Raw genomic sequence first — 57,020 nt, 5'->3', positions numbered from 1 at the left:
GTAGAAGACGATGATCACCGGTCCCGTCAGACCGGTCATTCCGCCAACGATGCCCGCCGCGCCGCCAATGGCGAACCGGCCCGGCCAGCCGAGTTTGCCCTGCCAGCGCCAGCCGGAGATCACGGCGGCCAGTGTTACGCCGATCACCCCGGCCGCAACCCAGCGCAGGGTCAGCGGATCCATCTGTGACATGATCCACAAACCAACAGGCACGGTCACAGCGGCGGCCATGGACAACGCCCCGACCTCTGCCCTGTCGGCCTTGCTCCAGGCCTGCGGGAATAGAGTGATGGTGGAGAACACCCCCATCAGCACCATCAGGAACACTACATCCGCCGACGGCAGGAACTGCGCCCCGACGGGGACAAAGATCATCGCGGTGCCAAAACCAGTGAAGCCGCGGACTAGACCCGCGGCTCCGATGGTGACCAGCAGCCAGAACAGCCCCGGCGTTTGCAGGGCTGCCTGAAAGGCCTCAAGCATCAATGTTGCCGAACTGGTTGCCGGCGGTATTCGCCTGCTTCGACCAATCGCGCTTCACTCCCAGCTTAAGCAGGATGGTGGAGGCAACGAACACGGACGAATAGGTCCCGACCAGAACACCCCAGATCATCGCAAACACAAAGCCGCGGATCACGTCGCCGCCCAGCACATACAGCGAAACCAGCGCCAGCAAAGTGGTGACAGAGGTCATCATCGTCCGACTTAGGGTTTCGTTGATCGAGATGTTCAGAACCTCGGCCAGGTCTTTCTTCTTGTAGCGTCGCAGGTTCTCGCGCACCCGGTCAAAGACAACCACGGTATCGTTCAGCGAATAACCAACGATCGTCAGCAGCGCCGCGATGATCGCCAGGTCGAACTTGATCTGAAGCTCCGAGAAGACGCCGATGGTCAGCACCACATCATGCACCAGCGCCGCCACTGCGCCGAGCGCGAATTGCCATTCGAACCGCAGCCAGATGTAGACCAGCACCGCCGCAATGGCGAGCACAACGGCAATCACCGCGGTCTGGATCAGCTCACCCGAGACCTTGGGGCCCACGGATTCGACCGACACAAACTTGATGCCTGGCGCCACGCCTTCCAGCGAGGCTTTCAGCGTTTCGATCATCTCACCCGAGATCGCCTCGCCGTCGTCCTGAGCCTGAATGCGGATCATGGCAACGTGCTGGTTTTCCTCAAAGGCCGGGTCGAACACCTCGGTGATCGACACGTCACCCAGTTCATGCACTGCCAGCGCATCGCGGTAGGCGCCGACATCCACGGATTCAGTGGCCTCGGTCCGGATGGTGGTGCCGCCGCGGAAGTCGATACCGAAGTTCAGCCCTTGCCACATAAAGGAGGCAAAACCCACCACCATCATCAGGGCGGAGATGCCCAGCCACAGCTTGGCGCGCTTGAAGAAATCGAAAGAGGTTTCCTGGGGAACAAGTCTCAGCCGCATCTTACACCTCAATCGTTTTCGGACGGCGCCGTTCAAACCACATGACGATCATCAGGCGGGTGACAAAGATCGCGGTGAAAACCGAGGTCATGATGCCCAGCCCCAGGGTGATCGCAAAGCCGCGCACCGGGCCGGAGCCCATCGCGAACAGGATCACCGCGGTGATGAAGGTGGTGATGTTGGCGTCAAGGATGGCGCTCAGCGCCTTAGAGTAGCCTTCGTCGATGGCCTTGGCCGGGCCGCGGCCGGACTTAAGCTCTTCGCGGATACGCTCGAAAACCAGCACGTTGGCGTCCACCGCCATACCAACCGTCAGAACAATACCCGCAATGCCCGGCAGTGTCAGGGTGCCGCCGATGAGGCTCAGCATGCCAAAGATCAGCGCGATGTTCAGCACCAGCGCCACGTTGGCAAACATGCCGAACATTCCGTAACTGCCGACCATGTAGACAAGCACAGCAACGAAGGCCACGGCAGTCGCCACCTTACCCGCGTCGATGCTGTCCTGGCCCAGCTCGGGGCCGATGGTGCGCTCTTCCAGGAACTCCAGCCCCGCGGGCAGCGCGCCTGCGCGCAGCAGAACCGCAAGGTTGGTGCTTTCCTCGATGGTGAAGTTGCCGGTGATGATGCCGGAACCGCCCGGGATGTGAGACTGGATCACCGGGGCGGACACCACCTCGTCATCCAGCACGATCGCAAAGGGCGAGCCGATGTTTTCAGCGGTGTAGTCGCCGAACCGCCGCGCGCCGGAGGTGTTGAAGCGGAAAGTCACCGCAGGCCGCCCGTTCTGGTCGAACGAGGGCTGCGCATCCACCAGGTCTTCGCCGGTCACAACAGCCGCGGCCTCGATGGTGTAGTAGGCGCCTTGCTCATCCAGTGACGGGATCACCTTGTTGCCGATGCCGGGGGCGGCGTCCGGATCACTGCCGCGGCCCACAACCGGGTTGAAGGTCAGCTGCGCGGTGGTGCCGATGATCGCCTTGAGTTCAGACGCGGACCCGATGCCCGGCACCTGAATAAGGATCCGGTCAGCGCCCTGGCGCTGAATGGTCGGCTCGCGGGTGCCTACTTCGTCGATCCGGCGGCGCACGATCTCCAGCGCCTGGCGCACGGTGCGGTCATCGGTGGCGACCTTTTCCGCCTCGCTCAGGCGCACCACCAGGATATCGCCTTCGGCCGAAACCTCGATATCATTTGCGCCGACGCCAGTCAGCGTGGTGATCGGGTTGGCCAGGCCGCGCACCACTTCCAGCGCACGGGCCATGCCATCGGGCTTGGAGAGCTTCAGGCGAATCTCATCCGCAGGCCCCGGCTGACGGCGGAAGGTGCCGACGGTGCTGCGCTCGGGCCGCAGTGCATCACGCACCTCCGGCCACAGCGCGTCCATCCGTGCTTCATAAACGTCTTCAACCTGCACCTCGGCCAGCAGATGCGCACCGCCCCGCAGGTCGAGGCCCAGGTTCACCAGGCCCGACGGCAGGAAGGACGGCCACTGGCCTGCCGTTTCCAGCCGTTCCGGCGTCTCGCCCTTGGCGATGATGTCGGCGGCCGCGTCATTGGCCTGTTCGACGCGGGTGTAAAAACCGTTTGGCAGGGCAAGCATCAATCCAGCTGCGCATACCAGCCAGATCAGCACCCTCTTCCAGAGATCAATTTGCAGCATTGCCCTGCCTTTTCAGATAGTTGCGAAGGGCGATCAGGCTGCCGGCTCGGTCTTGTTCAGAACCTGGGCAATGGTCGCCTTGACCACGCGCACCTTGACGCCCTCGGCGATCTCCACTTCGATCTCGCCGTCTTCCTTGACCTTGGCCACCTTGCCGATAACGCCGCCTTGGGTCACCACCTGATCGCCGCGGCGCAGGCCGTCCACCATCGCCTGATGCTGTTTCATCTTCTTCTGCTGCGGGCGGATCAGCAGGAAGTACATGATCGCGAAGATCAGGATAAGCGGGAGAAATTGGGCGACTGCGCCACCGTCCATGGGATATTCCTTCTGTCAAAGCGGCATGGGTGTCACGCCGGAAATTTGCAGCGGAACCTATGCGCTGGGTGGATGGAGCGCAAGGCTCACGCGGCGCAAAAGCGCGAGCGCAAAACGCCGTTGCAGGATTGCCCTCAACGGCCTGTCCAAGGGGCTTTCCCGGTGAAGACTGCGTGGCTGGGGCTGTGCCCGGAATCCCCAACCTGCACGCAGACCGTTCGCCCCTCTTCCCCTTTGTTCACCCTTGCGTCATAGGATGGGCCTACTGATTCAAATATCATTCAACGCTAGGAGAGACTCTCATGCATGACATCCGCGCTATCCGCGAAAACCCTGCCGCATTCGACGCCGCTGTGGCGCGGCGCGGGGATGCGGGCGTGTCATCCGAGATCCTGGCGCTGGATGAGGCGCGCCGCGCCAAGATCCTGGCTGCGGAAACCGCTCAGGCTGAGCAGAACAAGGCCTCCAAGGAAGTCGGCGCTGCCAAGGGCCGCGGCGATGAGGCCGAGTTTGAGCGTCTGCGCGCCCTGGTGGCCGAGAAGAAGGCCGAAGTGGCGGCCATGAACACCGAGGCCAAGGAACTGGACCAGCAGCTGACCGACATGCTCGGCACCATTCCGAACCTTGCATTCGAAGATGTGCCGCTGGGCGAGGATGAAGACGACAACGTCGAAATCCGCCGCTGGGGCGAGCCCAAGGCGCTGGAATTCGAGGCCAAGGAGCATTTCGAAATCGAAGGCGTGAAGCCCGGCATGGATTTCGAGGTCGCGGCCAAGCTGTCGGGCAGCCGCTTCGTTGTGCTGTCCGGCGCGGTCGCCCGCATCCACCGCGCTCTGGCGCAGTTCATGATCAACACCCATGTTGACGAGAACGGCCTGACCGAGACCTGGACCCCGGTTCTGGTGCGCGAAGAAATGATGTACGGCACCGGCCAGCTGCCCAAGTTCGGCGAGGACAGCTACAAGACCACCGATGGCTGGTGGCTGGTGCCGACGGCTGAGGTCACGCTGACCAACATCGTCAACGGCCTGACGGTCGAGGAAGGCTACCTGCCGCGCCGCTATGTGGCGCACACCCAGTGCTTCCGCTCCGAGGCCGGTTCGGCCGGCAAGGACACCGCGGGCATGCTGCGCCAGCATCAGTTCGAAAAGGTCGAGATGGTCTCGGTCACCCACCCCGACAAAAGCGTCGAGGAGCATGAGCGCATGACCCGCTGCGCCGAGAACATTCTGGAGCGTCTGGGCCTGCCCTATCGCACCATTGTGCTGTGCACCGGCGACATGGGCTTTGGCGCCCGCAAGACCCACGATATCGAGGTCTGGGTGCCCGGCCAGAACACCTACCGCGAGATCTCCTCGGTCTCGGTCTGCGGCGATTTCCAGGCCCGCCGGATGAACGCGCGCTTCAAGCCTGCCGACGGCGGCAAGCCGCAGTTCGTGCACACGCTGAACGGCTCCGGCCTGGCCGTCGGGCGCTGCCTTATCGCGGTGCTGGAAAACGGCCAGCAGGCGGATGGATCGGTCAAGCTGCCGGAAGTTCTGGCGCCATATTTGGGCGGTAAGCTGACCCTGACCGCTGACGGCGATCTGGTCTGATCCACCCCAGCCAGACAAAAACAAACCGGCGCCATACGGCGCCGGTTTTTCTTTACACTCAAAGGCTTGACACTACTTCTTCGCCTTTTTCTTCTTTTTCTCCGCAGTCTTCCCGTCCAAAATCGCTTGCGCCTTGGCCTTCTCTTTTTCGATGGCTTTCTTGGCCTTGGCTTTCATCTTCTTGGCCTTTTGCTTGGCCTTGATCTTGGCCGCAGCAAATTCCTCCGCCAGATTGGCAGCCTTGCGCTTGGCCTTTGCGGCTTTGGCCTTGGCCTTGGCCGCCTTATCCTCCGCGGCCTTGCGGGCTGCTTCAGCTTCGGCCAGTTTCCTGTCCATCTCTTCCTGCGAAATCTGCGCCTGCGGCTCCGCAGCCTTTCCGGCAAGCTCCCCCTTCACCGGCGCGCCGCCTGACCCAGCCGGGCCATCCGGCGTCTCTGCACCTGCCGCTTCCGTTGCAAGCGCTCTCAGCGCCGCCGCACGGTTAGCACCAATGCCAGGAATGCTGCGCAGCCTGGACTCATTCGCCGCGGCCAGGTCTTCGGCGGTTTGAATGCCGTTTTCCTGCAGCACCTTGGCCAGCGCCGGCCCAACCCCGCGCAGTTTGTGAATTGGTGTCATGTCCGCGCCCTTCGCCGATCTCTCAAATCATTCGAACCTTTAATCGTTTCAGACTTGCACGAAACAGCTTAGGCAGGAAAGGGCACGAGGCATTTTTTCTCTTCATCCCAAAGCTTTAGCGTCAAAGCGCGCACCGCCTCCGGGAACTTGATCCGGCGCAGCCCCAATTCCGGCGGCAGGCTGTAATGGCACTGGCGCAGCCGGTAGGACGGAATGCGGGCATTGTAATGGTGGATGTCGTGCAAGGTGATATTCGCCACTGCCATGTCGAAGAACCATCCGAAATCCAGGCATGAGGAGCCCTGCAGCGCCGCCACCTGCGGGTTCAGGTCCGGGCGGCGGTCCCAGTAGGTGTCCTCGAAATTATGCTGCAGGTAGACCAGGAACACCCCGATCATGCCGCCGAGGAAGGAGAACGCCAGCCACACCCAGATGCCGGTCATCCCCGCAACCCGGTACAGAAGCGCCAGCATCGCCACGATCACCAGATTGTGCAGAATCACCCCCCAAGCCCCAAAGCGGACCGTGTTCTTGGGCCAGCGGTAGCGGATGAAATAGGTAAAGGCAGAGCCCAGCGGCACCAGCACAAACGGGTTGCGGTAAAGCCGGTAGCCCAGCCGCTCCCAGAACCCGGCCGCCTTCCACTCCCGCACCGTCATCGTGTGGATCTCACCGGTTTCGCGGTGCTCCAGGTTGCCGATGTTGGAATGGTGCAGGTTGTGGTTCTGCTTCATCACCTCGAACGGCGCAAAGGTGAAGGGCGACAGCACATGGCCCGCGATCTCGTTCTGCAGGCGGGTCTCAAACAACGAGTGGTGCCCGGTGTCATGCTGCAGCACATAGAGGCGCACCGCGGCAAAGGCAAAGACCACGCCCGCGGGCAGCAGCACATACCAGCGGTCCGCATGGACGATGGCCAGGTAAAGCGACAGAAAATAAACCGCAAATGTCCCGAAATAGCTGACCGCGGCCAGCCTGTTATCCTTCTCGATGAACTTTCGCGTATGTGCCCTCAGATCCATGAAAACGTCCATAAAATCGTTTCGTGACAGGCGTGCGAAACACACACGCTGTCCAAGGTAGAATCTCAGATAATCCCGCCAGCCTCAAAGACAAGGCTGCCGCTTTGCAAGATGCGCAACCTAAAGGTTAGCAAGCCGCCACCAGAATGGGAAGACCGTCCGCTGCCCCGGGCCGGGACAGGCGAAAGGGCGACGTTTCGCACGACGCAAAAAAACGCCGCCCGTCAGGGCAGCGCCGGGCCCAACGGGCCAAGGTATTCTGTGAATGCCGCAGGCCGGGCGGGAGCGCCCCCGCCCCGGCGGTTCAGCTGCCGCGCTTGTTCAGGTGCTTGGCCAGCGCGCCCGCATTCTTGGCCCGCTTGCCTTTGTAGGGGTTCTTGTCCCCCTGACCGCGCATATACAGGCGGATCGGCGTGCCGGGCATGTCGAAATCCTCGCGCAGCCCGTTGACCAGATAGCGGGTATAGCTGTCCGGCAGCTTGTCGGGATGCGAGCACATCACCACAAACCCTGGCGGGCGGCTCTTGGCCTGGGTCATGTAGCGCAGCTTGATCCGTTTGCCCTGCGGGGCTGGCGGCGGGTGCTGCTCCAGCATGCCAACCAGCCAGCGGTTCAGCGCCGCCGTGGGAACGCGGCGGTTCCAGGTGCCATAGGCGCGCATGATCGCCTCATGCAGCCGGTCCAGACCCTTACCGGTCTTAGCGGAAACCGTCACCAGCGGCGCGCCGCGCAGCTGCGGCAGCAGGCGGCCGAAGGCCTCCTTGAGGTCGCGCAGCTTTTCCTGCTTGTGCTCCTCGGCGTCCCATTTGTTGACCGCCACCACAACCGCGCGCCCCTCGCGCTCCGCCAGGTCGGCGATCCGAAGGTCCTGCTGTTCAAACGGGATGCTGGCATCCAGCAGAACCACCACGACCTCGGCGAATTTCACCGCGCGCAGGCCATCGGAGACAGAGAGCTTCTCCAGCTTCTCCTGCACTTTAGCTTTCTTGCGCATGCCGGCGGTATCAAACACCCGCATCGGTACGTCTTTCCAGTTGATCTTCAGCGAGATCGCATCGCGGGTAATCCCGGCTTCAGGCCCGGTCAGCAGCCGCTCCTCGCCCAGGATTTTGTTAATCAGCGTCGACTTGCCCGCGTTCGGGCGGCCCACCACCGCCACCTGCAAGGGCTTGGCATCGGTCGGAACCGGAATGACCTCTTCCTCGTCCTCGCCGATCTCTTCATAGACCTCGACATCGGTGACCGGCGCGTGGTCTTCGGCCTCGGCCTCGAACTTCTCCGCCAGCGGCTGCAAAATACCGTAAAGGTCCGGCATCCCCTCACCATGCTCGCCCGACAGGCGCAGCGGCTCGCCCAGGCCCAGGCCATAGGCCTCCAGCACGCCCGCCTCGGCGGCGTTGCCCTCGGCCTTGTTGGCGGCCAGGATCACATGCGCGGACTTGCGGCGCAGGATGTCGGCAAAGATCTCATCGGTCGGGGTGACGCCCGTGCGGGCGTCGATCATGAACAGGCAGATGTCGGCCATATCCACCGCCCGCTCGGTCAGGCGGCGCATGCGGCCCTCCAGCGAGTTGTCGGTGGCGTCTTCCAGACCCGCAGTGTCGATCACCGTAAAGCGCAGGTCCCCCAGCCGTGCCTCGCCCTCGCGCAGGTCGCGCGTAACGCCCGGCTGGTCATCGACCAGGGCCAGCTTCTTGCCAACAAGGCGGTTGAACAGGGTGGACTTGCCCACATTGGGACGGCCCACGATGGCGAGGGTAAAGGACATCAGACCAGCTTTCTGCGATTCAGACGCGGCTCATAGCGTATTCGTACGGCCTCCGCCACCCGGAAACACGGATCAGCGGTACGCCAGCAATTCACCGTTGGAGGAAACCACATACAGCGTACGCCCCGCAACCACCGGCGCGGTGGTGGCACCGCCCGGCACGTCGGCTGTACGGGTCAGGCGGCCGTCGACCGGGTTAAAAAAGCGCAGCAGCCCGTCGTTGGAGGCCAGAACGATCTGTCCGCCCGCCAGCACGGGGCCGTGATGCACATAGATCTTCCCGCGCTTGCCCGGCTTGTCTTTCACAAAGCCCGGCAGGTCCACCGCCCAGATCACCTCGCCAGTGCCGGCATCCAGGCGCAGCAGCTGATTGAGGTCGCTCACCTGAAACAGGCTGCCCCCCGCAGGCCAGGCGGTTCCGGACGCCCCTTCGCGCGCGGTCCACAGACGGTCGCCGGTGTCCAGGTCAATGGCCACGGTCCGGCCAGAGTTGTTGCCCGCATAAAGCCGCTTGCCCGCCACCACCGGCGCCCCGGTCACATCGCTGATCCGCGACAGGGTCTGGCCGGTGCGCTGACCGGCGACCGACGCGCTCCAGCGGCGCAGGCCGCCGCGGCGGAAGGTGGCGATCAGGTCGCCAGAGCCAAAGGCAAAGATTGCAAGGTCGCTGGTGACCACGGGTGCCGGCGCGCCCAGGATATTGGCAGCCGAGGGCGACGCCTCGATCTGCCAGGCAATGCGGCCATTCTTGGCGTTTACAGCCCAGCCGGTGTCATCGCCCGCCACCAGATAAACCAGCCCGCCGCTGACGCGCGGCTGGCCGGAGCCGGTCGCGCCCAGTTCCTGACGCCAGATCAGGCTGCCGTCAGCGGCGTTCAAAGCGGTCAGCACCCCGAAACCGGAGGAGATATACAGTACGCCGTTATCATAGGCCAAGCCGCCGCCCGTTGCCTGCCCCTCGTCATCCACCGCCGGGATCAGTTCGCTCTGCCACAGGACTTGGCCCTGCGGCGAGACCGCAGAAACCTGCGCGGCGCTGTCCAGCGTATAGATACGCCCGCCGCCGACGACCGGCGTCGCAATGATGCGCTGGCGGCGGCTGTCGCCCTCACCGATTGAGGCAGACCAGATACGCTGCGGCGCGGCAGACAGGGCCGGATGCGCGGTGCGGCCCGCCTCAGCACCATGGCCCTGGGCCCACTCTGCATTGGCGGCTTGCGCGGGCAGCGAAATGGGACGGGCCTGGTTGACCACCTCCACAGCTGCGTCGGGCCGGATATCCTCGCGCTCGCCGCGCAGAATGATTTCCTCTTCCCCGCAAGCGGCCAGCACGGCCAAAGCTGCAGTTGTGCACAGAAGACCCCGTGCCCGGGAGAAAGTCTTGGTTATTGTCATTGCCCTGCCCTGTCTGCCGTAGTCTTCCGCAAGTTCCCATCCGCGGAACGCCTTACCCCTCTGGCGCAGCGTCCCCCTCCAGGGAGCCGCCGAGCGCCACAATCACCTGAGATGCCCGGTCTTTCAAGTCTCCGCTTACTGCGGCATCGGCTGCAATGTCCCGCAGCCGGGCAATCGCGGCCTCGCTGTTGCCGTCCTCAATGTCCAGCAGCGCCAGCTGTTCGGACGCGAGCAGTGCCAGCGGCGCGCCGGGCTGGGCAAGTGCTTCATACTGCAGGCGGCGGTCCGCCACGCTCAGGGTGTCAGCCTGCAGCGACAGCGCCTTAAAGCTGGCGATATGGCGGTAGATCAGCGGCAGCTCGCCATCAACTGCCACGGCCTCGAGCCGGGCCACGGCCTCGGCTGTTTTGCCCGCTTCGGCCAGCGCGCCCGCTTCCAGCATCGCGGCGACCGCGGCGCCGCCAGCGCCCGAGGCCGTCACCGCCGCCAGCGCCGCGGCCTGGTCTTCGCTGCCGTCAATCTCCAGCGCCGCCGTTATCTGGTCGCCCAGATCCTCCGCCGCCGCGCGCTCCTGCGCTTTGGTGTATTCGCGGAACGCCGCGCCGCCGACAATCAGCGCCACAGCCACGCCGCCAATCCAGCCATAACGTTTGAGCATCAGGAAAAGCCGGTCACGGCGGACCTCTTCGGTCACCTCATCGATAAAGCTGTCGGTATCGCTCATGAAAAGCCCCTGATATGCGCGGCCCGGGCCTGCGCCCTTGCCGGTATTGAATGCGTCGCGCCCCTCTTACCCCGGCTCAAACGCCAAGCCAAGTGGCCCGTTTGCACCAGAAACATCGGTATTCAGGCCGGAAAAGCAAGAAATGTGAACTAAACCACTTAGTTTAGAATGGACATATCCTATATCAGGCCTATCACATACGCGCGACTCCCCTTGTTTTCAGGCCCGGCCGTCCGGCGGCCCAGGAGCACAGCGCGCAGGGAGACGGCAAGAATAAGGAAAGGCCCGACATGCGTATCATCCCGATGCTGACCGCAGTGGTGGTGACAGCCAGCCTCTACATGGTGGTTATCCAGCGTGACGACCTGATGGCCTTTGCCCGTGGCGAGGATGCCCCTGACGCTGCCCAGAGTGAAGCGGAAACCACCGAGGGGCTGGAGCTGGCCCAGGCGGATGAGACGCGCGTGGGCGTCGTTGCACTGCAAAGCAAGGCGCGCACCATCGGCAGCGCAGTGATCCTGCGCGGCCAGACCCAGGCCATCCGCCAGGTGGACGTGCGGGCCGAGACCACCTCGACCGTGATCTCCGAGCCGCTGCGCAAGGGCGCCCAAGTTGAGAAGGGCGATGTCCTGTGCCAGCTGGACCCGGGCACCCGCGACGCAACACTGCAGGAAGCGCAAGCGCGGCTGAAGGAAGCCAAAATCAATCTTACCGCCTCCTCCAAACTGTCCGAAGGCGGCTATGCCTCGGAAACCCGGCTGGCCGCATCTGAAGCAGCGGAACGCACTGCCATTGCCGCAGTTGCCGCCGCGACGAAGGAACTGGAGCGGCTGACGATCACCGCGCCTTTCGCAGGCCTGCTGGAAAGCGACACCGCGGAACTGGGCAGCCTGCTGCAGCCCGGCAGCCTGTGCGGCACGGTGATCCAGCTCGATACCATCAAGCTGGTGGGCTATGTGCCAGAGGCGGAGGTCAACAAGGTGGAACTGGGCGCAACCGCAGGCGCAGAGCTGTCCACCGGCCAGCAGGTTCAGGGCAAGGTCACCTTCCTGAGCCGCTCCGCCGATCCCACCACCCGCACTTTTGAGGTCGAAATTACGGTGCCGAACCCGGATCTCAGCATCCGCGACGGCCAGACCGCCGACATCGCAATCTCTTCCGCCGGACGGCTGGCCCACAAGCTGCCGCAATCGGCCCTGACCTTGAACAACGAGGGCCAGCTGGGCGTGCGCGTTGTCGGCGGGGACAGCACCGTGGTATTCTACCCCGTGCAGCTCCTGCGGGATGAGGCCGATGGCGTTTGGGTCGGCGGCCTGCCCGAAACCGCGGACGTGATCGTCGTGGGTCAGGATTTTGTAACCGAAGGCGTCGCCGTGGCGGCCACCTACCGGGAGACTGAACAGTGATTGGCATCGTCGACTGGGCTGCCGGCCGCGCCCGGATGGTCCTCGCATTCATCGCGATCTCGCTGCTTGTCGGCGGCTTTGCGTACTCGATGCTGCCCAAGGAGGGCGAGCCGGACATCGAGATCCCCGCCCTGTTTATCTCGGTCCCCTTCCCCGGCATCTCCGCCGAGGACGCCGAATCCCTGATGGTCAAGGTGATGGAGACTGAGCTTGCCGATCTGGACGGGCTCGACAAGATGACGTCCACCGCCGCCGAAGGCTATGCCGGGGTGGCGCTTGAGTTCGAATTCGGCTGGGACAAGACCGCCATCATGGCCGACGTGCGCGACGCCATGGACAAGGCGGAGGCAGAGTTCCCGGAAGGAGCCGAGAAATACTCGATCACCGAGATCAACTTCTCGGAATTTCCGATTGTCATCGTGAACCTGACCGGTGCCGTGCCGGAACGCACGATGGCGCGCATTGCAAAGGACTTGCAGGACGACCTTGAGGCACTGGACGCGGTGCTGGAGGCAGGCATTGCAGGCAACCGCGACGAGATGGTCGAAGTGCTGATCGACCCGCTGCGGCTGGAGGCCTACAACGTCACAGCACTTGAGCTGATCACTGTTGTGCAGAACAACAATCAGCTGATTGCGGCCGGTGAGGTCGAGACCAGCCAAGGCGCGTTTTCGGTCAAGATCCCTTCTTCTTTCGATGAAGTGAAGGACATCTACCAGCTGCCGGTTAAGACCAACGGCGACCGCGTGGTTACCCTGGGCGAGCTGGCGCAGATCAACTTCACCTTCGAGGATCGCGAAGGCACCGCCCGCTTCAACGGCGAGGACACGGTCGCCCTGCAGGTGGTCAAGCGCAAGGGCTACAACCTGATCGACACCGTCGACCTGGTGAAGGCGACCGTGGAGGACTCCAAGTCCAAATGGCCGCCGGAACTGCAGGCCGCGGTTGAGGTCGGCACATCCAACGACCAGAGCCGCGTGGTCGGCTCGATGGTCAGCCAGCTCGAAGGTTCGGTTCTGACCGCCATCGCGCTGGTGATGATCGTCGTGCTCTCCGCGCTTGGCAGCCGCGCTGCCCTGCTGGTGGGCTTTGCGATCCCGACCTCCTTCCTGCTGTGCTTTGCCTTCCTCGCCCTGATGGGTGTCACCATTTCCAACATGGTGATGTTTGGTCTGATCCTGGCCGTGGGCATGCTGGTCGATGGCGCCATTGTGATCGTGGAGTATGCAGACAAGCGCATCAAGGAGGGCACCGGCCCGATGCACGCTTATGTCGAGGCAGCGCAGCGGATGTTCTGGCCGGTGGTGTCTTCCACCGCGACCACGCTCTGTGCCTTCCTGCCCCTGTTGTTCTGGCCTGGTGTGCCCGGGGAATTCATGGGCATGCTGCCGGTCACCATGATCTTCGTGCTGTCCGCCTCGCTGGTGGTGGCGCTTATCTATCTGCCGGTCATGGGCGGCGTCACCGGCCGCATCAGCCGCACGTTTGAGGGCGCCTCCCGCGCGCTGCGCATGGCCGCCCCCTGGTGGCTGCGCGCTGCCCTGGTTCCGGTGGCGATGTGGGGTATGTTCGCAGGCGCCATGCAGATGCTGAATCCGGCTTACCTGCTGGGCGAAGGCGCAGGCGGTATCGGCGGGGTGCTGTTCGGCGGGCTGGTCTTTGCCCTGGCGGCCTTTGGCGCATCCATCACCCTCAGTGCGGCCAAGATTGAACGCGAGCAAAAGGAGGTCGCCGCCGGCTACCACCACACGCCGTTCGGCCATGTGATCAAGTTCATTGCCGGCAACCCGATCATGCCGGTGGTCACCGTCGGCGCGGTAGGTTTTGCCATCGTGACGGTCTTCGCCACCTTCAGCGAAAACAACTACGGCGTTGAATTCTTCGTCGACTCGGAACCGGAACAGGCCTCGGCCTATGTCCGCGCCCGCGGCAACATCTCGCTGCACGAAAAGGACGACATGGTCCGCGCCGCCGAAGACATCATCATGCAGCACCACGCGGTGATCAACGTCTTCTCCTTTGCCGGCGACGGCGGCCTCAACACCGACAGCTCCGGCGCGCAGCTGCCGCCGGACACCATCGGCCAGGTCCAGTTTGAGATCATCCCCTGGGAAGACCGCCCCACCGAAAGCGAGCCACTGGACGGCTGGTTCGGCGGGCTGCTGAGCAAATACCTGGGCTTTGAAAAGGAAATCATCGCCGAGGAATACGACGGCAATACGGTCCTGGATGAACTGAACGCCGAACTGGCCAAGCTGCCCGGGTTCGAGGTAGAGGTCCGCGCCCTGGCGCAAGGCCCCGCCACCGGCAAGCCGGTCCACCTGCGCCTGCGCGGCGACGGCTGGGAGGATCTGACAAGCGCAACCCTGACAGCACGGAAGCACTTTGAGAACACGCCCGGCCTGATCCTGATCGAAGACAGCCTGCCGCTGCCCGGCATCGACTGGCAAATCAACGTGGACGTGGAAAAGGCCGGCCGCTATGGCGCCGATGTGGCGACCGTCGGTGCGATGGTGCAGCTGGTCACCCGCGGCATTCTGCTGGACACCATGCGCGTCGACAGCTCAGACGAGGAAATCGAGATCCGCGTCCGCCTGCCGGAACAGGACCGCGTGCTGTCGACGCTCGACAACCTCAAGGTCCGCACCTCGGACGGGCTGGTGCCGCTGTCGAACTTCGTCTCCCGCCAGCCGGTGCCGAAACTGGCAGAGATCAACCGCATCGGCCAGGAGCGTTTCTATGACGTGAAAGCGGATGTGGATGCTGGCCTGAGCAAGGTTGTTATCGAAGACGCGGACACCGGCGAGGAGACCCGCCTGGCACTGCTCAAAGAAGTTCCAGAGGGCGCGGCAGCAAATGGCGAAACCATTGCCGCCCCCAACGGCCGCACTCTGGAGCTGGTGCAGCTGACCGGCGCCGAAAGCTTTGACGCCCTGCAAACAGCGCTGGAGGACGGAGCCAGAATTGCGCCGGTGAACCCGAACGAGCGGATCGCCGTCATCACCGAATGGCTGGAAACCGAGCCGCTGCCGCGCAGCATCAGCTGGGAATGGACCGGCGACCAAGAGGAGCAGGAGGAGTCCGGCGCCTTCCTGTCCAAGGCTTTCCTGGGCGCGCTGGCGCTGATGTTCGTGATCCTGCTGGCGCAGTTCAACAGCTTCTACAACTCGGTGCTGGTGCTGCTGGCGGTGGTTCTCTCCACCACCGGTGTGCTGATCGGCATGATGGTGATGCAGCAGCCGTTCTCGATCATCATGACCGGCACCGGCATCGTAGCGCTGGCGGGGATCGTTGTGAACAACAACATCGTGCTGATCGACACCTATCAGGAGTTCAGCCAGAAGATGCCCCGGATCGAGGCGATCATCCGTACCGCCGAGGCGCGTATCCGCCCGGTGCTGCTGACCACCATCACCACGATGGCGGGCCTCACCCCGATGATGTTCGGCGTCAGCCTCGACTTCATCAACGGCGGCTATTCGATCGACAGTCCCACCGCGCTGTGGTGGAAACAGCTGGCCACCGCCGTGGTTTTCGGCCTGGGCATCGCCACCGTGCTGACCCTGGTGGTGACCCCCTCGCTGCTGGCAATCCGGGTGTGGTTCTCCACCTATATGCAATCGCTGGGGCGGATGCTGTCCCGCCTTACCCGCGGCCGTTCAAGCCGCATCGCGCAGGACTCCAAGCTGTTCAAAAAGGCCCGCCATCTGCCGACCACGGAGATCCAGTGGGTGGAGGACGCGGCGCCTGAGACAAGCGAAGGCGAGGCCAAAGAAGACGAGCCGCAGCCGCCTGCCCCGCGCGGACGCCTGCGTGCTGCTGAATAAACAAAAAAGGCCCCGCGGCGGCGGGGCTTTTCATTACAACACGCCGGACCCTCCGGCAGGCCCTTGATTAGTCGGTAAAGGCGTATTCGCCCAGATCACACAGATCGAGGCCATAGTCTTCTGCTTCGGACCCGTCGGCAAAGCTTCCGCGAATGTCATAGACGCATGTGGTTGCGCCATCGGCAATCAGCACACCGATCTCATAGCCGGGCGCCAGATAACCGCCTGCCATCAGGTTGCCTTCCCAGTTGTCAGAAGACGCGGGCGATACATTAAAGCCAACCAGATCAGCGCTGCTGTCGTTTACAAGAAGAAACTCCAAGTCTTCGGCATAGACAGGTGCTTGAAAGGCAAGCAGTACAGCCACGGAGGCGGCAGTCAGATGGGTCTTCATTCGTTTGTCCTCGTCTGCAAGCCGGCCAGCGCAGATGCGGCCGGTTCCCGGAATGGACGCACCTTAAGAACGGCAGGCAGCCGGTCAATGGGGAATGCCGGTAATGGTTTCCCCCGGGGTAAGGCTGCGCAGGAGAGTCAGGCCGCGTCCTGATCCGCCTGCTGGCGCTGCCACAACCGGGCATAACGGCCATCCTTGGCGAGCAGCTCCTCGTGGGTGCCGGTTTCAGCAATCTCGCCCTGCTCCAGCACTACGATCCGGTCAGCCTCGGCGATGGTCGACAGCCGGTGCGCAATGGTCAGAACCGTGCGCCCCTGCCCTGCCCGGGCCAGTGCTTCCTTGATTTCCTGTTCGGTCTCGGTGTCCAGCGCCGAAGTCGCCTCGTCCAGCAGCAGCACCGGTGGGTTCTTCAGCAGCGTCCGGGCAATCCCGACGCGCTGCTTCTCACCGCCCGACAATTTCAGGCCGCGTTCCCCCACCTGGGTTTCATACCCCTCCGGCAGCGCCATGATGAAGTCGTGGATCTGCGCATCGCGGGCCGCCTGCTCTACCTCCTCCTGGGTGGCGCCGTCACGGCCATAGGCGATGTTGTAGCGGATCGTATCGTTGAATAGCACCGTGTCCTGCGGAACCACGCCGATCGCCTGATGCAGGCTCTTCTGGGTCACATCGCGCACGTCCTGGCCGTCTATCTTCAGCGCCCCGCCGGTCACGTCATAGAACCGGAACAGCAGCCGCCCGATGGTCGATTTCCCGGACCCGGTGGAGCCGACGATGGCCACAGTCTGGCCCGGCTCCGCCTCCAGCGAGATGCCTTTCAGTATTTCGCGGCCCGCATCATAGGAAAACCGCACATTCTCCAGCGTGATCCGGCCGCCGTTGACCTTCAGTTCACCGGCGCCGGGCCGGTCGCTCACATCGGCGGGCTGCTCCAGCAGATCAAACATCTCGCCCATGTCGACCAGGCTCTGGCGGATTTCGCGGTACACAGTGCCAAGGAAGTTCAGCGGCACGGTGATCTGGATCATGTAGGCGTTGACCATGACAAAATCGCCCACCGTCAGCCTGCCCTGCTCCACACCTATGGCCGCCATCACCATGACCCCGATGAGACCCGCAGTGATGATCACGCTCTGGCCGAAATTCAGCGCCGCCAGCGAGTAGGCGGTCTTGAGCGCCGCCCGCGCATAGCCGCGCATCGCGCTGTCATAACGCTCGGCTTCCCGCTCCTCGGCAACGAAGTACTTGACGGTCTCAAAGTTCAGCAGGCTGTCGATGGCCTTCTGATTGGCGTCGGTGTCCTGCTTGTTCATCTCCCGGCGCAGCTTCACCCGCCATTCGGTGACCGCAAAGGTGAACCAGACATAAAGCCCGATGGTGCCCGCCACGACCACCAGATACCAGGCATCGAACAGCACCGTCAGGATCACCGCCACCAGCGTCAGTTCCAGGATCAGCGGCCCGATGGAAAACAGCATGAAGCGCAAGAGGAACTCGACGCCCTTCACGCCGCGTTCGATGATCCGGCTCAGCCCGCCGGTCTTGCGGGTGATGTGATAGCGCATCGACAGGCGGTGGATATGGGTAAAGGTTTCCAGCGCCAGCCGCCGCAGCGCCCGCTGGCCCACGGGCGCAAACACCGCATCGCGCAGCTGCTGAAAGCCGGTGGTCAGGATCCGCGACACCCCGTAAGCCACAGTCAGGCCAACCGCCCCCAGCGCCAGCGGCGGCACGCCCTCGCCCGCCAGGCTGTCGACCGCGCCCTTGTACAGCATCGGCGTATAAACCGCGATCAGCTTGGCCAGCACCAGCACCGCCAGCGCCAGCACCACCCGCACCTTTACCGCACGGTTTCCTTCAGGCCACAGATACGGCCCGACCTTGCGCAGGGTGCGCAGGCCCGAGCGGCGTTCTTCCTTGGCGATGTCTGCTTGGCTCGGCACGGCGGCCTGATCTGTCTGGGTCATGGCTAATCCTGGCTGGACCCCTTCAGATATTCACCTGTTCACGGATTTGCGAGGGGCAGGCAGAAAAAACGCGCTGCAAGAGCGCGTTTTCCCAAGGCTTATTCGGGGATGGTGAAGACCTGACCCGGATAAATCAGGTCCGGATTGCGGATCGCGCCGCGGTTGGCCTCAAACACCCGCACATACAGGAAACCGCTGCCGAATTTCTCTTGCGAGATCGCCCAGAGCGTATCGCCCTTCTGCACCGTCACTGCCCGCACCAGCGGCGCCGGCTGCTCCGGTGCCGCATCGCCGCCTGGCTGCGGCAAGGCCTCCGGGGCCTCGCGCTTGAAGGGGGTTTCCAGGCGGCTCACAACCTTGCCGCTGCTTGGCTCGATCTCATCGACGCGCAGCGTGTAGATACCGGGCTTCACGTCCGCCAGTTCCCCTTTCCAGCGGCCATCCTCGGCCGCGTCAAGTTCTGCCACCGGCGTATTGTCGACGTACACCCGAACCCGTGATTTAGGCCGGGCCCGGCCCGACAGTTCAACCCCGCCGGCGCCGTTGTAACTGATTGCATCCAGCGCCACCTCGTCGCTCAGCTCCGGATCGTCCGGGATCGCAGGCTGAACCACCTCGATCCCGTCCTGATCCGCGCGCAGCACGGCTACCGCCTGACCCTTCGGCTGCGGTGCATCGGGGTCGCCTGCGACAGCGGGCGTTTCAGCCGCCGGTGTCAGGGCTGCCGCAACCTGTTTCGCGGCCTGATCCGCCTCAGCCTGGCCGCCCGGCGCCGATGATGCCGCTGCGGTCTCTGCCGGATCGTCCGCCGCGTCTCCAACCCGTTCTGCTGGCAAGGATGCCACCGGGCTGACAGGCGCCAGAATGAAGGACCCGCCAGATGCGCTCTGCCGGCCATCATGCTCTGCCAGAAGCGTAACGACCCGGGCGTCAGAACTCGGCGCAATCGTGGTCAGCGACACAAACTCGCCGCCAGCCGGCACGTTCAGTTGTTCCAGCACCTCTCCATCCAGGAGCACCGAAACCCGGACACCTTCCTGCGCCCGCCCGGCAATCACGGCAGCGCCGTCACGGTCCACACGGACCAGATCCAGCTCCGGTGCCTGCAGGACAAAGATGTCTTCCTTGCTCTCACCAGCTGAGGGGTCAGCGCCAGGCGCCAGCGCCGGATCGGCGGGCGCTATCAAGGCGGTTTCTTCCTCGCCCAGCTCCGCCGTGGCCTCGCCGCCCTGCGCCATTTCCCTTTCTTCAGAGCCGGTTGACGGCTCATCTTCAACTGGAACCGCCACATCAGCAGCCGCAACCGCGTCTGCCTTGGGCTCTTGGGGAACCGCACCGCTCTCAACCGGTGCGATCTGCTGTGCAACGCTTGGGGCCTCAGCCTCCGCAGCCTCGGACAACGCCCGGTTTTGCAGCGGCTGGCCGGACTCCTCGCCATCGCCTGTAAACTCCACGCCGCCGTTTGCCGCCTGTCCGCCAGCCTGCCTGTTGGCGGGGCCGTCCCCCTGCTCGCTGGAGCCGAACACCCCAAGCTGGAACAGCACCACACCGCCCAGCACTACCGCCACCCCGGCAACAGCGCCAAGTGTGAGGGTCCCCAGACCCCCGCTTCCAGATGCATCCGCCATGTCTTTCCCTTTGACGTTTGCGGAATGTTCCCTTCCGCTTAGTTGAGCAAACCTAGCAATCCCGCTATCACGGGTCAAAACACCAATTGCGTTTCATCTTGAAATTCCAAGGAAAGGCTGGCCGATGAGCATCAAATCCGTCTGTGTCTATTGCGGATCGCGCGCAGGTGCGCAGCCCGCCTATGCCGAAGCGGCTCGCGCACTTGGAACCGCACTCGCCGCAGGCGGAATGAGGCTTGTCTATGGCGCTGGTGATGTGGGGCTGATGGGCGAGGTCGCCCGCGCCGCGCAGCAGGCGGGCGGCGAAACCTTCGGGGTGATCCCCAGCCACCTGGAACGGCGCGAGGTCGGCAAGTCGGATCTCACCACCTATGTGGTTACCGAAACGATGCACGAGCGCAAGAAGGTGATGCTGTGGAATGCCGACGCCGTGATCGTGCTGCCCGGCGGGGCTGGTTCGTTGGATGAGCTGTTCGAGGCGCTCACCTGGCGCCAGCTTGGTCTGCATTCCAAGCCGATCGTGATCCTGAACACCGCCGGCTACTGGGACAAGCTGCGTGCGCTGCTGGAGCAGGTTATAGGCGAAGGGTTCGCCGGACAGGACCTGGCGGATTACTTGATCTGGGCCGATACCCCGGTAGCCGCCATCGCCGCCCTGCGCGACGCCCGCTCCTGACGCAGCGCCGAGACGGAGAACACCGCAACCGCGCTCCAGATCAGCGCAAAGGCAGCTCCGTGCCAGGGGGTGAACGGTTCGGCGAACAGCAGCACCGCCACCAGGAACTGCAGCGTCGGATTCAGATATTGCAGCACGCCGATAGTTCCCAGCCGCACCCGCTTGGCGGCATAGCTGAACAGGATCAGCGGCAGCCCCGTCAGGATACCGGAAAACGCCAGCATGGCCGCATCCGCCGGGCTGCCCAGGAAGCCTGCGCCGCCGGTCAGCCAGATCACTGTCAGCGCCACCGGCAGGACCAGCAAAACCTCAGCGGTGACCGACACTACAGGTCCCAAAGAAAGCTGTTTCTTGGCAACGCCATAAAGCGCAAAGCTCACACTCAGCACCAGCGGGATCAGGGGTGCTGCACCCAATCCGAAGGACAGCACCGCCACGGCGATCCCTGCCAGTAAAACCGCCACAAGCTGCGCCCGGGCCAGCAGTTCACCAAAGACCAGCCGCCCCAGCAGCACGCTGAGCAAGGGAAAGATGTAATAGCCCAGGCTCGCCTCAGTCGCATGGCCGGTCTGGACGGAGGAAATGAACACAAACCAGTTGAGCGAGATCATCGCCGTGGCGAAACCCAGCAGCAGCGCGCCGCGTCCGCTGGAAAAGGCCGCGCCCAGGGCACGGATCCGCCCCTGCACGAGCAGCACACCCGCAAAGAACAGAAACGACCACAGCACCCGGTGCGACAGCACCTGCTCCGGCGGCACATGCGACAGGGCCTTGTAATAGATCCCCGACAGCCCCCAGACCACGCAGGCCGCGATCATCGCCATGACGCCCAGATGTGTTTCCCGCATGATTTGCCCCTGCCCTTGTATCTGCTGACAGACACCGGACAGGGGCGAGGGTCAAGACCCGGGAGTCAACCGTCAGGCGTTCTCGAGCGCCTCTTTCACCATTTCCTCAATCTTGCTGGTCTCATGGTTGGTCAGGTTCTTCGCGACCTCCCCGACCACGCAGTCGGCAACTTCCTTGTGCAGGTTCTTGCGCAGCTCCCCCAGTACTTCCGGGGCTGCCACAAGCACCAGCCGATCAAACTTTCCCTTGTGGGCCATCTTGTACAGCCGGTCCGCCAGATCCGAGGCAAAACGCTCCTTGGCCAGCTGGTGCCAGTCGGTATCGTCTACAGCCGAACGGTGCACGCTTGGCCCGTCGTTGAACCGCCCCGGCCGGTTGGCCGATTGCTCGCGGTCAGAGGGGTTTTCCTGCTCATCCTTGCGCCGCACCTTCAGGTTCGGATTTTGCGCGTCCGTGGTGTTCTCCAGGAACAGCGCTTTCTCGCTGTCCGCAACCAGAACCCAGGTGCCCTGCGTCAGAAAGGTCATGATGTCATTCCTCCTCCTTGGATTTCGTCACGCGTGTAGAGCCCGCCGGGCGCTCCTTGGCCCGTTTCAGCTCGTCTTCAGAGGCGATGTCGCGCTGCAGTCCGCCGCCAGTCCGGCCTTGCTGCGAAACGCTGCCTTTCGCACCGGGGATCTCTTCCGTCTCGCGGCGTCCGTCCGTCGATCTTTTGCGTTCAGCCATGGGAGCCTCCTCGTGTTGCACATGTAGAAGTTCAACGCGCAGCAGCAGGCACTTGTTCCTGAGACAACCACGAAAAAGCCCGCGCAGCAACGCTGCACGGGCGGAATTCTTTTAATGCGGTGCCAGCTTGGAAACCGGCTTCCGCTCCTGCGGTCTTAACCCAGGCGGGAAGCGACGTTTTCCCAGTTCACCAGGTTGTCCAGGAAGTTGGTCAGGTAGGCCGGGCGCTTGTTGCGGAAGTCGATGTAGTAGGAATGCTCCCACACGTCGCAGCCCAGCAGCGCGGTCTGATCGAAGCACAGCGGGTTCACACCGTTTTCGGTCTTGGTCACAGCCAGCGAGCCGTCGGCGTTTTTCACCAGCCAGGCCCAGCCGGAACCGAACTGGCCTGCGCCTGCGGCAGAGAATTCTTCCTTGAATTTGTCGACGGAGCCGAAGCTTTCGGTGATTGCCTTCTCCAGCTCACCCGGCATCTTGCTTTCGCCCGGGCCCATCATTTCCCAGAACTGGTTGTGGTTCCACAGCTGGGAGATGTTGTTGAAGATACCGTTCTGGGCAACCGCATTGGCGTCATAGGTGCCCTTGATGATCTCTTCCAGCGACTTGCCTTCCCACTCGGTGCCGGCGATCAGCTTGTTGCCGTTGTCGACATACGCCTTGTGGTGCAGGTCATGGTGGTATTCCAGGGTTTCTGCCGACATGCCTTTGGCGGCCAGTGCGTCATGTGCATAAGGAAGATCGGGAAGTTCAAAAGCCATTTTGGGCCCCCTGTCAAAATTGTTTGCGTTCCTGCGCAGATACATGCTGTGTGTGCGCTATCAGGTCAAGAGGCCAAGCCGCGAAATCCGCGCGGGGCCTATGTGCAATTGCGCAGTGAAGGCGGCTGGACCGAAGACCGGCTGTGCGGCCGGCGCAACTGGCATGCGTACAGCTCTGCCGCTTTTGCCTCAACCAGCGGTGTCCCCCCCCCGTCCCGCGGCTTTGCCGGACAAGGCAGGCCCGGCGCACGCCGCCTAGTCCTGCTTCACCTTGCATTTCCCGCGCCCGCGCGGCGCATTTGCAAAGCCGGTGATCACTCCCCGGATCGACAGCGTGTTATTGTCCATATTGAAGACAGCCGAGTACAACCCGTCCACCTTGGTCCGGGCGTTGGCAACCGGAATGTCATTCACCCGCCACGCCAGGTCATAGGAGTTCCCTTTCCGGTGCTCGACCTTGGCAGCCAAGGGTTCACCGGCCAGTTCCTGAATGTAAGCATCATAGATCTTTGCGGTTTTGGTGCTGTCTTCCCACAGCACCAGAACCCGCGGCGCAATCCAGCCCTTGTTTGTAAACATCTTGATGTCGCAATCATAAACGGTCTCAGCCGAGACCGTTTGACCAAGAAAACCTGCAGCCGCAATACAGCCCGCCAAAGCAAAAGGTTTCATTCGCAAGTGTCCTCAAATTAATTCCCGGCACCGGAATGCAACCTGCTTGTGCAGAAAACAACCATGTTCCCGCAGAAGCCGGGCATTGATGCGCTGCCTGGGTTGAGTTGGTGATTGTCCCGGCGCCGGCTCGCCTCCCGCTGGCAGTCTTACCCGCCGGCTAATGCAAAATGGCCTGGTACTGCGCCAGCTGCGACAGCGTCTCCAGCCGCTGACAGCTGCCTGAACCGCGCGGCAGCTGTGTCCCTTCCTCAAGCCGGATGGACTGAATGCTCATCTTCAGGTTGGACGTGTTCAGCACCGCCCGGAACCGCGGTTCGGCCTGCCCGTTTTCCAACAGAACGGCAAGCCCCGGCAATGACCAGCTGAGCGCGTATGAAGTTTCGCTGCGCTTGGCGACCTTGGCGGGAACAGACACGCCAAATGCGGTATCGGTGACCTCCGCCGAGGTAAAATCATCAGAAAACTCAACCGAGATCCGACTAGGAACCCAGTCCTCCCCCGAGATCGGTTGCAGGTGGCAGCGGAAGCTGGCGCCAGCCGCGGCAGCCGCCCCGGCAAGCGTTAAAATCAATGCTCCTACCCCGCTGTTTCGCAGACCCATAAGCCGCCCCCTGAAACATCTTCACGCAGCCAGCTCCCCAGGCAGAGAACTGGCTGTAAAATCAAACAATTGCAATCACTGCAAAGGAAAGGTTCCAAGAGTGCCAACCGCAAAAAAACAGTGCCCCGGAACAACTCCAGGGCACCGTAAATGACGCGGGATGGCGTCACAAGCAAAAAGCGAGTGATAATTTTAATAAACACCCACTTTACTTTGCGGATGGGCAGCTGCGCTCAGCAATTTGAACACATACTCGCCCACCGAGCGGAAGCAGACGATATAGAAGCTGCCATCCTCGTTCAGCCAGAACGCCCCGGCCACTTGCGCCAGGCGCGAGCGGCGGAACTGGCCTAGCTTAAAGGCCGCGGCGTCAAAGTCCACCGGGCTCACCTTGCCCAGCACCTCGCGCGCGCCCTCGCCCGACAGGCGGAAGAAGGCACGGGCGTCGGAGACGTTCACCGCCAGCGCATGCTCGCCTTTCAGCGCCTCGGCCACTTCGGCAGTCTTGGCAACCGCATCCTCATACGGCACCAGCAGCAGCAGCTCGTCCGGAGACATCCAAGCCGCGGCTCCGTTTTCGGCAACCGAGATGGAACCCTGTGCCGGAACCCCGGCGCCGGTGGCAGCCTTGACGGCCGCCTTCAGCGCAGCGGAGTCCAAATCGCCGCGCAGGGTGATCATCCCCTGCAGACCGGCATCCTCGACCTTGGCCAGCCCGGAATACTGGGCGCCGTTCAGTACGGAAACAGCCTTAGACATTCTGCTTCTCTCCATCCTTGTCGTAGAAGACCGGGTCAACGATCTTGGCTTTGTAGGTCTTGCCGTCAGTGCCCGGGAACTCGATCACTTCACCCATCCGCTTGGGACCGTGCTTGACCAGGCCCATTGCGATGCCGCGGCCCAGGGTCGCGGAGTGATAGGTCGAGGTCACCCGGCCGATCATGTTGCGCTGGCCGTTGGCGTTGACGCCCTCGCCCACCGCATAGGCGCCGTCCGGCAGCACCGAACCGTCCACGGTTTCCAGACCGACCAGCTGCCAGCGGTCCGGATCCGCCATGTGCGAACGCTGCTGCGCCCGCTTGCCCAGGTAATCGTCCTTCTTCTTCGACAGCGCCCAGTGCAGACCCAGATCCTGCGGGATCACGGTGCCATCGGTCTCGTCGCCGATCATGATGAAGCCCTTCTCGGCGCGCAGGATGTGCAGGGTCTCGGTGCCGTAAGGCATGACGCCGAATTCCTTGCCCGCTTCCATCAGCGCATCCCAGAACGCCTGGCCCTCAGAGGCCGCAACCGCGATCTCGTAGGACAGCTCGCCCGAGAAGGAGATCCGGTAAGCGCGTGCATCAAACTCGCCGATCTTACCGTCGCGCCATTCCATGAACGGCAGCGCCTCTTTGCTGACATCCATGCCGCCGCCCGCTTGCGCGTTCAGCTTCTCCAGCACCTTGCGGGCGTTGGGGCCGACCACCGCGATCTGGGCGTACTGCTCGGTCACGTTGGCAACGTAGACCTTCCAGTCCCACCATTCGGTCTGCAGCCATTCTTCCATCCAGCCGTGGATGCGCTCGGCACCGCCGGTGGTGGTGTGGCACAGGAAGGTGTCCTCGTCGATGCGGGCAACCACACCATCGTCCATCAGGAAGCCGTTCTCGGTGCACATCAGGCCATAGCGGCATTTGCCAACCTTCAGCGTGGACATCATGTTGGTGTACAGCATGTCCAGGAACTTGCCGGCGTCGGGGCCCTTGACGATCAGCTTGCCGAGGGTCGAGGCGTCCAGCAGGCCGAGGTTCTCGCGGGTGTTCTTCACCTCGCGGTTCACCGCGGCATGTCGGTCCTCACCCGGGCGGGTGATCGCGAACGGGCGGCGCCACTGGCCAACCGGTTCCCAATCCGCGCCGTTTTTGTCGAACCAGTCGTAGATCGGCGTCTTGCGCACCGGCTGGAAGATCTCGGCCCGTGCCTCGCCAGCGATCGCGCCCAGCGAGATCGGGTGGTACGGCGGACGGAAGGTGGTGGTGCCCACCTGCGGGATTTCCGAGTTCAGGCTGTCGGCCAGAATGGCCAGGCCGTTGATGTTGGACAGTTTGCCCTGGTCGGTGGCCATGCCCAGCGTGGTGTAACGCTTGGTATGCTCGACGCTCTCGTAGCCTTCGCGCGCAGCCAGCTGCACGTCCGACACTTTGACGTCGTTCTGGTAGTCCAGCCAGGACTTCATGCGCAGCTGAATTTCCGCCTTGGCAGGCATCAGCCAGACCGCTTCCATGCGGGCCTCCTCTTCGGAGACACCCTTGGCAGCCGCCACGGATTTCGCCGGGAAGCCGGCTGCCTCAGCCGCCTTGGCACCAGCAGCCGCCGCGTCTTCCAGCAGCGCGCCCAGGCCGAACTCGCCGTTCGCGGCACCGGCCGGAACCACAAAGCCTTCGCCATCCTGGTTCAGCGGCGGGCGGGAGGCATCGGGGCGGAAGTTGGCGTTCACCTCGTCCCAGATCAGCTTGCCGCCGCAGTGGGACCACAGGTGGACCACCGGCGACCAGCCGCCGGACATGGCAACCGCGTCTGCTTCCACTTCCTCACGGGCACCGCCTTCGCCGTTCTGGGCGCAGATGGCGACCTTGGTCACGCATTTGCCGTCCTTCACCTTGGCGATCGCACGGCCCAGCTCAACCCGGATGCCCTTCTCGCGGACCGCTTCCATCAGCGCGCCGCCGCCGGTTTCGCGGGTGTCGACCACGCGAACCACTTCGACGCCTGCGTCATGCAGCACCAGCGCGGTGCGGTAGGCATCGTCGTTGTTGGTGGCAACCACGACCTTCTGACCCGGGGTGATACCCCAGTTCACCACATAGTCGCGCATCGCGCCGGCCAGCATCACGCCCGGCACATCGTTGCCCGCAAAGGACAGCGGACGCTCGATGGCACCGGTTGCGGTGACGATCTGGCCAGCCCGGACCCGCCAAAGACGATGGCGCGGGCCGCCCTGGCCCGGCGCGTGGTCGGTCAGGCGCTCATAGCCCAGGGCATAGCCGTGGTCATAAACGCCGGATCCCATGCAGCGGTCGCGCAGGGTAACGTTGTCCATCGCCTTCAGCTCGGCCAAGGTCTTTTCGATCCAGACCTCGGGTGCCTCGCCGTCGATGGTGCCGCCGTCGACCGGCGCGCGGCCGCCCCAGTGGTTGTTCTGCTCCATCACCAGAACCTTGGCGCCCGACGCCGCAGCCGCCTTGGCTGCCTGCAGGCCGGCAACGCCGCCGCCGATGACCAGCACGTCCGCGAAGAAGTAGAAGTGCTCGTAGGTGTCGGCGTCCTTCAGTTCCTTGTCGGGCGCGGCGCCCAGACCGGCGGACTTCCGGATGATCGGCTCATAGACGTGCTTCCACAGCGGACGCGGGTGGATGAACATCTTGTAATAGAAGCCGGCGGTCAGGAACCGGCTGAGCTTGTTGTTGATCGACAGGACGTCGAACTCCAGGCTCGGCCAGTGGTTCTGCGACTGCGCGGTCAGCCCCGAGAACAGCTCGGTGGTGGTGGCGCGCTGGTTCGGCTCATAGCGGTCGCCCACACCCAGTTGCATCAGCGCATTGGGTTCCTCGGCGCCCGACGCCACCACGCCGCGCGGGCGGTGGTACTTGAACGAGCGGCCCATCATCACCTGGCCGTTGGCCAGCAGGGCGGATGCGAGCGTATCGCCGGCAAAGCCCTTCATGCGCTTGCCGTTAAAGGTGAAGTCGATCTGTTTGGAGCGGTCGATCAGCCGGCCGTGCTTGGCAAGACGCGTGCTCATGGGCGCAGACCTTTCAAAAGAAAAGCGGGTGTTTCAGTCAGGCGGCGGATCATTTCTGGCCGTCCGCAAATTCGCGCCAGGTCCAGCCCGGGCGTTTGGCAGCGATCTTGTCCATGATCTCCTGCGTCGGCACGCTGGTCTGGGCGGTGTAGGTGCCAAAGACCTCCAGCGTCATGGTGCAGCGGGCGGCGTGGAACCACTTGCCGCAGCCGTTGGCATGGCGCCAGCGTTCAAAGTGAACGCCTTTGGGGTTTTCGCGCATGAACAGGTAGTCATGGAACTCATCGTCGCTGGAGCCGGGACCAAAGCGCTTCAGATGCGCTTCGCCGCCCGCGGCCAGTTCGGTTTCTTCGGCTTTGACGCCGCAATAGGGGCATTCAAGGATCAGCATGGTGCTTGCTCCGTAAAATTGAAGTCTGCAGCGTTAGTGCGCCACACCGGCGGCGACGCTCTCGTCGATGAACTTGCCTTCCTTGAAGCGCATCATCGAGAACTCCTCTGTCAGCGGCGAATGGCCGGTGGCCATCAGCTCCGCCATCGCCCAGCCGGAGCCCGGGATCGCCTTGAAGCCGCCGGTGCCCCAGCCTGCGTTGATGAAGCAGTTCTGGACCGGGGTTTTCGAGATCAGCGGCGAGCGGTCGCCGGTCACATCCACGATACCGCCCCACTGGCGCAGCATCTTCAGGCGGCTGACCATCGGGAAGGTTTCGACCAGCGCACGCACGGTTTCCTCGATATGGTGGAAGCTGCCGCGCTGGGTGTAGTTGTTGAACCCGTCGGTGCCGCCGCCGATCACCATCTCGCCCTTGTCGGACTGGGACATGTAGCCGTGCACGGTGTTGGCCATCACAACCACGTCCATACAGGGTTTGATCGGCTCGGACACCATCGCCTGCAGCGCCACGGATTCCATCGGCAGACGGAAGCCCGCCATCTCCGCCAGCACAGAGGCGTTGCCGGCCACGACCATGCCGATCTTGTCACAGTCGATCGGGCCCTTGGTGGTATCGACGCCCACGGTGCGGCCGTTCTCGGTGCGCACACCGGTGACTTCGCATTTCTGGATGATGTCCATGCCCATGTCGGAGCACGCCCGCGCATAACCCCAGGCCACAGCGTCATGGCGGGCGGTGCCGCCGCGCTCCTGCCACAGGCCGCCCAGCACGGGGTAACGGGGGCCGTGCAGGTTGATGATCGGCACCAGCTCCTTGACGCGTTCCGGAGTGATCCACTCGGTCTGCACACCCTGCTGCTGGTTGGCATGCGCGGTGCGCTTGTAGCCGCGGATCTCATGCTCGGTCTGGGCCAGCATGATCACGCCGCGCGGGCTGAACATCACGTTGTAGTTCAGGTCCTGCGACATGGTCTCATACAGGCTGCGCGCCTTTTCATAGATCGCAGCCGAAGGATCCTGCAGGTAGTTCGAGCGGATGATGGTGGTGTTCCGGCCCGTATTGCCGCCACCCAGCCAGCCTTTCTCGATAATTGCGACATTGGTGATGCCGAAATTCTTGCCCAGGTAATAGGCAGTGGCGAGGCCATGCCCGCCCGCACCAACGATGACGACATCGTAATGGCGCTTGGGTTCCGGCGAGCGCCAGGCGCGCTCCCATCCGGTGTGATAGCGCAGGGCTTCCCGCGCGACAGCAAAGACTGAATAGCGTTTCATGAGCGAATCCGATGGTTCGTGTCTGATAGCGGGTATGCCCGAAACGCATGGCCGGCCAGTGCCGTTTATCGTCCTCTTTCTGCGTTATTGCGACATAACCTCATGACGCATTGCGGCATCCCGCGGCAGTTTGGCCCTTTTGTTCGCCGCCCCCCGCATATAGATGAAAACCAAACTTCGGAGACGGCATGGTTTTCTGGACAGTCACCGCCCTTATCGCATTTGCGGCAGCGCTGCTGCTGGCAATGATCATCATTCGCGCCCGTGAGCAAGGCGAACCTGCAGCGGCCTACGACCTGCGCGTCTACCGCCAGCAGCTGCGCGAGGTCGACAAGGACCTGGCCCGCGGAGTCATCAATGAAGGCGACGCAGAGCGCATCCGCACCGAAATCTCGCGCCGCATCCTGGCCGCCGACGCTCAGCTGCAAAAGCGCAAGTCCGGCCCCGCCCAGCCCAGGTCCCTGTCGCTGATCTCCGCAGTTGCTACAGCGCTGCTGATCACGGGCGGCACCTTGGGCCTTTACTGGCAGCTTGGCGCACCCGGCTATGGCGACCTCGGCCTCAAGGACCGTATCCGACTGGCGGGCGAGCGCGCCGAAAACCGCCCCTCGCAGGCTGAGGCCGAGGCCGAAGTCCCCGCCCTGACGAACCCGCAGGTGGAGGAAGGCTACGTCAAGCTGGTTGAACAGCTGCGCAAGACCGCTGCCGAGCGCGAGAATGACGCCCAGGGCCAGGCGCTGCTGGCCCAGCACGAGGCCAACCTCGGCAACTTCAAGGCCGCTTATGAGGCCAAGGCCAACTACATCCGCCTGGCCGAGGGCAAGGTCAACGCCCGCGACTTCACCGAATTGGCCGAGCTCAAGATCATGGCGGCCGGCGGCTATGTCTCGCCCGAGGCGCAGACCGATCTGCAGAAAGCGCGCGCCATTGATCCCACCCACGGGCCGGCCCGCTATTACTGGGGCCTGATGCTAGGCCAGATCGGCCGCCCGGACCTCGCCTACCGAGAATGGGCCGCAACCCTGCGCGACGGCCCGGCGGACGCTCTTTGGATCAAGGGCATCCAGGGCCAGATCGAGGAGATGGCCTTCCGCGCCGGTGTCGAATACCGGCCCATCACCCCCGGCGGCGGCACCGCCCCCGCCTTGCCCGGCCCCAGCGCCGAGGACATGGCCGGTGCCAGCGAGCTGTCTGCCGAAGAGCAGCAGGAGATGATCCGCGGCATGGTCACCCGCCTGTCGGACCGGCTGGCAACCGAAGGCGGCAGCGCCGAGGAATGGGCCCGCCTGATCGGCGCCCTGTCGGTGCTGGGCGAAACCGACCGCGCCCGCACCGTCTATGACGAGGCCCGCGGCGCCTTTGAGGCCGACGCAGAGGCGCTGGCGCTGCTGGAAACCATCGCTGCGCAGGCAGGACTTACAGAATGATCCACGACGCTTTTGAGAATTTCGCCGCCGCCCTGCCACCGATGAGCGCGCTAATGGGGCTGGACCTAGGCACCAAGACCATCGGCGTTGCCGTCTCCGACCGCATCGGCGCCGTGGCGACGCCCCTGGAAACCGTGAAGCGCAAGAAGTTCTCTGTCGATGCCGCCCGCCTGCTGGAGATCATCAAGCAGCGCGACATCAGCGGCATCCTCTTGGGTCTGCCCCGCAATATGGACGGCACGGAAGGCCCCCGCTGCCAGTCCACCCGCGCCTTTGCCCGCAATCTGGGCCACCTCACCGATCTGCCGATCAGCTTCTGGGACGAGCGCCTCAGCACCGTGGCGGCAGAAAAAGCGCTTCTTGAAGCAGATACGACACGCAAACGCCGCGCAGAGGTTATCGACCACGTCGCGGCCTCCTATATCTTGCAAGGCGCATTGGACCGGATGCGGCATTTGAAGAACGGGTGAGATATGACTGACGACGTTTGGAAACGGGACGAGATCCAGTCCCCCTGCATCAAGATCTGCGTCGTCCACCCCGAGGCCCGCATCTGCACCGGCTGCTACCGCTCCATCGACGAGATCCGCGATTGGTCCAAGATGACCAACGAGGAACGCGCCGGCATCATGAACGACCTGCCCGCCCGCGCCAGCAAACTGGTCAAGCGCCGCGGCGGCCGCGGCGCGAGGCTCAAGCGCAGTTAACGCGGCGCGCGGTGAGGTAAGCGCCTGTCAATCATGCGGAACAGGTGCTGACCCAATGTTTCGCGCGCGAAACATTCAGGCAGGATTGCTGACCTATCCACTTCGGGTGCGGGAAATCAAAGTGCGCCAGCCTTGTCTCGGTGGAGGGACAAGACAGGTCGAAGCTGCTTCAAACATTTTCTTGCAAGAGATTGCAGCGCCTGCTTCCCTGGCGGACAATCCTCCAAATTCCGGAAGCGATTTGATGAACTTATTTCAACGCCTGCTAAACATATTCTCGAAATCAGATCCCCTGCCGGCTCAAGGGAGAACAAGCACTCCTCCGGGAGAAACTCTGCTTCAGGGGGTTTACGAACTCTCCTTAGAAAACCCTCGCGCAAAAGAAGCCGCCGAAAACGCCCTGAGCGGTCAAGCTTCCGGCGATGAGGATTTTCATGATCTGATGGCTTACTGCCCCAAGGCGGGGGTGATCTGCTACGCCTTGGAAAAATCCGGCCTTCTCGCCAGGGTGGACTGGGCGGAGGAAGCGTCAGAAGTGGTGCAATGGTTCGAAGAAATCTTCGAACGCGCAGGCATCGCGTGGTCGCAAGACGAAAGCAAAGACTTGGTTGAGAAAGCGGACAAGGCAGGGCTGAAAAGCGGTGAAGCCGTCGGCTTCGTGTATCTCGCAGCCCAATCTCGGGCGTTACAAGTTGGCTTCGAAATCCTGGATATCAATACCGGGTCAGATCAGCACGCCTTCTTTGCGGTACCGAAGGCAACCGCCGGCAAATGGCGCTTTGTAGACCTTGGCCAAGGAATGCGGATAGAAAACCCGGATTGGCAATTCAAGAAGCTCGCAAACGTCCACGGCTTTGAGCTGACGTATCCCGCTCACCCAAAGAAGTCGCTGAGGCCGTTTCCACTCGACCTCTGATCTCAGGTCAGGAAATGCCGCTTAAGACACGCTGCGTGTCTGGCTGGAGCACGTCTAGCGCTCATCGAACGCAGATCTGGAAGCTGACACCTACCCCTCCGCCAGCCACCCTTTAGTCCAATCCGCCAGCTCCGGGCGAAAATAGGCGATCATGCGCCCCTCTGCCGGCGCGCTTGCCCCCTCACCCCAGGGCGCAACCCCGTGCAGGCACAGCCGGTGCATCAGATAGGACTCGCCGGGCTTGGCGTGCACCGTGATCCGCGGGCAGGTCTCGAACACCTCGGCGCGGGCTGCCGTGTAGGCATCGGTCACATCCACATCCGCCCAGTCCTGCGGCGGCACACCCTCGAACGCGGCAGCAAAGGCGCGGCGCATGATCCTGTGGCTGCCCTCCCAGACAGACAGCGGCGCCGCATCCGGGCTGCTTTCATTCAGCGGGATGCCCAGCACCCAGGCATGCGGCTCCTCCACCTTGCGGCGGCGGTGCCCGCCGTACATCTTGACCCCGTCCACATGCGCCGCGTCGCGCTTGACGCGGTAGCGGAAAGCGGCCTCGCCCTCGCCCGGGCGCGGGCGCGGGTAGCCGGGAAAGACCGAGGACACCTGCGCCCGGTGCAGCTCCGGGATAGGCCCGAGGTGTCGCGTGATGAACGCCACCGGCGCACCGGCCAGCGGCGGCCCGTCCGGCAAGCGCCCCGAGGCATCATTCCGCAGCGCATCCACCCCGATGAACCAGGTGCGCTCGCACTGGAACCACTCGGCGTTTGCCGGATCCTCCAGCGCCTTTACCCCATGCGGTAAAGCATCTGTCGCCCACGCCGCGACCTGCGGATCATGGCCGAACCGCACCCAGCCTTTGTCCTGATACTGCGCAAACGGATCTTGCATCTTCATACCCTCAGTAGCCAAAGGCCTTGCGCAGCATGTTGAGCGCCACCAGCACCAGGAAGGCCCCGAACACCCGCTTCAACGGCTTCGGATCCATCGCATGGGCCAGCTTCACCCCCCAGGGCGCGGTGATCAGCGTCATCGCGATCACGATGAAGAACGCCACCAGATTGACCGCGCCGATGGTGAACGGCGGCCGCGCGGCCGGGTCCACATCCAGCAGCAGGAAACCGGCAACCGAGGGCACCGCAATGATCACGCCAAAGCCCGCAGCGGTCGCCACCGCCCGGTGCACCGCCACCCCGTGCAGGGTCATAAGCGGCACCCCAAAGCTGCCGCCGCCAATCCCCATCAGCACCGACAGGAAGCCGACCGCAGGCGACAGCACCAGCCGCTTGACGCCCTTGGGCATCGCTTCGGCCAGCCGCCACTCCGACCGGCCCAGCCCCAAGTAGCAGCCAATTACCAGCGCCAGCCCGCCAAAGACGCCCTGTAGAACGGTGGAGCGCAAGGCGGAGGCCGCCAGCACGCCAACCACAGCCCCAAGCGCGATGCCGATCCCCCAGCCGCGCAGGATCTCCCAATCCACCGCGCCCTTCTTGTTGTGGCTCATGACAGAGCGCAGCGAGGTCACGATGATCGTCGCCAGCGAGGTCGCGAGGCAGATCTGCATCAGCTGATCGCCGCCATACCCCAGCGTCTGAAAGGCATAGAAAAACGCGGGCACCAGCACGATGCCGCCGCCGACGCCCAGAAGGCCGGCCAGAACACCTGCAAAGGCTCCGATCACAACCAGAAGCGCCCCCATCTGCATCAGCAAGGCAGGCTCTGGCCACAGGGCGGCAGTCAGGGCAGGATCGGTCATGCGGGGCGCCTCCGGCTTTGGTTCACCGGCAAAGGGTTAGCGGCGGTTCCCCGCTTGCACAAGGCACTAGCGTGTGAGGCGTTCCGTCACGCCGCGGCGCGGTTCTCGACCTGCGCCAGCGCCTCCTGCACCAGCTCCGGCCCGGCCCCGGTGCGGCAAGCGCCCTCGGACAGCATCCGCCGCCACTGCCGCGCCCCCGGCTTACCCGCAAACAGCCCCAGCATGTGGCGGGTGACCTGGTTGAGCTTGGCGCCCTCGCTGAGCCGCGCCTCGATATAGGGCAGCATCTGCCGCACCGCCTCTGCCGGGCTGGTTACGGTGCCTGTGCCATAGATCTCCGGGTCCGCCGCGCACAAAACATCGGCAGGCTGGTGATAGGCCGCCCGCCCCACCATGACCCCGTCCAGGCCGCGGTCCAGATGCGCCTTGGCCTCCGCCAGTGTCGCAATACCGCCATTGATCGAGACATGCAGATCCGGAAACGCCGCCTTCATCTGGTGCACCAGATCATAGTCCAGCGGCGGAATATCCCGGTTCTCCTTCGGCGAAAGCCCCTGCAACCAAGCCTTGCGCGCGTGAATGGTCACCCGGCTGCAGCCCGCCGTGCGGATCTTCTCCAGGAAATCCGGCAGCACGTCCTCCGGCTCCTGCTCATCAACGCCGATGCGGCACTTGACGGTGACCTCGACGTCCACCGCCTCGCGCATGGCGGCCACACAGTCCGCGACCAGTTCCGGCGTCTGCATCAGCACCGCCCCGAAGGCGCCGGATTGCACCCGGTCGCTGGGGCAGCCGCAGTTGAGGTTGATCTCATCATAGCCCGCATCCGCGCCCAGCCGGGCTGCCTCTGCCAGTTCCACCGGGTCCGAGCCGCCCAGCTGCAGCGCCACCGGATGCTCTTGCGGATTGAACTCCAGCAAATGCAGCGCTCCGCCGCGCACAAGGGCCGGCGCGGTCACCATCTCTGTATACAGCAGCGCTTCCCGGCTCAGCAGCCGGTGCAGATAGCGGCAGTGACGGTCGGTCCAGTCCATCATTGGCGCGACGCTCAAACGCGCGGCCTGGTGCAGGGGGGCAAAATCTCTCATGCCGCGCCATATAGGCCCTGCGCCGCCGCCTGCCAAGCCGATCTGCTTCGGAGCCGCCTTCGCGTGAGCACAGACAGCCGGGGACAGGCGGCGGGATCAAGGAAAACCGCCGAGGGGCCCCGCCCGAAGGCGGGGATGCGGCTGTTTTGATTGGGGCCGGCGGCTGGCGCTGGCAGGCAGGGATCATGTGAAGGCGGGTCTGACGCGGGTATCTGCTTTGGTGAGCCCTGAGCGCCTTTCCCTTCCGCTCCCCCTAGCCAGCCAAGGACGGCAGGTACAAGACAATCCCCGGGAAGGCGACCAGCAGCGCAATGGTCACCGCGTCCGCCACAAAGAACGGCATCACGCCGCGGAACACATCCTGCACGCTCAGGTCAGGGCGCACGCCTGCCACGACGAAACAGTTTAACCCGATCGGCGGAGTGATCAGGCAGAACTCGGCCATTTTCACCACCAGAATGCCGAACCAGATCGCGCACATGGTGCCGCTCATGCCAAAGGCGCTGTCAGCAGCCGCAACGCTTTCACCGCCATTCAGCGCCATCACCGCCGGGTAAACCACCGGCAGCGTCAGCAGCAGCATGCCGATCGCGTCCATGAACATGCCCAAGACCGCATAGGCCAGCAGGATGCAGATCAGGATCAGCATCGGCGGCATTTCCAGCGAGGTGATCCAATCCGAAAACGCTCCCGGCAGATCCGCAAAGCCAAGGAAGCGCACATAGATCAGCACCCCCCAGATGATGGTGAAAATCATCACCGTCAGCTTGGCGGTCTCCAGCAGTGCCGATTTCAGCTCGTTCCATTTCATGCCTTCCTTCAGCGCGTAAAGGAACACGATGAAGGCCCCGATGGCACCGCCTTCGGTCGGGGTGCCCCAGGCATCGCCGCCAAAGGGGTTGTAGACAAAGCAGATGATGATCACGACCACCAGGATGATCGGCAGTGCCCCGGGCAGCGCGGCGAACCGCTCACCCCAAGTGAAGCCCTTCACGGGCGGGCCGACGGATTTGAAGATCACCGCAATACCGACGATCAGCAGACCGTAGATCACCGCCGAAAAGGCGCCGGGGATGAAGCCCGCCAGCAGCAGCTTGCCCACGTCCTGCTCCACGATGATGGCATAGATCACCAGGATCGCCGACGGCGGGATCAGCGAGGCCAGCGTGCCGCCCGCTGCGACCACGCCTGCGGCGAAGCGCTTGTTGTAGCCGATCTCCAGCATCTCCGGGATGGCGATGCGGGCAAAGACGGCGGAAGTTGCCACGCTGGCACCCGATACCGCGGCAAAGCCTGCGGTGGCAAAGACGGTGGAGACCGCCAGCCCGCCGGGCAGCCAGGCAATCCAGCGCTTGGCGGCGGTGAACAGCGCGCGGGTCAGCCCCGCGTAATAGGCCAAATAGCCGATCAGGATGAAGGTCGGGATCAGGCTCAGCGCCTGGCTGGACACCTTGGAATGCGGCACTTGGCCTGCGATCTTGACGGAGACGGTCAGCGCCTTGCCGAACCGGGCCGGGTCATAGCCGAACTTGGCCCAGAAGATCCAAATGAGGCCGATGAGCCCCGCAAGGCCGGCCGCAAAGGCCACCCGCATCCCCAGGACCACCATCGCCAGCAGGCCGCCCGTGACCCACAGGCCGATTTCAATGGGTTCCATGCGCCTTACCCCTGCCCGCCAGTAGAATTATCACCAGTGCTGCTGTCATGGCCGGCCAGCTGATCCGCCTCTGCCGCCGCCTGCTCCGCCGCGCTCTGGACCAGCGGCACAGCCACCGGTGCCTCCAGCCCCAAGACGAAGGCACGGCCGTAGCCCCAGATTTGCAGCACCAGCCGCAACGCCAGTACCGCAAAGGCCACCGGCGCCAGCAGCTTGGCGGGCCAGATCGGCAGGCCGATGTCGATGGAGCTGTCGCGGCTCCACATCGGTGCGGCAAAGTCGAAAGAGCGCTGGAAATGCGCCCAGCTGCCCCAGACCAGCGCCAGGATCAGCAACAGGATCAGCACGACCGAGACCAGCTCAAACAGCCACAGCGCCCGCCCCCTGAGGGCACCGATGAAGATGTCCATGCGGATGTGACCGCCCTCGCGCTGCACATAGGCGATGCCCATGAAGGCAATCAGCGGCATGATCTGCTCGATCCAGTCGACATAGCCTGGCAAAGGCGCGTTCATCGCGTTGCGTCCGCCGACCGAGACCACCGCCAGGATCATCAGCGAGAACACCGCAATCCCGCTCAGCAGCGCCAGCAGGCGCTCGGCTTTCAATAACCCGCGGTCCAGCCGGCTGATCAGGCTCCCATCCTCCAGGACTGCTGCTCCTGCCGCCATGCCCTGCCCCCATCTTTCCGAAAGTCAAAGACAGGAAGGGCCGGAACTGTCGCCCGGCCCTTCCGTATCATGTCAGGCTCAGCTGCCCGAGCGGTGGTCGCTGAGGGTTTTCTGCACCAGATCGTAAAGTTCCTGCGCCGGCAGGCCCTGGCCGCTCATGTCCTTGATCCACTGCTCGCGGATCGGATCGGCGGCAACCTTGCGGAACTCAGCCAGCTGGTCGTCGGAGATCATCACCTTTTCGACGCCCTTTTCCTCCAGAACGCTGTCCCATTTGGTCAGCAGCGCGCCGTAGTTGTCGAGGTAATGGGCAATCGCCTCCTCGACCGAGCTGTCCAGCGCCTCGCGCTCGGCGTCGCTGAGGGCATCATAGGCATCGGTGTTGACCACCACCGGGCAGTTCACGGTGCCGGGGTTCAGGTTGGCGGTCCACCAGTCGGCCTTGTTGATGGTGCCAAAGCTGAGGTGCGCGTGCTGGGCAAAGGCGACGGTGTCGACAACGCCGGATTCCATCGCGTTATAGGCCTCGGTCGCGGTCACCGAGGTCGGGACTGCGCCAACGGCGGAAAACGCCTGGCCGATACCGCCGGTGGCGCGCACCCGCATGTCCTTGAACTCTGCCAGTTCATCGCGCGGCTCGCCGGTACCGACGATATTGTACTGCGGCATCGGCGAGGTCATCAGCAGCTTGGCGTTCCAGCGCGCCAGATCGGCCTCAACCGCAGGGTGGGCATAGACCGCGTGGGACACGGCCACCTCTTCCTCCAGCGTGTTCACGCCCAGGAACGGCAGCTCCAGCACTGTGATCGAGGGGTTCTTGTCGCGGTGGTAGCCCGCGCAGAACTGGGCCATCTCAAAGGCGCCGATGGAGATGCCGTCGAGGTTTTCCTTGTTCTTGCTGAGGCCGCCATAGCTGATGTTCAGGGTGAACTCGCCATTGGTCTTTTCAGAAACCAGCTCTGCCAGTTTCTCCACATGCTCGGTAAAGGCGCGGCGCTTGCCCCACAGGGACACGTTCCACTCCGTTGCGGCAGCCTCGCCCGCCATTGCAATGCCAGCAGTCGCCGCCACAGCGGCGGTCAGAAATCTGTTCATGATGTAACTCTCCCGGATTGCGCCCTTTTTGCCCGCTGCACGTGCGGCAGGCGGACGCTTGCCCGACAGGCTAGCCGCAAGGCCGCGCCCTGCCAACCCCCCGGCAAAAAGGTGACGCAGCGACTCGCGTTCAGCCACGGGGCGCCTGCGTGCGGCCCGCCGCCGGGCGGCCTGGCACAATATGCCGCAGCACGGCTGGGCCTGTTTCCGCTGCCCAGGCTGCCCTTTGGTCAATCCGCCCTGGTTTCACCCGCAAAACGACCGCAAAAGCGTTTACACCTAAACCTTTGTTTTTCCCAAATGCAGCGTATGCGGCTGTCAAAACATTTACAGAACCGCAACCCAAGGGGAAATTCGTTGACAATGAAATGCTTAAAAACCGGTCGCTTATTCACAAATTTTCAGCACGCGGTATTATCAATGCCCAGGAGGAAACGGTTTGACAGCCACGGCACTGCGGTGTCGTTTGTCTTGCCAATAAAATTTCTGGGAGGAAACCGAATGAACGCGCTGCACGCAGACGCTGTCTATCCGCCATCCGACGAAACCGTTGCCCGCGCGCATGTCAATGCCGCGAAATACCAGGAGATGTATGACGCCTCGCTGAACGACCCGGAAGCCTTCTGGGGCCAGCAAGGCAAGCGCATCGACTGGATCAAGCCCTTCAACCAGGTGAAGGACGTGAACTACAACTTCGGCAATGTTTCGATCAACTGGTTTGCCGACGGCACCCTGAACGTCTCCGCCAACTGCATCGACCGCCACCTGGACACCCGCGGCGACCAGACCGCGATCATCTGGGAGCCGGATGATCCGAACGAGGACGCGCAGCACATTACCTATAAGGAGCTGCACCGCCGCACCTGCCGGATGGCCAACATCCTGGAAACAATGGGCGTGCGCAAAGGCGACCGGGTTGTTATCTACCTGCCGATGATCCCCGAAGCGGCCTATGCCATGCTGGCCTGCGCCCGCATCGGCGCCATTCATTCGATCGTCTTCGCCGGCTTCTCCCCCGACGCGCTGGCCGCCCGCATCAACGGCTGCGACGCCAAGGTGATCATCACAGCCGACGAGGCGCCGCGCGGCGGCCGCAAGACCCCGCTGAAATCGAACGCCGACGCCGCCCTGCTGCACACTAAGGACACGGTGAAATGCCTGGTAGTCAAGCGCACCGGCGGCCAGACCACCTGGGTCGACGGGCGCGACTATGACTACAACGAGATGGCGCTGGAAGCGGACGACTACTGCAAGCCGGCCGAGATGAACGCCGAGGATCCGCTGTTCATCCTCTACACCTCCGGCTCCACCGGCCAGCCCAAGGGCGTGGTGCACACTTCCGGCGGCTACCTGACCTATGCCGCAATGACCCATGAGATCACCTTTGATTACCACGACGGCGACATCTACTGGTGCACCGCGGACGTGGGCTGGGTGACCGGCCACAGCTATATCGTCTATGGCCCGCTGGCCAATGGCGCCACCACCCTGATGTTCGAAGGCGTGCCGACCTACCCCGATGCCTCCCGCTTCTGGCAGGTCTGCGAAAAGCACAAGGTGAACCAGTTCTACACTGCCCCCACCGCGCTGCGTGCCCTGATGGGCCAGGGCAATGAATGGGTCGAAAAGTGCGATCTGAGCGATCTCAAGGTGCTGGGTACCGTGGGCGAACCGATCAACCCCGAAGCCTGGACCTGGTACAACGACGTGGTCGGCAAGGGCAAATGCCCGATCGTCGACACCTGGTGGCAGACCGAGACCGGCGGCCACCTGATGACCCCGCTGCCGGGCGCCCACGCGATGAAGCCGGGCGCAGCGATGAAACCCTTCTTCGGCATCCAGCCGGTGGTTCTGGACCCGCAGTCCGGTATTGAGATCGAAGGCAATGGCGTCGAAGGCGTGCTGTGCATCAAGGACAGCTGGCCGGGCCAGATGCGCACCGTCTGGGGCGACCATGAGCGGTTCGAGAAAACGTATTTCTCCGACTACAAGGGCTATTACTTCACCGGCGACGGCTGCCGCCGTGACGAGGATGGCGATTACTGGATCACTGGCCGCGTTGACGACGTGATCAACGTCTCCGGCCACCGCATGGGCACGGCTGAGGTCGAAAGCGCCCTGGTGGCCCACGCCGCCGTGGCCGAGGCCGCCGTGGTCGGCTACCCGCATGAGATCAAGGGCCAGGGCATCTACTGCTATGTCACCCTGATGAATGACCGCGAGCCTTCGGACGAACTGCTGAAGGAACTGCGCACCTGGGTGCGGACCGAGATCGGCCCGATTGCCTCCCCGGACGTCATTCAGTGGGCCCCGGGCCTGCCGAAAACCCGCTCCGGCAAGATCATGCGCCGCATCCTGCGCAAGATCGCCGAGAACGACTTCGGCTCCCTGGGCGACACCTCGACCCTCGCCGATCCGTCGGTGGTCGAAGACCTGATTGAAAACCGCGCAAACAAGGGGTGATTGAACGATGAATGTGGCAGTTATGACCCGTCCCGCCGTTCTGATCCTGCTGGGGCCTCCGGGCGCCGGCAAGGGCACCCAGGCGCGGATGCTTGAAGAGAAATTCGGCTACGTGCAGCTGTCGACCGGCGACCTTTTGCGCGAGGCGGTTGCCGCGGGCACGCCCGCCGGCCTCGCCGCCAAGGCGGTGATGGAAGCAGGCCAGCTGGTCAGCGATGAGATCGTGATCAACATCCTGCGCGACCGTCTGGCAGAGCCGGATTGCGCCAAGGGCGTGATCCTCGACGGCTTCCCCCGCACCACCGTGCAGGCCGAAGCGCTGGACGGCCTGCTGGCGGAAACCAATCAGAAGATCAATGCGGCGATCAGCCTGGAGGTGGACGACGCCGCGATGGTCGAGCGGATTTCCGGCCGCTACACCTGCGGCGGCTGCGGCGAGGGCTATCACGACAGCTTCAAGCAGCCTGCCGAGGCGGGCAAATGCGACAAGTGCGGCGGCACCGAAATGAAGCGCCGCGCCGATGACAATGCAGAGACCGTTGCCAGCCGGCTGGAGGCCTATCACGCGCAGACCGCGCCGCTGATTGCCTACTACGGCGGCAAGGGCGTGCTGCAAACCACAGATGCCATGGGCGGTATCGACGACATCGCCCAGGATATGGCGGCCATCGTGACCAAGGCCACCAGCTAACGAACAAGAAACGGGGCCTGCCCTGCCGGCAGGACCCCGTCTCCCGGACATTGGAATACCCATCGGCACCGCCTTGGCGGACCGGAGGAGTCATGCCTGCGCCCCCTGACACGGAGCCAGGCAAACGGAGAGAGCCTGCCCGGTCCCCCGCGGCGGCTCAGGAGGAAGAAGGAGGAGCCGCCATGGCGGATCAAACCACAAATGCGGCAAAAACCGCCGAAGCCGATAAAGGCTATTGGGCGGCGAACGTGCGCATCATTCTAGTCAGCCTGGTGATTTGGGCTGTTGTTTCATTCGGCTTCGGCATCCTGCTGCGCCCGATGCTTGCGGGCATCAAGGTCGGCGGCAGCGACCTGGGCTTCTGGTTCGCCCAGCAAGGCTCGATCCTGGTGTTCCTGGGGCTGATCTTTTTCTACGCGTTCCGGATGAACAAGCTGGACCGCGAATACGGCGTGGAGGAAGAATAAGATGGACCAGTTTACCATCAACCTGCTGTTTGTGGGCGCGTCCTTTGCGCTCTACATCGGCATCGCGATCTGGGCCCGCGCGGGCTCCACATCTGAATTCTATGCCGCAGGCCGGGGTGTTCACCCTGTCACCAACGGCATGGCAACCGCAGCCGACTGGATGTCGGCGGCCTCCTTCATCTCGATGGCGGGCCTCATCGCCTTTACCGGCTATGACAACTCCACCTTCCTGATGGGCTGGACCGGCGGCTACGTTCTGCTGGCGCTGCTGCTGGCCCCCTACCTGCGCAAGTTCGGCAAGTACACCGTGTCCGAGTTCATCGGCGACCGGTTCTATTCCCCGACCGCGCGCGTGGTGGCTGTGATCTGCCTGATCGTCGCCTCGACCACCTACGTGATCGGCCAGATGACCGGCGTCGGCGTGGCCTTCGGCCGCTTTCTGGAGGTCTCCAACACCGCGGGCCTGCTGATCGGTGCCTGTGTGGTCTTTGCCTACGCCGTGTTCGGCGGCATGAAGGGCGTGACCTACACCCAGGTGGCCCAGTACTGCGTGCTGATCACCGCCTACACCATCCCGGCGATCTTCATCTCGCTGCAGCTGACCGGCAACCCGATCCCGGCCCTGGGCCTGTTCGGCGACCACGCCGCTTCGGGTGAGCCGCTGCTGGCCAAGCTGGACGCCATCGTGACCGAGCTGGGCTTCAAGGAGTACACGCTGCACCACGCCGACACCTTCAACATGGTGCTGTTCACCCTGTCGCTGATGATCGGCACCGCGGGCCTGCCCCACGTGATCATGCGCTTCTTCACCGTGCCGCGCGTGGCTGACGCCCGCTGGTCGGCCGGCTGGACCCTGGTGTTCATCGCGCTGCTGTATCTGACCGCTCCGGCTGTTGGCGCCATGGCACGCCTGAACATCACCGAAATGATGTGGCCGAACGGCGGCATCGAAGGCGGTGCCGTGACCGTGCAGCAGATCGAAAACGATCCGAAGTACGACTGGATGGCCACTTGGCAGAAAACCGGCCTGCTGGCTTGGGAAGACAAGAACGGCGACGGCGCGATCCAGTACTACAACGACCAGTCCGAAGAGCTGCAGGCAACTGCCGCGGCAAACGGCTGGGCCGGCAATGAGCTGACCAAGTTCAACCGCGACATCCTGGTTCTGGCCAACCCGGAAATCGCCAACCTGCCCAGCTGGGTGATCGGTCTGGTGGCGGCTGGCGGCCTGGCGGCTGCACTGTCGACCGCTGCGGGCCTGCTGCTGGCGATCTCCTCGGCTGTGTCGCATGACCTGATCAAAGGCTCGATCAACCCGAACATCTCGGAAAAAGGCGAGCTGCTGTCGGCCCGTATCGCCATGGCCGTGGCCATCGGTGTGGCAACCTACCTGGGTCTGAACCCGCCGGGCTTTGCCGCGCAGACTGTTGCACTGGCCTTCGGCTTGGCCGCAGCCTCGATCTTCCCGGCGCTGATGATGGGCATCTTCACCAAGGTGAACAACAAGGGCGCCGTGGCCGGCATGCTGGCAGGCCTGATCGTGACCCTGGTCTACATCTTCCTGCACAAGGGCTGGCTGTTCATCCCGGGCACCAACTCCTTCACCGATGCGGACCCGCTGCTGGGCACCATCAAATCCACCTCCTTCGGTGCGATTGGCGCAATGGTGAACTTCGCGGTGGCCTTCATGGTGTCGAAGTCGAGCGAGGCGATCCCCGCCGAGATCGAAGAGCTGGTGGAAAGCGTCCGCATCCCGCGCGGCGCCGGGGCCGCACAGGACCACTAAACTCCCCTGGGCGGGCTGCTCCCAGCGGCCCGCCTCTTTCCTCATGGTCCCGTCCGGTTCACACTCGGCGGGACCATTTTTTTCCTGATTTCACGCAGGTACCAACATGCCCCTATCTGACGCCGCGCTGCTCCGCTTCCTGACCTCGGTCCACCCCTACGACAGCCTGGAACCGGCGCTGTTGCAGGAGCTGGCCCCCAAGTTCCGCCAGATCGAGGCCGCAGCAGGCGCCCCCGTCTATGCGTTGAACGAGGAGCTGCATGGGCTCTACCTGGTCCATACCGGCGAGGTGGAAGTGACCGATGAGAACGGCATCCCCGTCTCCATCCTCGGCCCACGCAATTCCTTTGGCGAGCGCGGGTTGACCCGCGGCGGCCGGGCGGTGACCTCTGCCCGGGCAACCAAGGACACAATCCTGCTGCTGCTGCCCAAGGCGGATTTCCATGCCCTGATGGCCAGCCAGCCCAAGGTCGCCAAATTCTTCGACCGCCGCCGCCCCGGCAGCACGGACACCGGCAGCCTGGCCACCACACGGGTCGAGGCGATCATGGCGCGCGATCCCGTCACCTGTTCCGGCGGCCTCACCTGCCAGGGCGCGGCGCAGCTGATGCGTGACCGCCGCATCTCCTCCGTCTGCGTGACCGATGGGGACAGCCTGCAAGGCATCCTCACCACCCGCGACCTGACCGCCAAAATCCTCGCCGCGGGCAAGCCGATCTCCACCCCGGTTTGCAACGTGATGACCCCGGACCCTCTGACCCTGGCACCCTCCGCGATTGGTTCGGACGTGCTGCACATGATGATGGAGCACGGCATCGGCCACATCCCGGTGGTCGAGGCCGGGCGGCTCGCGGGCATCGTCACCCAAACCGACCTCACCCGCTTTCAGGCGGTCAGCTCGGGCGAGATGGTCTCTGCCATCGCCCGTGCCTGCTCGGCTGAGGACATGGCCAATGTCACCGCCGAAATCCCCCGCCTGCTGGTGCAGCTGGTGGCGGGCGGCAACCGGCATGAGGTGGTGACACGGCTGATCACCGACATCGCCGACACCGCGACCCGCCGCCTGCTGGCGCTGGCGGAGGAAAAACTAGGCCCCGCCCCGGTGCCTTACCTGTGGCTCGCCTGCGGCTCGCAAGGGCGGCGCGAGCAGACCGGGGTGTCAGATCAGGACAACTGCCTGATCCTGTCCGATGATCTGGACGAAGGCGATGAGGCCTATTTCGAGCAGCTCGCCAAATTTGTCTGCGACGGGCTCAACACCTGCGGCTATGTCTATTGCCCGGGTGACATGATGGCCTCCAATCCCCGCTGGCGGCAGCCGCTGCGGGTCTGGCGCGACTATTTCCGCGGCTGGATCGCCAAGCCGAACCCGGAGGCGCAGATGCTGGCCTCTGTGATGTTTGACCTGCGCCCCATTGGCGGCGATACCGCGCTGTTTGCCGATCTGCAGCAGGAGACCCTGAAGGCCGCCAGCGCCAATTCGATTTTCACTGCCCACATGATCGCCAACTCGCTGAAGCACGCCCCGCCGCTGGGCCTCTTGCGCGGGCTGGCCACCATCCGCTCGGGCGAGCACCGCAACACGCTGGACATGAAGCACAATGGCGTCGTGCCGGTGGTGGACCTGGGCCGCATCTACGCGCTGCAAGGCCAGCTGGCGGAGGTCAACACCCGCGCCCGGCTGGAAGCGGCAGAGGCCGCGGGCGTGCTCAGCCCCTCCGGCGCGCGCGATCTGCTGGACGCCTACGACCTGATCGCCCAGACCCGGCTTGAGCATCAGGCGGCGCAGATCCGCAGCGGCCAGGCTCCGGACAATTATCTGGCGCCGTCGGATCTGTCGGATTTTGAGCGAAGTCATCTGCGCGACGCCTTTGTTGTGGTAAAGACAATGCAATCGGCGGTTGGGCACGGTAAGGGAATGCTGAGCTGACGGCAGCGCCTGCGGAGAGCCCGGGAGCCTCCGGCGGGAGTATTTTGGGAAAGATGAAAAGGCCGGGGGCCATCGGGGAGTTGGGATGTTTCTGGAACTGATTGCGGTGATTTTTGCAGGCATCGCCGCGGCGGGCGTGGTGATGCTGCTGAACCGGACGCTGAAAGGGCGGCTGCCGCGCTGGATGGCGCCGGTGGCTGCGGGGCTTGCGATGATCGGCGTCACCATCGCCTCCGAATACGGATGGTACGGGCGCACCAAAGCGGCCCTGCCTGAAGGGCTGGAAGTGGCGGAAACCGTTCACAACCAGAGCTTTTACCGCCCCTGGACCTATGCCGTGCCTTACGTGGACCGCTTTGCCGCACTCGACACCGCCACCATGAAAAGCCACGAGGCGCATCCGCAGGTCTATCTGGCCGAGGTCTATTTCTTCGGCCGCTGGGCACCGGTGAGCAAGCGGCCTGCGGTGCTGGACTGCGGCAAATGGCGCCGCGCGCTGGTGGCAAGCGGCACCGTCTTTTCCGGCAACAGCCTGCCCACGGGACTCGACTGGGTTGCCGGCGGCCCGGAAGACGCGCTTCTGAACACGGCCTGCGGAGAGTAGCGATGCTGTCACGTCTCAGCCTGCGCCTGCGGGTTTTCCTGTTCTTCTGCCTGCTCGCGCTGGGCGGCATCGCCGTCACCGGCGGCGCGTTGTGGCTTGGTTACAGCCGCGCGGGCCAGCCGGGTCTGACCGATGCCTTCATCTTCTCCGGCCTGCTCAGCAGCTTTGCCATGCTTGGGCTGTGCGCCGGGGTCTGGCTGCTGTTTGACGAGAACGTGGCCAAGCCGATCGAACGGCTGGCAGCAGGGATGCGCGCCCGGGCCCATGCCGGGGTGAACAAGGAGCTGGACACCCACGGCGCCCGCTACCTGGGCGATCTGGCGGCCGCTGCCGAGGGTCTGGCGGGCCAGCTGGGCGACTCTGCCCTCAGCGCGGCGGAGGCCATCGCCCGCGAGACCGAGCATCTGGAAGCGGAGAAGACCCGCCTCGCCGCACTGCTGACGGATATTCCCATAGCCACCGTGATGGCCAGCCCCGCGCATCAGATCGTGCTCTATGACGGCCAGGCCGCCGCGGTGCTGGCGCAGGAAGCGCCGCCGCGGCTCAATGCGCCGCTGTCCGATTATCTGGACCTGACCGGGCTGGAGGCCGCCTATGGCCGGCTGGTGCGCAGCGGCATGGAGGTTAAGGCCGAAGTCAAAAGCGCCAGCGGCGCCCAAGTGTTCGATCTGCGGCTGAAACCGCTGGGCGGCGCGCCCGGCTATATTATCCTGTTCGAAGGCACCCATGCGGGCCTCGCCCCTGATGACTCGCGCCCGCTGGTTTATGATTTTGCCCTGCTGGACACGGAGCACGCAGAGCTGGACCACCGCAAACTCTCGCACCTCAGCTATGTGGTGTTTGACACCGAAACCACCGGCCTGCTGCCGCATAAGGACGAGATCGTGCAGATCGGCGCGCTGCGGGTGGTGCGCAACCGCATCATCCAGGGCGAGCAGTTCGAGACGCTGGTCGATCCCGGCACGCCAATCCCCGCTGCCTCCACCAAGGTGCATGGCGTCAGCGATGCCATGGTCCAAGGCGCGCCGGACATTGGTGAAGCCGCCCGCGGGTTCCACCGCTTTGCCTCGGACGCTGTGATCGTCGCGCATAACGCGCCTTTCGACATGGCCTTTCTGCGCCGCCACGCTAAGCGCGCGGGCGTCACCTGGGAGCAGCCGGTCCTGGACACCGTGCTGCTGAGCGCGGTGCTGTTCGGCGCCTCGCAGAGCCACACGCTGGATGCGCTGTGCGAACGGCTGGAGGTGACGATACCACCGGCTCTGCGCCACACCGCAATGGGGGATGCCCAAGCCACAGCGGAAGTGTTCTGCAAGATGCTGCCCATGCTGGAGGCCCGCGGTCTCACCACCTTTGGCGCGGTGCTGGAGGAGACCCGCAAGCACGGCCGCCTTATCGAGGACATGAATTAGTGCTCTGACCCTGGCTAGACAATCACGCCCATGCGTGGCAGGTCACTGGCCGGAACGAACAAAAGGCGCGCGATATGGCCGACACCAGCTTCATCCCCGGGCCGGACACCGCCCGGGCCTACCGCGATGCGCTCGGCTGCTTCGGCACCGGGGTGACGGTTATCACCACCCAGACCCCGCGCGGCCCCCTGGCGATCACCGTCAACAGCTTCACATCGGTCTCATTGGAGCCGCCGCTGCTGCTGTGGTGCCCGGCCAAGGCCTCGCTGCGCCACGGCGCCTTTGTCGCGGCAGAGCATTTCGCGATTCACGTGATGGCAGAGGACCAGCTCGGCCTGGCCAAGCATTTTGCCGCCAACGGCGAGGACTTCGCAGCCGCCGCCTGGCAGCCGAACGCGCAAGGCGCACCGGCGCTGGAGGGGGTGATTGCCCGGTTCGACTGCCGCCGCTTTGCAGCCCATCCGGCAGGCGACCACACTATCGTGATCGGTGAGGTGGCCAGCGTGACCACCCGTCCAGGCAAGGGGCTGATCTTCAAACGCGGCCAGTACGGCGGTTTCCTGGAACAGAGCTAAGCGCCGCCAGGCCCGCGCAAGGCAGCCACAGCTATCCCGCGGGCTGAACCGGCGGCACGCCTGTGTGCCCTTCCTCTGCGCTGCTGTCCCCTGCCCGATTGTCTTGCCCCGACAGCAGATGCGGCAAAACCGCTGACGCGGTCAGATCCATACCCGGCTCCATGCTCAGCGCCCGCTGCGGGCAGATCGAAACGCACAGGCCGCACTGAAAGCACAAGGATTCCACAAAGCTCAGCGCGCTGCCGTCTTCTGTCAGGCTCAACGCGTCCGACGGGCAGACCCAGACACAGCTGCTGCAATGGGTGCAGCGGGTTTCGTCCAGACTGACCGCCCCATATGGGGCTTGCTCCGGCAATGCGATAGTGACGGCCCTGGCCGGCAGCAGCGCCGCGGCGCTGGCCCGCGCGGTATCCCTGCGGTTGCCCACCGCCAGCACGTCGGGTGCGACGGAGGGGAACGGAAAGATCCCCGCCTCCAGACGCCGTGCGAGAATGCCGGCATCCTCGAAAAGAAGGACCCTGCCCAGCCCGCCCAGAACGCGGGCCAATTCCACCTGCTGCTGCTGGTGCGTCCTGGCGGCAGAACCAGGGCAAGATTGCAGGTGAATGACGTCAAATCCGCAGGCCAGCGCATGCAGCAGGTCGGCGTGGCCGATTTTCTCTAGGCAGCAAACAAGAACAGGTGTCATGTCCGCCCCGCTCTCTGCTTCCTGCGGCGACGCCGCAAGCGGCGGAGCAACCGGTTCGGCCTCAAACAGGATCAGTACCTGGGCACGGCCGGTTTCATGCTTGCGCCGGTGCGCCGCCTCGCACAGCGCCATCAGCGGCAGCTCGCAGCTGCTGCTGGCCACATCCAACAGGGCTGCACGCCCGCACGGCGCGTGGCGCACTGTGCAATCCGGAGTCTCGGGCCGCTGGCAGAAACACACGTATTGCGGCGGGTTTCCGTCTGGCCTCTGCCCCTCAGGGGTATGAGCGTGGATCTCTCCCATGAGGGGATGCTAACACGAATATCTGCCCCTCATACGTGTAATTCATTATCCTGGCAGAATTGCCGGAGTATTTACAAAGTTCTCTCAAAGCAAAAAATGGGCCCGCCGGGCAGAAGCCGGCGGGCCTGCGCTTTTCCTGTCAGCCGCAACGGCGGTTTATTTCAGGGCCGCATCGGTAATCGCGTGCGTCCAGGCGCCTTCCGGCTCCTTGGTGATCACCGGGTCGGACCCCCCGCCCATCAGCGTGGAAACGGTCCGCTCATAGTCCGCCGGGTCCAGCGCGCCGTTGCTGCCTGCGGTCAGCTTGGCGATCTCGCCCATCATCCGTTTCTGGTGCTCCTCGGTCTGGGCGCCGGAGGCGTCATTGTCGAGCACGATCTCCGCCGCCTCGTCAGGATTCTCCTCGGCATATTTCCAGCCCTTCATCGAGGCCCGCACAAAGCGCTCCATCTTGTCCGCGAACTCAGGGTTCCCGAGGTTCTCCTCCAGCACATAAAGCCCATCTTCCAGCGTGGCGACGCCCTGGTCCTCATACTTGAAAGTGATCAGCTCATCCGGCGACACCCCTGCGTCGATGACCTGCCAGTATTCATTATAGGTCATGGTCGAAATGCAGTCCGCCTGGCGCTGCAGCAGCGGGTCGACGTTAAAGCCCTGCTTCAGCACTTCCACGCCGCTCTCGCCCTTGCCTTCGGTGGAGATGCCCAGCTGGCTCATCCAGCTCATAAAGGGGAACTCATTGCCGAAGAACCAGACGCCCAGGGTACGGTTGGCCAGGTCTTCCGGAGCTGCGATGCCAGTGTCCTTCCAGCAGGTCAGCATCATGCCGGAGGATTTGAACGGCTGCGCGATATTGACCAGCGGCAGGCCCTTTTCGCGGGCCGCCAGCGCCGCAGGCATCCATTCCACCGTCACATCGGCGCCGCCGCCGGCAATCACCTGGGTCGGCGCAATATCCGGGCCGCCCGGCAGGATGGTAACATTCAGGTCTTCTTCCTCGTAGAACCCCTTGTCCAGCGCCACGTAATAACCCGCGAACTGCGCCTGGGTCACCCACTTCAGCTGCAGCGTCACATCATCCGCCGCCTGCGCCGCCCCGGTTGCCCCCAGCGCCAAAGCCGCCGCAGTCAAAATATGTTTCATGTCTCATTTCTCCCTATTGATTATGATGTGAAGCTTGCCCGGGTTCGGCCATCCGTTCAAAGTTTTTTCTTTATCAGGCCTGCCCTTGCGGGCGCCCCGCGCAAATTTCCGGCAAAGCCGCCCCGCGCCTGGCGGGATGGTTTCTTCCTGTCAGCCCCGCTGCGACGGGTGCCAGAAGGTGAAGCTTTTCTCGACCAGCGCCACCAGCCCGTAAAAGGCCGATCCCGCCAGCGCGGCCACCACGATTTCGGCCCAGACCATATCCAGCGCCAGCTGGCCGACGCTGGTGGAGATGCGGAACCCCATCCCGACTGTGGGCGAACCAAAGAATTCCGCCACAATCGCACCGATCAGCGCCAGGGTGGTGGAGATCTTGAGGCCGTTGAACACAAACGGCAGCGCCGCAGGCAGCCGCAGCTTGAAGAAGCTCTGCCAGTAGGTCGCCGCATAGGTCTGCATCAGATCGCGCTGCATCGCCGAAGTCTCTCGCAAGCCCGCCACAGTGTTCACCAGCATCGGAAAGAACACCATGACCACGACGACGGCGGCCTTGGACTGCCAGTCGAACCCGAACCACATCACCAGGATCGGCGCGGTGCCGACAATCGGCAGCGCGGCGACAAAGTTCCCCACCGGCAGCAGCCCGCGGCGCAGGAACTCGCTGCGATCCACCAGGATCGCGGTCAGGAAGGCCGCGCCGCAGCCGATCACATAGCCGCCAAGCGCGCCCTTCAGGATCGTCTGGGCAAAATCTGCCCATAGAATGGGAAGGCTCTCCATGAACCGCTCCGCAATCACCGAAGGCGCAGGCAGGATCACCAGCGATACCTCCAGCCCCCGCACCAGCAGCTCCCACACCAGCAGCACGGTTATGCCGAAGATGGCCGGCACCAAGAGCTGCACCGCACGGGTTTTCGACGCCGGGCTATTGGCCAGCCGGCTGTTCAGCCACCACCCCAAACACCAGACCAGAACGGCAAGAACCACCATGATCATGACAGGATCCCCCTGTTCTTCTGGCCAAAAATATCCCGGGTGAGCCGCGCAGCGGCGAGGGCAGAGCCCTCCCTCCAAACATCCATCATGCCCGCACCCCCATCCGGCTCAGGACCAGCTTCTCGATCAAGCTCAGCAAGGCCACCAGCGCCGCCGCCAGAATTGCCGCCGCAAACAGCGCCGACCAAATCTGCACCGTCTGGCCATAGTAGCTGCCGGCCAGCAGCCGCGCGCCAAGGCCCGCAACCGCGCCGGTCGGCAGTTCGCCGACAATGGCCCCAACCAGCGACGCCGCAATGCCGATTTTCAGCGACGCGAACAGATACGGCATCGAGGACGGCAGCCGCAGCTTCCAGAACCCCTGGTTCGTATTGGCATTATACGTCTTCAGCAGATCCAGCTGCATCGCATCCGGCGCGCGCAAGCCCTTCACCATACCAACTACCACCGGGAAAAAGCTGAGGTAGGCCGAGATCACCGCCTTCGGGATGATCCCCTGCACCCCGATGGAATAGAGAACCACGATGATCATCGGCGCCAGCGCGATGATCGGGATGGTCTGGCTGACAATTGCCCAGGGCATCACCGACATATCCATCACCCGGCTGTGCACGATGCCCACCGCCAGCAGGATGCCGAGGCCAGTGCCGATGGCAAACCCCAGCAGGGTTGCCGACAGCGTCACCTGCGCATGGTAGATCAGGCTGCGCTTGGAGGTGATCTTCTTCTCCACCGTGGTCTCCCACAGCTCCACCGCCACCTGATGCGGCGCGGGCAGCCGCGGGCGGTCCTGCACCCAGGTGTCATTGATGGCAAATGTGTTCTTCGCCACCAGCCCGATCTCGCTCATGTCCCGGCGCGCCTTGGCGGTGGCCGGGACCACTTCCGCCCCTGCCCGCTCTGCCTGATCCAGCACGCCCTTGATGTTCATCGGCACGCAGGCCGCATACCAAAGGGCGATAATGGCCGCGACAACGGTAAGGACGGCAACAAGGTTCTTCATCGCTGCACCCTCCGCAAACGGCAGCCAACCGGTGCACAGGGGGTGTACAGGGGGTGCACGGATGGCACCCCCCAATTCCGGCGGGTCGTTCTGGCAAGTTCAGTCATCGCCATGCCCCGCCCGCAGGCCCTCGCGCACCCGGTGGGCGATCTCGATAAATTCCGGGCTGTCGCGGATATCCAGCGGCCGCTCCTTGGGCAAGGTGCTGTCGATGACATCATGGATGCGCCCCGGCCGCGGCGACATTACCACGATCTTGGTCGACAGATACACCGCCTCCGGGATCGAGTGGGTGACAAAGCCGATGGTCTTGTTAGTCCGCGCCCACAGCTTCAAGAGCTGTTCGTTCAGATGGTCGCGCACGATCTCATCCAGCGCCCCGAAAGGTTCATCCATCAACAGGATATCGGCATCAAACGCCAGCGCCCGCGCGATGCTGGCCCGCTGCTGCATCCCACCCGACAGCTGCCAGGGGAACTTGCCGCCAAAACCTGACAATTCAACAAGCTCCAGCACCTGGTTAACGCGCTTTTCCTGCTCCGCCTTGGAATACCCCATGATCTCCAGCGGCAGCTTGATGTTCTTGGAGATGGTCCTCCACGGGTACAGCCCCGCCGCTTGGAACACATAGCCATAGGCCCGGTTCCGGCGCGCCTCATCCGGGGTCATGCCGTTGACGCTCAGGCTGCCACCGGTCGGTGTCTCCAGCGCCGCGATACAGCGCAGAAAGGTGGTCTTGCCGCAGCCCGAAGGCCCGATGAAGGAGACAAAATCGCCTTTGTTGATTTCCAGGCTCACATCCTTCAGCGCATGCACCGGCCCGTCGTTGGTCTGGAAGGTCAGGTCCAGATTCCGGGCCTCGATCACGCAGTCAGCGGGGGCAGGTGCGGACGCGGCGGCCTCGGGACGGATTGCCTGGGTGGTCGGTTCCATATTCATATCTTCGCCTTGATTTCACACAGGAAAACGGGCCGCCGTTACCGGCAGCCCGCTCCTGATTTACACGCCTGTTGCCGGGATGCCGGTGCGCTCTACCGGGCGCGGCGCCGTCAGTTCCTTCCAGGTCGACAGCGCCTTGTTCACCGTGGTGTTGGCCTCCCGGGCGACGAACTTGCCGTGGCCCTCCTGGCACTTGATCTCGCCGTCATGCACCGCCACATGGCCGCGGGTCAGGGTAAAGCGCGGCAGGCCCTTCACCTCATGCCCCTCGAACACGTTGTAGTCGATCGAGGACTGCTGCGTATCCGCCGAAATCGTCTTGCGCTTGTCCGGGTCCCAGACCACCAGATCGGCGTCAGCACCAACCAGCACCGCGCCCTTTTTCGGGTAGCAATTCAGGATCTTGGCGATGTTTGTTGACGTAACCGCAACAAACTCATTCGGGGTCAGCCGGCCGGTTTCCACGCCATGCGTCCACAGCATCGGCATCCTGTCCTCAAGGCCGCCGGTGCCATTCGGGATCTTGGTGAAATCGCCAACACCAGTGCGCTTCTGCTCAGTGGTAAAGGCGCAGTGATCCGTCGCCACAACCGACAAGGAGCCCGACTGCAGACCGGCCCACAGGCTGTCCTGGTGCTGCTTGTTTCGGAACGGCGGTGACATCACCCGGCGGGCGGCGTGGTCCCAATCCTTGTTGAAATACTCGCTCTCATCCAGGGTCAGATGCTGGATCAGCGGCTCGCCCCAGACCCGCTTGCCCTGCATCCGGGCACGGCGGATCGCCTCGTGGCTCTCCTCGCAGGAGGTATGCACCACGTACAGCGGCACACCTGCCATATCGGCAATCATGATCGCACGGTTGGTCGCCTCGCCCTCCACCTGCGGCGGGCGGGAGTAGGCGTGCGCCTCCGGGCCGGTGTTGCCCTGTGCCAGCAGTTTGGCCGACAATTCCGCCACCACATCGCCGTTTTCCGCATGCACCATGGCAATGCCGCCCAGCTCTGCCAGCCGCTGGAAAGAAGCATAGAGTTCATCATCATTCACCATCAGCGCGCCCTTGTAGGCCATGAAGTGCTTGAAGGTGTTGATGCCGCGCTCCTGGATTACGGTCTTGATATCGTCGAAGACCTGCTCGCCCCACCAGGTCACAGCCATGTGGAAGGAGTAGTCGCAGTTGGCGCGGGTTGACTTGTTGTCCCAGCGCTTCAGCGCGTCCAGCAGGCTTTCGCCCGGGTTGGGCAGCGCGAAGTCCACCACCATGGTGGTGCCGCCCGCCAGCCCTGCGCGGGTGCCGGACTCAAAGTCGTCCGAGCTGTAGGTGCCCATGAAGGGCATCTCCAGATGGGTGTGCGGATCAATCCCGCCCGGCATCACATAGCAGCCGGTGGCGTCCAGCTCCTCGTCGCCTTTCAGGTTCGGGCCGATCTGCGTGATCACCCCGTTTTCGATCAGCACATCCGCCTTGTAGGTCAGATCGGCTGTCACGATGGTGCCGTTCTTGATGACTTTACTCATGGTTTTAACTCCCTGAATCGGGGCGTATTTTCACGCCTCCACTTATCTCTTCCGCTGTCTGGCGCAGCGTGTTTCATCTTTCCGGAAACACTCCGGGGGAGCGGCCCAAGGGGCCGCGGGGGCAGCGCCCCCTACTCCACGATTTCCGCTGTCTCGACCACCGCGTGGAACAGCACATTGGCACCAGCCTCGGCCCATTCCTTGCTGATCTCCTCGGCCTCGTTGTGACTCAGGCCATCGACACAGGGGCACATCACCATAGCCGTCGGCGCCACCCGGTTGATCCAGCAGGCATCGTGGCCTGCGCCCGAGATGATATCCAGATGCGAATAGCCCAGCCGCTCCGCCGCATTGCGCACCGCACTCACGCAGCCGTCGTCAAAGGCCACGGGATCAAAGCCGCCGACCTTCTCGAACTCGATCTCTACTCCCATTTCCTCGGCAATCCGGGTGCCCTTCTCGCGCAGGCGGTTTTCCATATCGGTGATCACATCCAGCTCCGGGCTGCGGAAATCGACGGTAAAGACCACCTTGCCGGGGATCACGTTGCGCGAGTTCGGGCAAACGTCGATATGGCCCGCGGCGCCGACCGCATGGGGCGCGTGGCTCCAGGCGATCTCGTCCACCTGCTCCAGGATCCGCGCCATCGCAAGGCCCGCGTTGCGGCGCATCGGCATCGGGGTGGAGCCGGTGTGCGCGTCCTTGCCGGTGATGGTCACCTGTGTCCAGCTGAGGCCCTGGCCGTGGGTCACGACACCGATATCCTTGCCCTCGGCCTCCAGGATCGGCCCTTGTTCGATGTGCAGCTCAAAGAAAGCATGCATCTTCCGGGCACCGGTTTCCTCCTCGCCGCGCCAGCCGATGCGCTTCAACTCATCGCCGAATTTCTTGCCTTCCGCGTCTTCCCTCTCATAGGCCCAGTCCTGGGTGTGAATACCGGCAAACACCCCCGACGACAGCATGGCCGGCGCATAGCGGGTGCCTTCCTCGTTGGTGAAGTTGGTGGCCACGATCGGGTGCTTGGTCTTGATGTTCATGTCGTTGAGCGAGCGGATCAGCTCCAGCCCCGCCAGCACCCCCAGAACACCGTCGTACTTGCCGCCGGTCGGCTGGGTATCCAGGTGCGAGCCGACATAGACCGGCAGCGCGTCCGGGTCGGTGCCTGCACGCATTGCAAACATGTTGCCCATCTGGTCCAGCCCCATGGTGCAGCCAGCCTCTTCGCACCATTTCCGGAACAGCGCGCGGCCTTCGCCGTCCTCATCCGTCAGCGTCTGGCGGTTGTTGCCGCCCGCCACACCGGGGCCTATTTTGGCCATCTCCATCAGGCTGTCCCACAGCCTGTCGCCATTGATTTTCAGATTCTGTCCAAGCGACGTCATCTCGAGCTTCCTTCCCTGTGCGCCCGTCTTTGCAGGCTTGCTCCGGCTTGACGCCGTGTTAGGTGGCTTCGAATGCTGGTCCTTCACCAAGCCGGTCTGTTCGCTATCCGGACATTGATTTGACCAACTGGTCAAACTCACGCTATCACGGGTTCACCATCAGTCAAGAAATTGCCGCAAGAGCCTTGCAAAAAACGGCCCCGATGCAGGAAACAGGTGAAATTCCGTGCTTTCGCCGGCCCCAGGCGGCAGAACCAGACAAGGACGACCATGCCCGCAGACCGCGCGCCCACCCGCATTCA

Annotated in this window: 52 protein-coding genes (2 of these 52 running past the window's edge); 17 read left to right on the top strand and 35 right to left on the bottom strand. The window is 63.7% G+C overall.

Features of this window, described 5'->3' with window-relative positions:
• The 4 genes in view from AC5STI_RS03285 to yajC are tightly spaced (at most 33 nt apart) and all read right to left on the bottom strand, a layout consistent with a single transcriptional unit that may run on beyond the window.
• On the bottom strand, positions 1–483 hold the 5' portion of the coding sequence (locus AC5STI_RS03285; RefSeq protein ID WP_475051643.1) for a TSUP family transporter. It extends 270 nt beyond the left edge of the window; 483 of the gene's 753 nt are visible here — the first part of the coding sequence; the start codon lies at positions 481–483; the stop codon falls past the left edge of the window.
• The gene (secF, locus tag AC5STI_RS03280; protein WP_495445563.1) at positions 476–1,444 is read right to left on the bottom strand and encodes a protein translocase subunit SecF; all 969 of its coding nucleotides are present in this window, start codon (positions 1,442–1,444) and stop codon (positions 476–478) included. Before secF ends, AC5STI_RS03285 begins: the two co-directional genes overlap by 8 nt.
• A 1-nt stretch (position 1,445) precedes the next feature.
• On the bottom strand, positions 1,446–3,107 hold the full coding sequence (gene secD, locus AC5STI_RS03275; protein WP_495445562.1) for a protein translocase subunit SecD: 1,662 nt from the start codon (positions 3,105–3,107) through the stop codon (positions 1,446–1,448).
• A gap of 33 nt (positions 3,108–3,140) precedes the next feature.
• Complete coding sequence (gene yajC, locus AC5STI_RS03270; protein ID WP_008556864.1) at positions 3,141–3,425, bottom strand: preprotein translocase subunit YajC; 285 nt, start codon at positions 3,423–3,425, stop codon at positions 3,141–3,143.
• A 302-nt stretch (positions 3,426–3,727) separates the two neighbouring features.
• Between yajC and serS the strand changes: the two genes are divergently transcribed.
• Positions 3,728–5,020, top strand: coding sequence for a serine--tRNA ligase (gene serS / locus AC5STI_RS03265; RefSeq protein ID WP_490397600.1), 1,293 nt, complete (start codon positions 3,728–3,730; stop codon positions 5,018–5,020).
• A gap of 72 nt (positions 5,021–5,092) precedes the next feature.
• Here serS and AC5STI_RS03260 read toward each other — a convergent pair whose 3' ends face one another.
• The 5 genes from AC5STI_RS03260 to AC5STI_RS03240 all read right to left on the bottom strand — a co-directional run bounded on the left by AC5STI_RS03260 (position 5,093) and on the right by AC5STI_RS03240 (position 10,547).
• On the bottom strand, positions 5,093–5,638 hold the full coding sequence (locus AC5STI_RS03260) for a helix-hairpin-helix domain-containing protein (protein ID WP_495445561.1): 546 nt from the start codon (positions 5,636–5,638) through the stop codon (positions 5,093–5,095).
• 68 nt (positions 5,639–5,706) lie between these two features.
• On the bottom strand, positions 5,707–6,660 hold the full coding sequence (locus AC5STI_RS03255; RefSeq protein ID WP_475051633.1) for a fatty acid desaturase: 954 nt from the start codon (positions 6,658–6,660) through the stop codon (positions 5,707–5,709).
• Between the two features lie 304 nt (positions 6,661–6,964).
• Positions 6,965–8,428: a ribosome biogenesis GTPase Der gene (gene der, locus AC5STI_RS03250; protein ID WP_490397603.1), complete on the bottom strand. Its 1,464-nt coding sequence runs from the start codon at positions 8,426–8,428 to the stop codon at positions 6,965–6,967.
• Positions 8,429–8,500: 72 nt separating this feature from the next.
• Positions 8,501–9,823 carry a PQQ-like beta-propeller repeat protein gene (locus AC5STI_RS03245; RefSeq protein ID WP_475051629.1) on the bottom strand — a complete coding sequence of 441 codons (1,323 nt, stop codon included), beginning with the start codon at positions 9,821–9,823 and terminating at the stop codon, positions 8,501–8,503.
• 52 nt (positions 9,824–9,875) lie between these two features.
• Positions 9,876–10,547 (bottom strand): hypothetical protein, encoded by a 672-nt coding sequence (locus AC5STI_RS03240; protein WP_495445560.1) that lies wholly within the window; start codon positions 10,545–10,547, stop codon positions 9,876–9,878.
• A 290-nt stretch (positions 10,548–10,837) separates the two neighbouring features.
• On the opposite strand from AC5STI_RS03240, the gene AC5STI_RS03235 reads away from it, so the two are divergent.
• Together AC5STI_RS03235 and AC5STI_RS03230 are read left to right on the top strand one after the other, a co-directional pair.
• A complete protein-coding gene (locus AC5STI_RS03235; protein WP_475051626.1) occupies positions 10,838–11,953 on the top strand; it encodes an efflux RND transporter periplasmic adaptor subunit in 1,116 nt (371 codons plus the stop codon).
• Entirely contained in the window at positions 11,950–15,780 is a 3,831-nt protein-coding gene (locus AC5STI_RS03230) for an efflux RND transporter permease subunit (protein WP_495445559.1), read from the top strand. Before AC5STI_RS03235 ends, AC5STI_RS03230 begins: the two co-directional genes overlap by 4 nt.
• Positions 15,781–15,847: 67 nt before the next feature.
• Here AC5STI_RS03230 and AC5STI_RS03225 read toward each other — a convergent pair whose 3' ends face one another.
• From AC5STI_RS03225 to AC5STI_RS03215, 3 genes are all read right to left on the bottom strand, one after another.
• Positions 15,848–16,174, bottom strand: a complete 327-nt coding sequence (locus tag AC5STI_RS03225) for a hypothetical protein (RefSeq protein ID WP_495445558.1) — start codon at positions 16,172–16,174, stop codon at positions 15,848–15,850.
• Positions 16,175–16,311: 137 nt separating this feature from the next.
• Positions 16,312–18,141 carry an ABCB family ABC transporter ATP-binding protein/permease gene (locus AC5STI_RS03220; protein WP_495445557.1) on the bottom strand — a complete coding sequence of 610 codons (1,830 nt, stop codon included), beginning with the start codon at positions 18,139–18,141 and terminating at the stop codon, positions 16,312–16,314.
• A 98-nt stretch (positions 18,142–18,239) separates the two neighbouring features.
• A complete protein-coding gene (locus tag AC5STI_RS03215) occupies positions 18,240–19,769 on the bottom strand; it encodes a LysM peptidoglycan-binding domain-containing protein (protein WP_495445556.1) in 1,530 nt (509 codons plus the stop codon).
• 124 nt (positions 19,770–19,893) lie between these two features.
• Here AC5STI_RS03215 and AC5STI_RS03210 point away from each other — a divergent pair, with 124 nt between their 5' ends.
• Positions 19,894–20,445, top strand: a complete 552-nt coding sequence (locus AC5STI_RS03210) for an LOG family protein (RefSeq protein ID WP_495445555.1) — start codon at positions 19,894–19,896, stop codon at positions 20,443–20,445.
• On the opposite strand, the gene rarD is transcribed toward AC5STI_RS03210, so the two are convergent.
• The 10 genes from rarD to AC5STI_RS03160 all read right to left on the bottom strand — a co-directional run bounded on the left by rarD (position 20,382) and on the right by AC5STI_RS03160 (position 29,507).
• A complete protein-coding gene (rarD, locus tag AC5STI_RS03205) occupies positions 20,382–21,293 on the bottom strand; it encodes an EamA family transporter RarD (RefSeq protein WP_495445554.1) in 912 nt (303 codons plus the stop codon). The two genes, AC5STI_RS03210 and rarD, sit on opposite strands and share 64 nt — an antisense overlap.
• 72 nt (positions 21,294–21,365) lie before the next feature.
• Positions 21,366–21,821: a host attachment family protein gene (locus tag AC5STI_RS03200; protein ID WP_475051612.1), complete on the bottom strand. Its 456-nt coding sequence runs from the start codon at positions 21,819–21,821 to the stop codon at positions 21,366–21,368.
• A 4-nt stretch (positions 21,822–21,825) separates the two neighbouring features.
• The gene (locus AC5STI_RS03195; RefSeq protein ID WP_490397613.1) at positions 21,826–22,020 is read right to left on the bottom strand and encodes a hypothetical protein; all 195 of its coding nucleotides are present in this window, start codon (positions 22,018–22,020) and stop codon (positions 21,826–21,828) included.
• 155 nt (positions 22,021–22,175) lie between these two features.
• A complete protein-coding gene (locus AC5STI_RS03190; protein ID WP_495445553.1) occupies positions 22,176–22,778 on the bottom strand; it encodes a superoxide dismutase in 603 nt (200 codons plus the stop codon).
• 255 nt (positions 22,779–23,033) lie between these two features.
• Positions 23,034–23,450 (bottom strand): hypothetical protein, encoded by a 417-nt coding sequence (locus AC5STI_RS03185; protein ID WP_495445552.1) that lies wholly within the window; start codon positions 23,448–23,450, stop codon positions 23,034–23,036.
• Positions 23,451–23,610: 160 nt separating this feature from the next.
• Entirely contained in the window at positions 23,611–24,024 is a 414-nt protein-coding gene (locus AC5STI_RS03180) for a hypothetical protein (protein WP_490397616.1), read from the bottom strand.
• 222 nt (positions 24,025–24,246) lie between these two features.
• Positions 24,247–24,813, bottom strand: a complete 567-nt coding sequence (locus tag AC5STI_RS03175) for a sarcosine oxidase subunit gamma (RefSeq protein WP_495445551.1) — start codon at positions 24,811–24,813, stop codon at positions 24,247–24,249.
• Positions 24,806–27,838, bottom strand: a complete 3,033-nt coding sequence (locus AC5STI_RS03170) for a sarcosine oxidase subunit alpha family protein (RefSeq protein WP_495445550.1) — start codon at positions 27,836–27,838, stop codon at positions 24,806–24,808. The genes AC5STI_RS03175 and AC5STI_RS03170 overlap by 8 nt, the downstream gene beginning before the upstream one ends.
• A gap of 49 nt (positions 27,839–27,887) precedes the next feature.
• Entirely contained in the window at positions 27,888–28,229 is a 342-nt protein-coding gene (locus AC5STI_RS03165) for a sarcosine oxidase subunit delta (RefSeq protein WP_421055665.1), read from the bottom strand.
• A gap of 33 nt (positions 28,230–28,262) precedes the next feature.
• On the bottom strand, positions 28,263–29,507 hold the full coding sequence (locus tag AC5STI_RS03160; RefSeq protein ID WP_421055664.1) for a sarcosine oxidase subunit beta family protein: 1,245 nt from the start codon (positions 29,505–29,507) through the stop codon (positions 28,263–28,265).
• Positions 29,508–29,695: 188 nt separating this feature from the next.
• On the opposite strand from AC5STI_RS03160, the gene ccmI reads away from it, so the two are divergent.
• The 4 genes from ccmI to AC5STI_RS03140 are packed head-to-tail and all read left to right on the top strand — an operon-like array spanning position 29,696 to position 32,557.
• Entirely contained in the window at positions 29,696–30,934 is a 1,239-nt protein-coding gene (gene ccmI / locus AC5STI_RS03155) for a c-type cytochrome biogenesis protein CcmI (protein ID WP_495445549.1), read from the top strand.
• Positions 30,931–31,404, top strand: a complete 474-nt coding sequence (ruvX, locus tag AC5STI_RS03150) for a Holliday junction resolvase RuvX (protein ID WP_495445548.1) — start codon at positions 30,931–30,933, stop codon at positions 31,402–31,404. The genes ccmI and ruvX overlap by 4 nt, the downstream gene beginning before the upstream one ends.
• A gap of 3 nt (positions 31,405–31,407) precedes the next feature.
• Positions 31,408–31,641, top strand: a complete 234-nt coding sequence (locus AC5STI_RS03145; protein WP_039169861.1) for a DUF1289 domain-containing protein — start codon at positions 31,408–31,410, stop codon at positions 31,639–31,641.
• 55 nt (positions 31,642–31,696) lie between these two features.
• Complete coding sequence (locus AC5STI_RS03140; RefSeq protein WP_495445547.1) at positions 31,697–32,557, top strand: DUF6630 family protein; 861 nt, start codon at positions 31,697–31,699, stop codon at positions 32,555–32,557.
• 90 nt (positions 32,558–32,647) lie between these two features.
• On the opposite strand, the gene AC5STI_RS03135 is transcribed toward AC5STI_RS03140, so the two are convergent.
• From AC5STI_RS03135 to AC5STI_RS03110, 6 genes are all read right to left on the bottom strand, one after another.
• Positions 32,648–33,445: a hypothetical protein gene (locus AC5STI_RS03135; protein WP_495445546.1), complete on the bottom strand. Its 798-nt coding sequence runs from the start codon at positions 33,443–33,445 to the stop codon at positions 32,648–32,650.
• A 10-nt stretch (positions 33,446–33,455) separates the two neighbouring features.
• Positions 33,456–34,310, bottom strand: coding sequence for a sulfite exporter TauE/SafE family protein (locus AC5STI_RS03130; protein WP_495445545.1), 855 nt, complete (start codon positions 34,308–34,310; stop codon positions 33,456–33,458).
• Positions 34,311–34,396: 86 nt separating this feature from the next.
• Positions 34,397–35,398, bottom strand: a complete 1,002-nt coding sequence (gene dusA / locus AC5STI_RS03125; protein WP_495445544.1) for a tRNA dihydrouridine(20/20a) synthase DusA — start codon at positions 35,396–35,398, stop codon at positions 34,397–34,399.
• A 253-nt stretch (positions 35,399–35,651) separates the two neighbouring features.
• Positions 35,652–37,055, bottom strand: coding sequence for a TRAP transporter large permease (locus AC5STI_RS03120; protein WP_495445543.1), 1,404 nt, complete (start codon positions 37,053–37,055; stop codon positions 35,652–35,654).
• A gap of 5 nt (positions 37,056–37,060) precedes the next feature.
• Entirely contained in the window at positions 37,061–37,726 is a 666-nt protein-coding gene (locus AC5STI_RS03115; RefSeq protein WP_495445542.1) for a TRAP transporter small permease subunit, read from the bottom strand.
• Between the two features lie 78 nt (positions 37,727–37,804).
• Positions 37,805–38,821, bottom strand: a complete 1,017-nt coding sequence (locus AC5STI_RS03110; RefSeq protein WP_495445541.1) for a C4-dicarboxylate TRAP transporter substrate-binding protein — start codon at positions 38,819–38,821, stop codon at positions 37,805–37,807.
• Positions 38,822–39,322: 501 nt separating this feature from the next.
• On the opposite strand from AC5STI_RS03110, the gene acs reads away from it, so the two are divergent.
• From acs to AC5STI_RS03070, 8 genes are all read left to right on the top strand, one after another.
• Positions 39,323–41,284 carry an acetate--CoA ligase gene (acs, locus tag AC5STI_RS03105; protein ID WP_495445540.1) on the top strand — a complete coding sequence of 654 codons (1,962 nt, stop codon included), beginning with the start codon at positions 39,323–39,325 and terminating at the stop codon, positions 41,282–41,284.
• Between the two features lie 7 nt (positions 41,285–41,291).
• Positions 41,292–41,975 carry an adenylate kinase gene (locus AC5STI_RS03100; protein WP_475051578.1) on the top strand — a complete coding sequence of 228 codons (684 nt, stop codon included), beginning with the start codon at positions 41,292–41,294 and terminating at the stop codon, positions 41,973–41,975.
• Positions 41,976–42,157: 182 nt separating this feature from the next.
• Positions 42,158–42,442: a DUF4212 domain-containing protein gene (locus tag AC5STI_RS03095; RefSeq protein ID WP_222503016.1), complete on the top strand. Its 285-nt coding sequence runs from the start codon at positions 42,158–42,160 to the stop codon at positions 42,440–42,442.
• 1 nt (position 42,443) lies between these two features.
• Entirely contained in the window at positions 42,444–44,228 is a 1,785-nt protein-coding gene (locus AC5STI_RS03090; protein ID WP_495445539.1) for a sodium:solute symporter family protein, read from the top strand.
• A gap of 106 nt (positions 44,229–44,334) precedes the next feature.
• A complete protein-coding gene (locus AC5STI_RS03085; RefSeq protein ID WP_495445538.1) occupies positions 44,335–46,158 on the top strand; it encodes a DUF294 nucleotidyltransferase-like domain-containing protein in 1,824 nt (607 codons plus the stop codon).
• 85 nt (positions 46,159–46,243) lie between these two features.
• On the top strand, positions 46,244–46,762 hold the full coding sequence (locus tag AC5STI_RS03080; RefSeq protein ID WP_475051571.1) for a hypothetical protein: 519 nt from the start codon (positions 46,244–46,246) through the stop codon (positions 46,760–46,762).
• A gap of 2 nt (positions 46,763–46,764) precedes the next feature.
• On the top strand, positions 46,765–48,174 hold the full coding sequence (locus AC5STI_RS03075; protein WP_475051568.1) for a 3'-5' exonuclease: 1,410 nt from the start codon (positions 46,765–46,767) through the stop codon (positions 48,172–48,174).
• A 74-nt stretch (positions 48,175–48,248) separates the two neighbouring features.
• The gene (locus AC5STI_RS03070) at positions 48,249–48,749 is read left to right on the top strand and encodes a flavin reductase family protein (RefSeq protein WP_475051565.1); all 501 of its coding nucleotides are present in this window, start codon (positions 48,249–48,251) and stop codon (positions 48,747–48,749) included.
• Between the two features lie 31 nt (positions 48,750–48,780).
• On the opposite strand, the gene AC5STI_RS03065 is transcribed toward AC5STI_RS03070, so the two are convergent.
• The 7 genes from AC5STI_RS03065 to AC5STI_RS03035 all read right to left on the bottom strand — a co-directional run bounded on the left by AC5STI_RS03065 (position 48,781) and on the right by AC5STI_RS03035 (position 56,718).
• The gene (locus tag AC5STI_RS03065) at positions 48,781–49,638 is read right to left on the bottom strand and encodes a 4Fe-4S dicluster domain-containing protein (protein ID WP_495445537.1); all 858 of its coding nucleotides are present in this window, start codon (positions 49,636–49,638) and stop codon (positions 48,781–48,783) included.
• A gap of 258 nt (positions 49,639–49,896) precedes the next feature.
• Positions 49,897–50,883, bottom strand: a complete 987-nt coding sequence (locus tag AC5STI_RS03060; RefSeq protein ID WP_475051559.1) for an ABC transporter substrate-binding protein — start codon at positions 50,881–50,883, stop codon at positions 49,897–49,899.
• A 150-nt stretch (positions 50,884–51,033) separates the two neighbouring features.
• A complete protein-coding gene (locus AC5STI_RS03055; RefSeq protein WP_495445536.1) occupies positions 51,034–51,879 on the bottom strand; it encodes an ABC transporter permease in 846 nt (281 codons plus the stop codon).
• Positions 51,880–51,964: 85 nt separating this feature from the next.
• A complete protein-coding gene (locus tag AC5STI_RS03050) occupies positions 51,965–52,882 on the bottom strand; it encodes an ABC transporter permease (protein ID WP_495445535.1) in 918 nt (305 codons plus the stop codon).
• A gap of 99 nt (positions 52,883–52,981) precedes the next feature.
• Entirely contained in the window at positions 52,982–53,821 is an 840-nt protein-coding gene (locus AC5STI_RS03045) for an ABC transporter ATP-binding protein (RefSeq protein ID WP_366661730.1), read from the bottom strand.
• A gap of 60 nt (positions 53,822–53,881) precedes the next feature.
• Positions 53,882–55,336, bottom strand: coding sequence for a dihydropyrimidinase (gene hydA / locus AC5STI_RS03040; protein WP_495445534.1), 1,455 nt, complete (start codon positions 55,334–55,336; stop codon positions 53,882–53,884).
• 131 nt (positions 55,337–55,467) lie between these two features.
• Positions 55,468–56,718 carry a Zn-dependent hydrolase gene (locus AC5STI_RS03035; protein WP_495445533.1) on the bottom strand — a complete coding sequence of 417 codons (1,251 nt, stop codon included), beginning with the start codon at positions 56,716–56,718 and terminating at the stop codon, positions 55,468–55,470.
• Between the two features lie 270 nt (positions 56,719–56,988).
• On the opposite strand from AC5STI_RS03035, the gene AC5STI_RS03030 reads away from it, so the two are divergent.
• Positions 56,989–57,020 carry the 5' end (the start) of a TetR family transcriptional regulator C-terminal domain-containing protein gene (locus AC5STI_RS03030; protein WP_495445532.1) on the top strand. 583 nt of this gene lie beyond the right edge of the window, so only the first 32 of its 615 coding nucleotides appear in the window; the start codon lies at positions 56,989–56,991; the stop codon falls past the right edge of the window.

The organism is Leisingera sp. CC-HEC096 (assembly GCF_059429235.1).
Note: the sequence above shows the minus strand (reverse complement) of the source record. Positions and strands in the feature narration are given on the sequence as shown.

Excerpts from the sequence above, each read along its gene's own strand:
- AC5STI_RS03120 (WP_495445543.1), bottom strand. The coding sequence starts at position 37,055 with ATGGAACCCATTGAAATCGGCCTGTGGGTCACGGGCGGCCTGCTGGCG.
- AC5STI_RS03215 (WP_495445556.1), bottom strand. The coding sequence starts at position 19,769 with ATGGCGGATGCATCTGGAAGCGGGGGTCTGGGGACCCTCACACTTGGC.
- AC5STI_RS03210 (WP_495445555.1), top strand. The coding sequence starts at position 19,894 with ATGAGCATCAAATCCGTCTGTGTCTATTGCGGATCGCGCGCAGGTGCG.
- AC5STI_RS03085 (WP_495445538.1), top strand. The coding sequence starts at position 44,335 with ATGCCCCTATCTGACGCCGCGCTGCTCCGCTTCCTGACCTCGGTCCAC.
- AC5STI_RS03135 (WP_495445546.1), bottom strand. The coding sequence starts at position 33,445 with ATGCAAGATCCGTTTGCGCAGTATCAGGACAAAGGCTGGGTGCGGTTC.
- AC5STI_RS03100 (WP_475051578.1), top strand. The coding sequence starts at position 41,292 with ATGAATGTGGCAGTTATGACCCGTCCCGCCGTTCTGATCCTGCTGGGG.
- AC5STI_RS03110 (WP_495445541.1), bottom strand. The coding sequence starts at position 38,821 with ATGAACAGATTTCTGACCGCCGCTGTGGCGGCGACTGCTGGCATTGCA.
- AC5STI_RS03185 (WP_495445552.1), bottom strand. The coding sequence starts at position 23,450 with ATGAAACCTTTTGCTTTGGCGGGCTGTATTGCGGCTGCAGGTTTTCTT.
- AC5STI_RS03095 (WP_222503016.1), top strand. The coding sequence starts at position 42,158 with ATGGCGGATCAAACCACAAATGCGGCAAAAACCGCCGAAGCCGATAAA.
- AC5STI_RS03055 (WP_495445536.1), bottom strand. The coding sequence starts at position 51,879 with ATGATCATGGTGGTTCTTGCCGTTCTGGTCTGGTGTTTGGGGTGGTGG.
- AC5STI_RS03220 (WP_495445557.1), bottom strand. The coding sequence starts at position 18,141 with ATGACCCAGACAGATCAGGCCGCCGTGCCGAGCCAAGCAGACATCGCC.
- yajC (WP_008556864.1), bottom strand. The coding sequence starts at position 3,425 with ATGGACGGTGGCGCAGTCGCCCAATTTCTCCCGCTTATCCTGATCTTC.
- hydA (WP_495445534.1), bottom strand. The coding sequence starts at position 55,336 with ATGAGTAAAGTCATCAAGAACGGCACCATCGTGACAGCCGATCTGACC.
- dusA (WP_495445544.1), bottom strand. The coding sequence starts at position 35,398 with ATGAGAGATTTTGCCCCCCTGCACCAGGCCGCGCGTTTGAGCGTCGCG.
- AC5STI_RS03165 (WP_421055665.1), bottom strand. The coding sequence starts at position 28,229 with ATGCTGATCCTTGAATGCCCCTATTGCGGCGTCAAAGCCGAAGAAACC.
- AC5STI_RS03255 (WP_475051633.1), bottom strand. The coding sequence starts at position 6,660 with ATGGATCTGAGGGCACATACGCGAAAGTTCATCGAGAAGGATAACAGG.
- AC5STI_RS03245 (WP_475051629.1), bottom strand. The coding sequence starts at position 9,823 with ATGACAATAACCAAGACTTTCTCCCGGGCACGGGGTCTTCTGTGCACA.
- AC5STI_RS03195 (WP_490397613.1), bottom strand. The coding sequence starts at position 22,020 with ATGGCTGAACGCAAAAGATCGACGGACGGACGCCGCGAGACGGAAGAG.
- AC5STI_RS03050 (WP_495445535.1), bottom strand. The coding sequence starts at position 52,882 with ATGAAGAACCTTGTTGCCGTCCTTACCGTTGTCGCGGCCATTATCGCC.
- AC5STI_RS03060 (WP_475051559.1), bottom strand. The coding sequence starts at position 50,883 with ATGAAACATATTTTGACTGCGGCGGCTTTGGCGCTGGGGGCAACCGGG.
- secF (WP_495445563.1), bottom strand. The coding sequence starts at position 1,444 with ATGCGGCTGAGACTTGTTCCCCAGGAAACCTCTTTCGATTTCTTCAAG.
- rarD (WP_495445554.1), bottom strand. The coding sequence starts at position 21,293 with ATGCGGGAAACACATCTGGGCGTCATGGCGATGATCGCGGCCTGCGTG.
- AC5STI_RS03035 (WP_495445533.1), bottom strand. The coding sequence starts at position 56,718 with ATGACGTCGCTTGGACAGAATCTGAAAATCAATGGCGACAGGCTGTGG.
- AC5STI_RS03045 (WP_366661730.1), bottom strand. The coding sequence starts at position 53,821 with ATGAATATGGAACCGACCACCCAGGCAATCCGTCCCGAGGCCGCCGCG.
- serS (WP_490397600.1), top strand. The coding sequence starts at position 3,728 with ATGCATGACATCCGCGCTATCCGCGAAAACCCTGCCGCATTCGACGCC.
- AC5STI_RS03115 (WP_495445542.1), bottom strand. The coding sequence starts at position 37,726 with ATGGCGGCAGGAGCAGCAGTCCTGGAGGATGGGAGCCTGATCAGCCGG.
- AC5STI_RS03130 (WP_495445545.1), bottom strand. The coding sequence starts at position 34,310 with ATGACCGATCCTGCCCTGACTGCCGCCCTGTGGCCAGAGCCTGCCTTG.
- AC5STI_RS03235 (WP_475051626.1), top strand. The coding sequence starts at position 10,838 with ATGCGTATCATCCCGATGCTGACCGCAGTGGTGGTGACAGCCAGCCTC.
- AC5STI_RS03225 (WP_495445558.1), bottom strand. The coding sequence starts at position 16,174 with ATGAAGACCCATCTGACTGCCGCCTCCGTGGCTGTACTGCTTGCCTTT.
- AC5STI_RS03170 (WP_495445550.1), bottom strand. The coding sequence starts at position 27,838 with ATGAGCACGCGTCTTGCCAAGCACGGCCGGCTGATCGACCGCTCCAAA.
- secD (WP_495445562.1), bottom strand. The coding sequence starts at position 3,107 with ATGCTGCAAATTGATCTCTGGAAGAGGGTGCTGATCTGGCTGGTATGC.
- AC5STI_RS03260 (WP_495445561.1), bottom strand. The coding sequence starts at position 5,638 with ATGACACCAATTCACAAACTGCGCGGGGTTGGGCCGGCGCTGGCCAAG.
- AC5STI_RS03145 (WP_039169861.1), top strand. The coding sequence starts at position 31,408 with ATGACTGACGACGTTTGGAAACGGGACGAGATCCAGTCCCCCTGCATC.
- AC5STI_RS03140 (WP_495445547.1), top strand. The coding sequence starts at position 31,697 with ATGTTTCGCGCGCGAAACATTCAGGCAGGATTGCTGACCTATCCACTT.
- AC5STI_RS03200 (WP_475051612.1), bottom strand. The coding sequence starts at position 21,821 with ATGACCTTTCTGACGCAGGGCACCTGGGTTCTGGTTGCGGACAGCGAG.
- AC5STI_RS03070 (WP_475051565.1), top strand. The coding sequence starts at position 48,249 with ATGGCCGACACCAGCTTCATCCCCGGGCCGGACACCGCCCGGGCCTAC.
- AC5STI_RS03190 (WP_495445553.1), bottom strand. The coding sequence starts at position 22,778 with ATGGCTTTTGAACTTCCCGATCTTCCTTATGCACATGACGCACTGGCC.
- AC5STI_RS03175 (WP_495445551.1), bottom strand. The coding sequence starts at position 24,813 with ATGTCTAAGGCTGTTTCCGTACTGAACGGCGCCCAGTATTCCGGGCTG.
- ccmI (WP_495445549.1), top strand. The coding sequence starts at position 29,696 with ATGGTTTTCTGGACAGTCACCGCCCTTATCGCATTTGCGGCAGCGCTG.
- AC5STI_RS03240 (WP_495445560.1), bottom strand. The coding sequence starts at position 10,547 with ATGAGCGATACCGACAGCTTTATCGATGAGGTGACCGAAGAGGTCCGC.
- ruvX (WP_495445548.1), top strand. The coding sequence starts at position 30,931 with ATGATCCACGACGCTTTTGAGAATTTCGCCGCCGCCCTGCCACCGATG.
- AC5STI_RS03075 (WP_475051568.1), top strand. The coding sequence starts at position 46,765 with ATGCTGTCACGTCTCAGCCTGCGCCTGCGGGTTTTCCTGTTCTTCTGC.
- AC5STI_RS03080 (WP_475051571.1), top strand. The coding sequence starts at position 46,244 with ATGTTTCTGGAACTGATTGCGGTGATTTTTGCAGGCATCGCCGCGGCG.
- acs (WP_495445540.1), top strand. The coding sequence starts at position 39,323 with ATGAACGCGCTGCACGCAGACGCTGTCTATCCGCCATCCGACGAAACC.
- der (WP_490397603.1), bottom strand. The coding sequence starts at position 8,428 with ATGTCCTTTACCCTCGCCATCGTGGGCCGTCCCAATGTGGGCAAGTCC.
- AC5STI_RS03090 (WP_495445539.1), top strand. The coding sequence starts at position 42,444 with ATGGACCAGTTTACCATCAACCTGCTGTTTGTGGGCGCGTCCTTTGCG.
- AC5STI_RS03160 (WP_421055664.1), bottom strand. The coding sequence starts at position 29,507 with ATGAAACGCTATTCAGTCTTTGCTGTCGCGCGGGAAGCCCTGCGCTAT.